This window comes from Evansella halocellulosilytica (genome assembly GCF_002335745.1).
GTDB classification, from domain to species: domain Bacteria; phylum Bacillota; class Bacilli; order Bacillales; family Salisediminibacteriaceae; genus Bacillus_CA; species Bacillus_CA halocellulosilytica.
Window position 1 is genome coordinate 1,409,530 of the sequence record NZ_NIST01000001.1, and the last position, 49,919, is coordinate 1,459,448.

Consider the following 49,919-nt stretch of genomic DNA (forward strand, 5'->3'; position numbering starts at 1 on the left):
GATGCGGCAGTGACTAACATGAATTTAAATATTCATCAAGGCGAAGTCATCACTCTGCTTGGACCGAGCGGGTGCGGAAAAACGACAACCCTTCGTATGGTTGCGGGCTTTGAGCAACCGAGTAAAGGCTCTATACACATAGATGGTAAAGTCGTATACAGCGATACTCAATCTCTGCCACCTGAAAAACGAGGCATTGGAATGGTCTTTCAAGATTATGCATTGTTTCCGCATATGACAATTATGAAAAATGTCATGTTTGGATTGAATAAATGGGGAGCTCGTGAAAAGAAGAAGCGAGCAAAGGAAGTATTAGAGTTAGTAGGTCTCGAGGATTTTGCTAATCGTTACCCTACTCAGTTATCGGGAGGTCAACAACAGCGTGTCGCTTTAGCACGTGCACTAGCTCCTAAACCTCATGTCGTGCTAATGGATGAACCATTTAGTAATCTTGACGCAGGACTTCGTGAAAAGATGCGCTTTGATGTGACGAACATTTTACGTAAGGCGAATACGACTGCTATTATTGTTACACATGACCAAAAGGACGCATTTGCGGTTTCTGACAGAGTTGTCGTCATGAAGGACGGTGTCATTCAACAAATTGCTTCACCAAGAGAGATGTACCGTTGTCCAAAGAATTGTTTCGTCGCTCAATTTGTCGGGAAAACAAATTTGTTAACTGGAACGATGGACTTTGATCAAAAACATATTCATACGAATATCGGGAAAGTTTGTTTGCCTGAACAATGGCAAGAACAATTAGACACTGTTAAATTATCGATTCGCCCTGAAGGCTGCAAGCTAGTCGACGGAGGACAATATTGCGGTGCTGTTGAACGTGTCACATATGGCGGTGAATATCAGGAGCTATATGTAAGACTCCATAATGAACCAGAGCTTTCTAATGAACCGATGCTCATTTATGCACCGATTGAACAGGATATCGAGGTTGGAACGATCGTCTCGTTTGATATAAAACCAGAGCTCGTCGCTTTAGTTGAATAAAAAAGGAACTGCCCGCTTTATTAAAGGGCAGTTCCTTTTTAGTGCGCCCAGCATGGGTGTAATCTATAGGGTGAAAGTCCCGAACCACGAAGGCAGAAGTAGTGGTTAGCCAAACGCAAGGGTGTCCATGGTGACGTGGAATCTGAAGGAAGCGAGCGGCAGACCTCCGGTCTGAGGAACACGAACTTCATATGAGGCTAGGTATCACTGGATGAGTTTGCTAAACAAAACAAAGTCCGTTCTGCCGAAGGTGGTACAGAGTAAATGAAGCAGATAGGTGGAGGGAAAGATTGCACTCTTACCTGGGGAGGCCTGGCTGTAACGCCAAGCTCACTTGGTAACCTATTTAGTGATAAATAGCTGAACAGTCAGGAGTCAGCAGAGGCCATAGTACTTTGAATGATCTAGAGATTTAAGGGAAGGGCCGAATCATTTAAGAAGAATTAGCGCTTGGCGTACGTATTACTCAATGAAGCAGAAACATATAATCCTTCCTAATGGAGGACGTGGTGAATCCCACAGGGGACATAAGAAGGGCTGAGAGTAATACCACACAAGAAGATGATCTAATTCACGTAGGAGATTGATAAGAATGTTGGAACGAGTTCTATCACGGCAAAATTTAAATCGCGCACTCGAAAGAGTGGAGCGTAATAAAGGAAGTCACGGTGTAGATGGGATGAACGTACAAAACCTACGACCTTATCTTCATGAACACTGGGCATCCCTGCGAGCTCAGCTCGAAAGTGGTACCTATCAACCTCAACCTGTTCGCCGAGTCGAAATCCCGAAACCGAGCGGAGGTAAGAGGAAATTAGGAATCCCGACTGTGATAGACCGTTTCATACAACAGGCTATTGCACAAACACTGAGTGAGGTTTATGACCCAACATTCTCCACCAAAAGTTTTGGGTTCCGACCAGACAAACGTGCTCACGACGCTGTTCGACAAGCTAGGGGGTATATTAAAGAGGGTTGTCGCTGGGTCGTGGACATTGACCTAGAGAAATTCTTCGATAAGGTAAACCATGATAGATTAATGAGAACAATAAGTTATCGAGTGGATGACCCCATACTACTTAGGTTGATACGTAGGTATCTTCAATCTGGTGTGATGGAGAAAGGCCTTGTCAGTCCTAATACTGAAGGGACTCCGCAAGGAGGACCGCTTAGTCCCCTCCTGTCTAACATTGTTCTAGACGAACTTGACAAGGAACTGGAGGAAAGAGGTCTTGCCTTCGTACGCTATGCCGACGATTGTAATATCTACGTCCGCTCTAGAAGAGCAGGTGAACGGATAATGGAAAGTATTACAACGTTTATTGAGAAGAAACTCAAACTGAAGGTGAACAAAGAGAAGAGTGCAGTAGACCGACCATGGAGAAGAACATTCCTAGGCTTCACTTTCACCAACAACATTAAACAACCGAAAATTAGAGTATCCAAGCAAAGTATTCAACGTTTTAAACTGAGAATACGAAAACTCACCTCGAGGAAATGGTCAATTTCTATGGGGGATAGGATAGAGAAAATCAACCGCTATCTGATCGGTTGGATGGGCTATTATCAACTAGCCGAAACTACCTCAGTCTTTAAAAGGATTGATGGTTGGCTTCGAAGAAGGTTGAGGATGATTCGATGGAAAGAGTGGAAGAAGATTAAAACGAAACAAAAGAATCTTAGGAAGCAAGGAATCAATGAACAACAGGCATGGGAGTGGGCTAATTCTAGACTAGGATACTGGCGTATAGCTAAAAGTCCTATATTAGATAGAGCCCTTGATAACCGATATTGGAATAATCAAGGGCTTAAAAGTCTACTTTTGAGATATCAATCGTTACGTTGGACTTAAATGAAACCGCCGTGTACCGAACGGTACGCACGGTGGTGTGAGAGGTCGGGGGTTAGTCACCCCCTCCTACTCGATTATAATTACATTCTTTGTAAACCACAGGCTCTGCCTGTGTGAAAATAAACTTTTAAGAGTTGTATTCGTGAGATTTCTTTAAAAGTAACGAATAGTTGGAAGGGATTCTGTGCTTCTTCCTCTTCTAGTATATTCGTGGTTGTGAATGCGTCGAAGCAGTTTGATTGCTTTTCGTACCGCCAATGGTCACGAAATCTACTCTTGACGGTACATTTTCTGCTTTTCGTACCGTCAAGGGTCATGAAAACTTCTCTTGGCGGTACATATTCTGCTTTTCGTACCGTCAAGGGTCATGAAAACTTCTCTTGGCGGTACATTTTCTACTTTTCGTACCGTCAAGGGTCACGAAATCTTCTCTTGACGGACCAAATTAAATAAGGTCCTTTAAGGGACTCTGGTGTTAAAGTGCCCTTATAGGGCGAAATTAAAACCGCCCGTTTTACGGGCGGACACTTATTGTTATGTTTTTAATAATTATAGCTGCAGCATTTCCATAGAAAAGGAATAGGCAAGGCACTTATATTTTGGTTTATCCTACAATATGAAGGAAAGAATGATAGCAAGTAAAATGATGACACCAATTACAATAGAGACAAGCTTTACTCTTTGTTTCGCCTTCGCTTGTTTATTCCAACGGTTCGGATCAAAGGTGACATCGTTCGGATCTGTCGCTTTTCGGTAACGTCCGTAACGCGTGACTTTATATAAGATAATCGGACCGATGGCAGCACCAGCGATCAACCCGAAAATATGAGCGAGTATATTCACATTAGGATTCATAAACGTCATCACGACACCTAAAATAACGATTGTCATAATAAGCTGAGAATTTCCTGGATCGATGAGATCTTTTCGATACATCACCATGTATAAATAAATTCCGAACAGACCGAAAATCGCCCCAGAGGCACCTAAATGGAACAAAAAGGGATCGCCAAGGAAATACGTAGCAATGTTCGCTAAAATGCCTGTTACGAAATAAGCAACAATAAACCGGAATTTTCCGAGCATGCTTTCTAATGCAGGACCGAATAAAACGAGAGAAAAGGAATTGAAAAGCATATGCATCATTGATCCGTGTAAAAAAATCGGAGTAACTAGTCGCCAATATTCGCCCATAGCAACTAATATATTACTACCAATACCAAAATTTCTTATTTCCTGACCGCCAAGAAAAGGAAAAAGGGAAACCCAAACATGTAAAATAATATGAATAGCAACTAGCGTAGTCACGACTGGATAAGATCTTATAAAACTTTGAAAACTTTCGTTTCGTATAAACATAATGGATCTCCTTTATTTAAATTACTTAATTGTTAAGTGTGAAACTAAAGGCTCTCGCATCGTAACCTTTAAGTAATAAAATGATCAACGCAATTTTTACTGTATACTATCATAAGATTAAAGCCTATGGACGATAGAATAACAGCAACTAAGGTTAATTAACAAGCCAAGTTTTGTTTAATATTTATTAAGCATTATTTTACCATAGGATGAATCGCGATACCTATTCAGATATATTATTAACGTATTCATAACCATCATCGTGTAGAATAAAAGTAAAGGAAATCAAATCGGAGGTACCGACTATGATTATTGGTGTAGGCCTTGACATAATAGAATTGAACCGAATTGAAAACTTAGCAAAACGTCAACAAAAATTTGCTCAGAGAATCTTATCAAAAACAGAAATGAATAAATATGAATCGTTAGTTGGTAACCGGAAAATAGAATATCTTGCTGGACGTTTTGCAGCTAAGGAAGCTGTAAGTAAGGCATTAGGATGCGGTATAGGAAAAAACCTTTCTTTTCAAGATGTAGAGGTTGTCAATAATGGCATAGGACGACCCGTGATGAAAGTAAATAAAGGCGAATTTAAACAAATAAATATCCACCTTTCAATTACTCATACGAAGAGTTATGCAGCAGCACAAGTTGTTCTAGAAAGCTTTTCGTAAAATGCTTGTCAAGCTAGTCTGCATATCTTGGTGGACAGCCTCATATAGTGTTAGTGCGGATGGGAGGGAACAAAACATGTACGTGGTTACAGGTGATGAAATGCACCAAATTGACCGCTATACCATGGAGCAAATTGGTTTTACTGAAGAAATGTTGATGGAGAATGCAGGTCAAGCTTTTTTTCGTTATCTTTTACCGTCACTTCACAAACATTCGTCAGTTATCGTATTAATTGGCTCAGGAAATAATGGCGGTGATGGATTCGTCATTGCGCGTTTGTTAAAGGAAGCAAACATAACAACAAACGTCTGGGTTATCCCTGATGAAGAACGAATTAGAGGTACTGCGCTTCGCCATAAAGAAATCTATGAAAAAAGTAGTTATAGCTGGAATGTTTTTCAAAATGCCCGAGAACGATTTTATGAGCAGCTTCATCACAGTGATATTCTTATTGATGCGATGCTCGGTACAGGAATCAATGGATTAGCACGAGATCCATATGCTACGATTATTCAGAAAGTCAATGAATCTAGGCGCAGAAAAATCATTTCTGTAGATATTCCTTCTGGACTGCCATCATATGAAGGGGAAGACTCCTTCATTGCGATTGAAGCTGATGAGACTGTCTCTTTTCACGCGAGTAAAGTGAGCTCATTTATACCAGGCATGTCACAGTACTATGGAAAATTAACTGTCCTGGACATTGGGATTCCGAAAAAGGTCTATGATGGTATACCTGTATCGCGACAAGTGATCACTGCTGAAAAAGTAAAAGAAACGTTACCGATAAGAAATAACGATGCCCACAAAGGCTCTTCTGGTAAAGCGCTCATAATTGGAGGCTCATTTAAAATGACTGGAGCTCCAGCTTTGACGACATTAGCTTGTTTAAGGACAGGTGCAGGACTTGTAACGGTAGCAGCACCAAGTGAGGTAAAATCAGATTTATCACAAAAGCTGACCGAATCAATGTTTCTTCCGTTAGAAAGTAAAAATGGAGAAATTTCAGAGCTTCCGATCAATCATATAACTAAAGAGAAATATGATGGTATCGCATTCGGTCCTGGGGTAGGTCGTAGTCAATCTTATCAATTATTTGAGAGCTTTGATCAGTTTAATGGTCCTCTCGTATTAGATGCAGATGGCTTGTTTCACCTTTCACTTGAATTGACGAAGTGGAAACATGGAAGGCAGGGAGGCCCAACAATTATCACACCGCATTCAGGTGAAATGGCTAGATTGATGAACGTCCCTATTAAACAAGTGAATAAGCATCGATTTGAGTATTCGAAGACGTTTGCAACGACTTATGGATTGTATGTTGTACTCAAAGGACCACATACGATTGTAACGACTCCTGACGGGCATCAGTGGGTGAATGTGACTGGCAATCCGTCACTAGCTAAAGGCGGTACCGGAGACATGCTTACTGGAATGATTATTGGATTTCTTCTTCAGCACCAATTTGTATCAGAGGCGGTGTGTAATGCAGTGCATATACATGGCATTACAGCAGATAAGCAAATAGAAGAGTATGATGTTGTAAGTGTAACCGCAACAGATCTCATTGCGAATTTGCCAAAGGTGTTATATTCATACCGTAACCATACGTGACAATTATATCCCTCCTTTGTCGTCGAAAAGACACAGAGGGGTTGAGTAAATGAACAAAAAAGTTTTCTTACTTGCATTTGTCACTGCAGTCATGTTGATCCTTGTTGCTTGCGGGGAAAAAAGCCAGGAGGATGTCATCGAAGATCTCGATAAAACATTAGACGGGCTTACAGGATATAGGGCTGAAGCGACGATGACCTTGCAAACGGGAGAAGAACCACAAGTCTATGATGTTGAAGTGTGGTATAAATATCCTACATCTTACCGAGTCGCCTTAAATAATGCAGAAAAAGACCATGGTCAAATCATTTTGAGAAATGAAGAAGGGGTTTTTGTCTTAACTCCAGCTCTCAATAAGAGTTTCCGTTTCCAAAGTGATTGGCCGGAAAATAATAGCCAAGTCTATTTATATGAATCACTTATTAATGACATTTTAATGGACCCAGAAAGAACGTTCTCTGCAACGGAGGATCATTATGTGTTTCAAACAAACACAAACTATTCTAATAAAAACTTAAATCAACAAGAAATTACGTTAGATAAACGAGATTTGTCCCCTGCCTCAGCGAAAATATATGATGTGGATTTAAAAGTGCTCGTTGAAGTGGATTTTACAAATTTTGAGATGAATGCAACCTTTAACGAAGGCGACTTTGACATGGACCGTAATATGTCAGCTGCTCATATGGAAGCTGATGTTCCAACTCTCGCAGAAGAGGAAGTTGATGAAGAGGAACCATTTACTGTTTTCTATCCGATGTTCTCTCCAGATGGAACTGATTTAGAAAGATTTGAAGAAGTTGAAACAGAAAATGGAAAAAGGGTTGTTTTAAGTTATGAAGGAGAGCAACCATTTACATTAGTACAGCAACGGAGTCGTGTAGTAGAAGCAAGCACACCAGTAGAGATTGTACGAGGTGAACCGTTTGATATTGGCTTTACTTACGGTGCTTTGACAAAAGAAGGCGATACACTCACAGTTTCATGGTCGTATAACGGTACAGATTTCTTCCTCGCATCGAAGCATTTAAGTGAAGAAGAACTTGCTTCAATTGCAAGCAGTGTACACGGTACGGAGGAGAAATGATTTTTAGAAACAGGCTCATGGTCTTATATTAACCTTGAGCCTGTTTTTAACATGTATCACGAATGAAATAGGGGAAAATTGGTGCTTCTGCATAGTCTCAATTATATACTATAATTGTATTCGTACCTGTTTGAAATGGCGTTCAGTAAAAGCGGGGAAAATCAATCTGGCAATCGTTCACCAGTTGTTTTTACTGAATTTTGAACATCCCCTCTTTACAATTAAAAGAGCCTATTGACACATGTAATGATGAAAATAATAATGGATTCATATGTAATTTTTATTAGAAAGTCTAAGGTTAATAAGTGTTCTAAAGCGTCTGGACAAGTATTTTTATTCATAAATGACCAAATAGTTGAGGCTATGAACCAGGAGGAAGTTTAAGTGGCAAGTTTTTATCGAGATACATGGGCAGAAGTAAATTTAAATGCAATAGCAACGAATGTGACGAATATTAAAGCCATCCTCCCAGAGAATGTTGAGATGATGGCTGTAGTAAAAGCAAATGGCTATGGGCATGGAGCAGTCGATGTAGCGAAAACAGCTTTAGCTTCAGGTGCGACATTTTTAGGGGTAGCCATATTAGATGAGGCGATTGCGCTAAGAGATGCCGGCATAACTGCACCGTTACTTGTGCTCGGTTATGTTAGGCCTGAATATGTTAAAATTGCGGCAGAAAAAGATATTATTTTAACTGTTTTTCAACCTGATTGGATTGAGGAAGCATCTGCATATATTGAAAACAAGGATATGAAAGTAAAATACCACCTGAAACTAGATAGTGGAATGGGTAGAATTGGTATAAGATCAGCAGATGAAGGAAAAGCTTTAATCAGAACAATTAAGAAATACCCCGCTTTTATCGTACACGGGCTTTTTACACATTACGCAACAGCTGATGAAATCGATCAAACGTACTTTAATATGCAGCATGATCGGTTTGAAAAAATGGTTCAGTTACTTGAAGAAGAACTAGGCGAGTCTGTTCGATATAAGCATTCTGCTAATTCAGCTGCGACATTGCGTTTTGCTGAGCGTTGTTTTAATTTAGTTCGTGTAGGGATATCGATGTACGGATTATCACCTTCAGAAGAGATTAAAGATATTTTACCGGTGTCGCTTGTTGAGGCGTTTTCTCTTCACAGTCGGATTACTCAAGTGAAGAAAATGTCAGAAGGTGAACGAATAAGCTACGGTGCCACTTATGGAACGAAAGACCAGGAGTGGATTGCGACAATTCCGGTAGGGTACGCGGATGGCTGGATTAGAGCCCATGGCACAGGTTCTATTTTAGTTAATGGGAAAAGAAGGCCGATCGTAGGGCGAATATGTATGGACCAGCTGATGATTTCGTTAGATGAGGAAGTAGAAATTGGTACAAAGGTGACGTTGATTGGGAAGCAAGGGAAAGACCATATAACAATCAGTGAAGCTGCTAAAAGACTAAATACAATTACTTACGAAATACCTTGTACAATCAGTTCTCGTGTCCCTCGAGTAATGAAGCAAAACGATGAAGTGGTCCATGTGTATAATAAAACCTTGTAAAAAGGGTCTACGCAGTGCCATTCAACTGCGATATGAAAATAGCAATAAACAAAACTTAGCTTTGTCATTAAAGAGGTTCACAGCAAGCTAATTATGCTTGCTTAGAAACTTTTATGCTTTAGTCAAGTCTTAATGGCGAAAGTTTTAGTTTAGGTTTTACAAATATCTATAAGTTATAAATGCTTATCGTATAAAATAGGAGGAACGAACCTTTATTTCAATACTACATGAATATGATAGGCGCAAAGTATTGCCTAGACGAAATCTTTTTTTGTTTTCATAATAAATTTTTGAAGGATTTTATAGAATTTTGGCGAAAAAACTTATTTAAAGGTTGAAAAGTCACTTTGCAATCACGTATAGCAAGTGATATGATAAAGTAGGATTAAAAAAACGGATGATGCTGCGTTGGAGGTGTTTTTTGTGTCCGAAGAGAACACAAAAAAAATTATGGTGAGCTTACCACAACATTTAGTAAACGAATTGGACGGTTTACTGGAAAGGCAGAATGTTAACCGCAGTGAAATTATTCACCAGGCTACAAAAATGTATTTGAGAGAACAGAAGAAACAACAAATCCGCGAAACGATGCAACAAGGCTATATGGAAATGGCAAAAATCAATTTGAACATTGCAACAGAATCCTTTCTTGTTGAGGAGGAGGCCGAGAACACGTTGGATCGCTTAGTTAGTGGGGTGTAAGGGATTGATAGTAAAACGTGGTGATGTTTATTTTGCTGACCTTTCACCCGTTGTTGGTTCTGAGCAAGGTGGAATCCGACCGGTTCTTATTATTCAAAATGATATCGGGAACCGCTTTAGCCCGACTGTCATTGTGGCAGCAATTACAGCACAAATTCAAAAAGCTAAATTGCCAACACATGTGGAAATCAATGCAAAAAGATATGGCTTTGATCGAGATTCCGTCATTCTACTAGAACAAGTCCGCACTATTGATAAGCAACGTTTAACGGATAAGATCACACATCTGGATGATGATATGATGGCAAAAGTTAATGACGCCTTAATGATTAGTCTTGGTCTCATTGACTTTTAAACATTTATATCCTCTTTCAGAACTTGTTAAACTTCATTAAAAATGAAATGAAGAAGATTCCGAAATGATTCGGAGTCTTTTTGTGTGTGTGCCCCGCAGTCACACAGTCTAAGTGGTTCAAATCCACTCAGTAACTTTACCCTTTAAAGTACTGTAGCCGAAGCAACATCCTCCCTCTAATGAGAAGGATGGACAGGGTGCCCTCTGAGAAGGGGGATCTGAAAGGTCTGCAGGCAAAGTCCAGCCCGGAACAAAATGTGAACCAGAGGTGGCGGCAGTGTTGGGTGACCCGCCATCAAAACGGGGAAACCTGTGCAGACGCACACTTTATAGGAAAATACGAAAGGGACATGACCTATAAAGCCCACTGACGTGATTAGGGTCAGGATGGATGGAACAGAAGGTGTGATGACCGGGGGAAGCACTGTAGGTTCCTTCGTGTAAACATACGGAGGTAGGGGAGGTATAACCCAAAGGGGAAAACCAAACCGATGACACTGCAGGTGGCGGATAGATTCGTAGTAGTGACGAAGTTTGAGCCAATGAACTCTGGCAACAGGAGGGAGGATAAAACTCAAACGAGGAAGCGCTGGTCGCTTCACCCACCATCAGGCCAAAAGCCGGATGATGGAGGCGAAGGAATCTAACTTCGTTAACATTGTGAATGAACGTGAGTGGATAATGTAAGCGCCTTAATGAAAAGAGGTCTCCCGAGTAGGTGCGACCTTGCCAACCGTGAAACCCACGCGAGGAAGAGGGAACCGGCGACCTGAGTACACAAGGAAGAAAAGGAGCGATTGGGACATCCTAGACACGCATTTCTGACTTGATGGAAACAGAAAGGAGTCATTCTCTGTAGCGGACATAAGACCAATGTGGTGAGAAGCGCAGAAGGTGGTGATAACAATGACACCAACGCGTAAATATTATTCCATTATCGATAAAGTGTACACCATGACAAATCTACATGATGCTTGGAAAAAGGTGAAAGCGAACAAGGGAAGTGCAGGAATCGACGGTGTAACCATCGAATGGTTTGACGTCAACCTGAAGCAGAATCTCGAAGAGATTCAACGGCTACTAAAGGAAAAACGTTACGAACCTACTCCGGCTCTAAGACATTATATTCTAAAAGATAACGGGGAAAAACGACCGCTAGGAATCCCAATCATCCGCGATCGTATTGTCCAACAAGCTGTTCGTCAAATGATTGAGCCACTATTTGACCGAGACTTCTATCCTCATAGTTACGGGTTCCGAATCGGACACTCGCAACATCAAGCACTTGATACAGTCATAAGAGCGAAAAAGGCGGGATACGAATACGTCGTTGATCTAGATATTCAAGCTTATTTTGACACCATCCCCCATGACAAGTTGATGGAAAAGGTGAGAGGAAAAATCGCTGATGGGCGAATTCTAGACTTAATCGAAGGATGGTTAACAGTCGGAATCATGGAAGGTGATCAGTTTCATGATTCTGAGAAAGGATCCCAACAGGGCGGAGTGATTTCACCGCTATTAGCCAACATCTACTTGGACGAATTTGATTGGGAGATGAAAAAGGCAGGGTTCCCCGTTGTTCGTTTCGCAGATGATGCTTTAATTATGTGCAAGACGAAGAAGCAATCACAGAAGGCACATAACTTAGCAAAGAAAATCATAGAACAGAATCTAGATCTGACCATGCATCCAGAGAAAACAAAAGTGGTTCACTTCGATGAAGGTTTCCGTTTTCTAGGGTTTGAATTCTGGAAAGACTTTCTCGTTCTTCCGGAGAAAAGAATGATGAAATTCAAAAAGAACATCAGGCTTCTCACAAGAAGACAACAAGGGAAGAATCTTGAGCAAGTGATTTCAAGATTAAACCAAACCATCAGAGGTTTCGGAAACTACTTCGGCATTGGAAATACTAAAAAGAAGTTCCAAAGACTTGATGAATGGATTCGCATGAGGCTTCGTGCCTTCATGAGGAAGAAGAAGTCAACACTATCGAACCAAAGAATACCGAACAAGTTCTTCGAAAAATCAGGACTGATTTCGTTGGAAAGTCTTCTCACCGCTCGTTCCTAACTTAAGAGTGAAATTAATCTCTAACTCACTCCCGGGTATGGGGAACTAATGAAGGGAAAGCCGGATGCGGGAAATCTGCACGTCCGGTTTGATGAGGGGTCCGAGGGCGAAAGCCCTCGTCCTACTCTACTTTTGGGGATGTTTGAGTGTTTGACGGTTCGTTCTTAATTTACTTTTATATTTACATATGTTTGTCTAAAATGATGGGAAATATATGACATTCGTTGCAATACTTAAAAAACAGTGAAATAATAATAGGAAAATAAAAAGGCGATAAATGGAGGAGAACGGTTCGGATGAATTCATTATTTAGAGAACTCATTATTGAAAATCAAAATGAAATCGTCGAAGAATGGTTACAGCAAATAGCTAAATTTCGAAAAGAAGACCAATTACAAAATATAACGGATACCGTTTATGAAAATACAAATCGAGAATTTGCTACAAAATTAATCTCTACAGTGGATAAGTATGAAGATGAGGTTCAAGAAGAACTTATCGAATTTACTGAACGTCTCATTCAATTAGGCTGGCCGTTAAATTATATTACCCGTGGATTGCAAGAGTTTCGGAAAGTTACGGTAGATGTGCTGTCTCGAGGTGGTAATGACTATAGTAAAAGTATTGAATACTTTCAGGAAATCGAAAACTGGCTTGATGAAATTATAAATATTCTCGTAAATGAATACTCTGGCTCATGGGAAAACACTGTTTTTTTGCAAAAGATGGCGTTAAAAGAACTCTCCGCCCCGCTTATTCCAGTTGTTGACCAAATTAGTGTCATGCCATTAATTGGAACGATTGATACTGAACGCGCCCGTTTAATTATGGAAAACTTGTTAGACGGAGTCATTACCCATCGTTCACAAGTTGTATTAATTGATATTACGGGTGTTCCTGTAGTAGATACAATGGTCGCACACCACATTATACAAGCTGCCGATGCAGTGAGATTAGTTGGAGCTAAGTGTATATTAGTCGGTATCAGACCGGAAATAGCTCAAACAATTGTCAATTTAGGGATCGACCTTAGTAAATTCCCAACGAAAAGCAGCTTAAAAAAAGGAATGGAGGCTGCATTAGAAATGACAAGCCGCCAAATTATCGAAATAAAGGAATAAAAGGAGGAACTGGCATTGCGGATCCCGATTTTAAAGTTACATGACTACTTATTAATATCTGTACAAGTGGAGCTCGATGACCAAACGGCGCTCCAATTCCAAGAAGATGTGCTAGGAAAAATTCATAAAGAAGGCTCACGAGGAGTCGTGATTGACCTGACCTCAGTTGAAATGATTGATTCATTTATTGCTAAAGTGCTAGGTGATGTAGTAGACATGTCTAACTTAATGGGGGCAAAAGTTGTTCTGACAGGTATTCAACCAGCAGTTGCCATAACGTTAATTGACATGGGGATTATACTTGAAGATGTTCCAACAGCTTTAGATTTAGAGCAAGGGTTGGAGAGACTCCAGCTCGAATTGGAGGGTTGATGCATGCAAGTCCAAACCCATGTGGATATTCATAGTGAGTGGGGAATTGTCGCAGCACGTCAAGCTGGACGTAAGCTTGCAAGAGAGGTAGGATTCGGGTCAGTTGATCAAGCAAGAATTACTACAGCGATTTCTGAGCTTGCAAGAAATATCTACTTATACGCAAATAAAGGACAGGTTTATATTGAAGAAGTAACATCATCAGGAAAAAGAGGAATAAAGATTATTGCACATGATCAAGGGCCAGGAATTAAGGATGTTAGGCGTGTCATGGAAGACGGATTCACAACTTCTGGCGGACTTGGGGCAGGACTGCCTGGTGTCAAGCGATTAATGGATGAGTTTAAGATTGATTCCGAACCAAACAGCGGTACAACGATTACTGCAATTAAGTGGCTTCGGTAAGGGAGGTGGCACTGCTTGGAGGAGACGAAGCTTTCCATGTACCAATTATATAAAGAAATGTTATCAAATTATTTAACTAATAAAAGTGAAGAAGTGTTATATAATGCCCAACAATTCAGTAAGGAAATGATGGAAAAAGATATGTCACCTGAGGAAATGGTGAGTCTCCATATGTCTGTTTTCCAAGAGATCGTCAAAGACCTTCCAGAGGAAGTTGTTGATTCTTTCGACCTGCTTTTAGAGGTGATGATCGGCTATGGTCTGGCTTATCGTGAACATCAAAGTTTAAGAGACCGTCAACGTCAGTTGGATTCAGAGCTAAATGTTGCGGCAAGAATGCAGCAATCACTTCTTCCGAACAAAAAAATTGACATGGCAGGTGTAGACTTTGGAGTTATCAGCGTTCCAGCAGGAAAAATGAGCGGTGATTACTATCACTATATCCAAGACGAACATGGGTGTGTCGGTATAGCAGTTGCCGATGTCATCGGAAAGGGTGTCCCTGCGGCAATGTGTATGTCGATGATAAAATACGCGATGGATAGTTTACCAGAGCAACGCCTACAACCAGGAGACCTTCTGGAAAACTTAAATAGAGTTGTTGAAAGAAACATCGATGATGATATGTTTATCACAATGATGTATGGTTCGTATGACCCTCGCGACAATAAGTTTCATTTTTCCAGTGCCGGTCATGAACCAGGTTTCTATTATAAAGCTAAAGAAGATCGTTTTGAAGAGCTTGGGTCTAAAGGGCTTGTTTTAGGAATTACACCGAAAACGAGCTATGACGAGCGGGCTATTGATATGGAACCTGGCGATTTCATTGTACTGCTTTCAGATGGTGTGACAGAATGCCGGATTGAAGGCGATTTTATTGAGCGAAAACAAATTACGGACATGATTCGAATGTATCAACATTTATCCGCTCAAGAAATTGTTAACAATGTATATCGCGACCTTGAAAAAATGCAAGATTTTCAACTAAGGGATGATTTTACCCTCTTAATTTTACGGAAACAAGTTTAACCTAACAGTTGGCCGGGTAATAAACGAAATGTATCCAAATGTACGCAGGAGGGGAAGGTATGAATTTACAAATTGACGTTCAAGATCAAGATAAGAAAGATACCGTGTACTTAACTGGTGAGGTTGACGTATATACTGCAGCGAAACTAAAAGAATCATTAACGCCTTTAACTGAGAAGGAAAAAAATACTGTCATCATTGATTTATCCAATGTTAGCTATATTGACAGTACTGGTTTAGGGATCTTTATTGGTGCACTTAAATCGAGTACCAAGTGTGGCGGGTCCTTGAGAATTATTGGTATGAATGACCGAGTCAAACGGTTATTTGAAATAACAGGATTGAATGAAGTCATCGATACGGATGTTAAATATAGGGAGGAAGCATAGGTATGTCTCGAACTTCTGATCATATCGAAATGAAAGTTCCAGCAAAACCGGAATATGTCGGTGTCGTCCGTTTGACCGTTTCAGGAATTGCGAACCGTCTAGGTTATTCCTATGATGATATAGAAGATATTAAAATTGCAGTTGCTGAAGCGTGTACGAACGTTGTCAATCATGCATATGAAGACTCTGCTGACGACCAATTCATGATGGTGAACTGTGGTGTTTTTGAAGACCGTCTTGAACTTATGGTAGCCGATAAAGGTGGAGCAGTTAATCTAAAAGATTTGAAACAAGGACGTGGCCCGATTACACCCGATCAGCCGATAGATGAGCTGAAGGAAGGAGGGCTAGGTTTATTTTTGATTGAAACTTTAATGGATAAGGTGGAAATCAGCGGAGATTCAGGCGTTATTATTGTTATGACGAAGTTCCTGCTAAGAGATGGGGTGGAACTACATGACAACGGGATCTCAGAACAAATCACTGAACAATAAAGAAAAAATCTTAGAAATGATTGAAGAATTTCAACGTACAGGAGATGAAGAAATTCAAACAGCGCTCGTCAAAGAATTCGAAAATCTCGTTCATGCTCTTGCAAGGAAATTCTCTAAAGGTCAACGGCATGATGAAGATTTAATACAAGTAGGAATGATCGGTCTGCTTGCTGCTTTAAGGCGATTTGACCCTTCATTTGGCCGAAGTTTTGAATCATTTGCCGTACCGACAATTGTGGGAGAAATAAAACGATTCATTAGAGATAAGACGTGGAGTGTACACGTTCCTAGGAGAATTAAAGAACTTGGACCTAAAATTAAAAATGCTGTTGAAGAACTAACTACTGAGTTGCAGCGGTCACCTAAAGTGATCGAAATAGCCGAATATCTAGGAGTTTCGGAAGAAGAAGTGTTAGAAACGATGGAAATGGGGAAAAGCTATCAGGCTCTTTCAGTTGACCGTTCCATTGAAGCTGATGACGAAGGCAGTGCGGTAACCCTTCTTGATTTAGTAGGATCAACTGAAGAAGGATATGAACAAACAGATCAACAGCTTTTATTAGAAAAGGCGTTCGTTGTGTTGACAGATCGTGAAAAGCATATCCTCCATCTCACCTATTTTGAAAACTTAAGCCAAAAAGAAACAGGTGAAAAGCTAGGTATATCACAAATGCATGTTTCTCGCCTCCAAAGGAGAGCATTGCAAAAATTAAGAGACTCGATACGTATCGAGTCTACGGAGTGTTTGTAATGATTGAACACCAAACATTAAATGGAGTCGAAGTAAGTACTTACCACGTCCCGAAAAAAGGAAATTGGTGTTCTGGTGATTCATACCTGGTTACACATAAGGAAAACTACGTGCTCCTTGCGATTGCTGATGGTCTTGGTAGCGGGGAAGAAGCTTTAAAAGCGTCAGAAGCTGCAATAAATACGATTAAAGAAAATCATGATTTAGATATGGACTACTTGATGGAAAAATGCAATGAGGTTCTTTGGCAAAAGCGCGGGGCAGTATTAACGGTATTAAAAATAGATTTAATTAACCAAGAATTAATATACAGTAATGTCGGAAACATCGGCTGTATTTTTTATACCCCATCTGGAAAGTTAAACCGTCCCATTCCGACACGGGGATATATGTCTGGGAAAAAGCAACGTTTCAGAATTCAAAAGTTGAATTATGAAAAAGGAATGGGGTTTATAATATATTCTGATGGTTTTATATTTGAAACATCGTACCACTCAATGATTTCAAAAATGAACTCTCCGAAACAAATGCTTGAACGCCTAGTCGATCAGATGGAAGACACCAATGATGACACAACGATATTAGTTGGAAAGTTTGCCTGATAGGGTACAAATAAAGGCAAATAGGAAAGACCGCATCCGAATAAAGGGTGCGTTCTTTGTGTAGGAGTATTATAAGTTTCATTTTATCGTGACGATCATCATAAAGGGCGAATTCAATTGTATCGTCCCTTTTCTTTCACAAATGGTTTCAAGTATAATGATGACGGAGATCGTTGTAGATTTTTTAAGGAGGTTATCTTTTGGACTGGTCGGAAAAACAAACGCAATTACTCGCTCAAGTAACGAGTCAAGTGCAGTTGAAGGAAACGAAAATTAAAAGTGTGATAGAGCTAAACGAAGAAGGGAATACGGTACCGTTTATAGCACGTTATCGAAAAGAATTAACGGGCGGTTTAGACGAAGAACAAATAAGACAAATTTTAGATGCATGGGAATACGCATCTAATTTACAAAAGCGGAAAGAAGAAGTGGTCCGTTTAATTGAGGAACAAGGTAAACTAACCCCTGTATTAAAGAAAAGTATTATTCATTCAACAAAATTACAAGAAGTAGAGGATTTATATCGCCCTTATAAACAAAAGAGAAGGACGAAAGCGACAGTTGCTAAAGAAAAAGGTCTTGAGCCACTTGCTCAATGGATCTTCTCACTTCCGCAAGAAGGGCCAATTGAAAAAGAGGCTGCAAAGTACATAAATGAAGAGAAAGAAGTTTTTGAAGAAGTAGACGCCATTCAAGGAGCGAAAGATATAATAAGTGAGTATATTGCTGATGATGCTCAAATTCGAAAGCAAATTCGTGAGCTAACATATCATAATGGGAAAATATCGTCGGACAAAAAAACGAAAGCTGAAGATGAAAAAAATATTTTCGAAATGTATTACGAGTATAGTGAAGAAATTAAGAAGATCGTTCCACATCGGGTTCTTGCATTAAATCGTGGGGAAAAAGAAGACGTCTTAAAGGTCTCTATTGACTCTCCACAAGATCGAATTTTAACACTCATTCAAGCGAAAGTAATCCATCAAAAGGGAAGTATCGTAGAAAAAGAGCTTATAGAAACAATTGAAGATAGCTATAAGAGACTGATCGAGCCTTCTATTGAACGAGAAATTCGTAAAGAAATGACCGAAAAAGCAGAGGAACAAGCGATTCATATTTTCTCAGAGAACTTGCGGAACTTATTATTACAGCCTCCACTTAAAGACAGAATCGTATTAGGGGTCGACCCTGCATATCGTACCGGATGTAAATTAGCGGTCGTCGATGAAACGGGAAAAGTCTTAGATATTGATGTCATCTACCCGACACCTCCGAGAAATGAAGTAGAGCAAGCGAAACAGAAAGTAAAAGCGTTTATTAATAAATACAACATTGAGATGATTGCTGTCGGAAATGGAACGGCCTCTCGTGAAACAGAACAGTTTGTTGCAGAACTTATAAAAGAAGTCGATCAAGAAATGTATTATTTAATCGTAAACGAAGCGGGAGCAAGTGTGTACTCAGCTTCTAAATTAGCGAAAGAAGAATTTCCTGACTTTCAAGTTGAGGAACGCAGTGCTGTTTCAATTGCACGGAGAATACAAGATCCATTAGCCGAGCTCGTAAAAATCGATCCGAAGTCAGTAGGCGTTGGTCAATATCAGCATGATGTCACGCAATCGAAGTTAAATGACCAGCTTACTTTTGTCGTAGAGACCGTCGTAAACCAAGTCGGAGTCAACTTAAACACTGCATCTTCTTCCCTGTTGCAATATGTATCCGGCTTGTCAAAAGCAGTGGCAAACAATATTGTGAAGCACCGTGAAGAAGAAGGGAAATTCACGAATAGAAACCAATTAAAAAAAGTACCCCGTTTAGGGAATAAGACATATGAACAGAGTATCGGCTTTCTGCGTATCATTGATGGTGAACAGCCTTTAGACAGAACAAGCATACACCCTGAAAGTTATAAAGTTACAAAAGAGATTATGAATTATTTAAATATAGAAGAAAATGACTTAGGAACTGAAGAAATAAAGGGTAAATTAAAGGATTTAGACACTAATGAAATAGCCGAAAAATTTGAGGTCGGCATACCGACATTGCAAGATATACTCGATGCATTATCACGTCCAGGAAGAGATCCGCGGGAGGATGTTCCGAAGCCTATTTTAAAAACAGATGTATTATCTATGGAAGACTTATCTAAAGGCTTGGAATTACAAGGGACAGTTCGCAACGTTGTTGACTTCGGCGCTTTCGTTGACATTGGTGTGAAGCAAGATGGACTTGTCCACATTTCAAAATTAGCAAACCGCTACGTGAAGCACCCGATGGAAGTCGTGTCAGTTGGCGATGTCGTTACTGTTTGGGTAGATGATGTTGATTTGAAAAAAGGACGTATTGCCTTGACAATGCTTCAGCCGGAAAAACAAACATCTTAACACTCAGAGGGGGAGCGCCCCCTCTTTTTTTTACTAAGTAAGAAAGTATAAAATTTCAATCTCTTGATTGCTGTCTAGACTAGCAGGCAAGCGTTAACTACATGAGTAGGGTAAGAGTTGTTTTGACGCAGGACGTCCTAATGCCGGGCATGCCAGGACGTGGCGTATTGCCCGGTTGACGGATCTCTAGCTTCAAAGTGATACCTAGAAGAGGAAGAGACAGCGCTTTTCTTAATACTATAAAAATTTCTAAAACCTATGGACAATAGTAAAATTGTGAGCATCATTCGCTTTCTAAGAGCCTCTTTAACGGTAAGCCAAATTTTGTTTATTTTCACACGTTATAATGAAATGAGGATCTACACTGTCAGATGACATTCGATTTGTTTTTAGTTTTTTGTCATCTGCTACTTGATTAAGTATTTAACTGACAGTTCATTTAGAGAGGAAAATAAGTATAAAAATTATTGTGACTTCGACGATGAATACGGTGTGGATTTTTTATAATAAAACCAGCACTGGTTTAAAATACGGATTCTCCGAAGGTCTTTTCGTTGATAAGCCTCTTGCAATTGTCTGCGAAGCCAAGAGGGCATACATGATCCTCCTTTCGGTCGTAAGTTTACAGTTTGGTAAGTATTAGTTAATATATGTGCGAAGGGTTGTCATTGTTTTCGAAAAAATGGTTAAATAATATGAACGTAATATAAACAAGCTGTTATAGGTGGCTGAGGAGGAACGAAATATGGATAATAAAGAGCTGCAACTAATCGTTGAAAAAATTTCATTAAAATCATTTCAAAAGCCATTCCTTCATAAAGCTTTTTTTAATAACCGCTTAAAAACGACAGGCGGAAGGTACTCCCTAACCGACCACCACATTGAAATAAATCCAAAACATTTTGAGCATTTCGGCTACGATGAGTTAGAAAAAATCATAAAACATGAATTATGTCATTATCACCTCCATTTAGAAGGAAGGGGTTACATGCATAAAGATCGAGAGTTCAGGGAATTACTAAAAAAGGTCGGGGGATCACGACATTGTCAAACACTTCCGGGTGCGAGGAGAACATCTAACGTTCTACATGTTTATGAATGTACAGCTTGTCGTTTGACATATAAAAGGAAGCGGCGATTTGACACAAGTAAATATGTATGTGGGAAATGTAAAGGAAAGTTAGTGAAAGCAAAATCATTTTCCTGATAAAACATTGACTGTACTGTGTCTCTATGGTATATTATAAAAGTCGCATTTGCAGGACAGGCAATACAATCATTAAAAAAACATATAAAATTTTATTGACATGCAAATCTCATTTAGTTAAAATATAAAAAGTCGCTAAAAAATCGACAACCAATATTCCACAGTAGCTCAGTTGGTAGAGCAATCGGCTGTTAACCGATCGGTCGCAGGTTCGAGTCCTGCCTGTGGAGCCATTTTTTTGGAGAAGTACCCAAGTGGCTGAAGGGGCTCCCCTGCTAAGGGAGTAGGTCGTGTGAGCGGCGCGAGGGTTCAAATCCCTCCTTCTCCGCCAGATTTCATATTTTCAATAAATAAACGAGGCCCGTTGGTCAAGTGGTTAAGACACCGCCCTTTCACGGCGGTAACAGGGGTTCGAATCCCCTACGGGTCACCACTTATATCATTTTCAAAGTTAAATAGAGTATTAATAATAGGTATGATGCGAGAGAGCGCATCTGACGAAGAGATTCGCCGCCAATATTAGAAAGAATTGGTTTGAAAGAAGCAAGAAGGTCGAGGAAGAAAGAGAAAGAGCACCGGATCGTATTTTGATACGTGAGGATGTGAGAGAGCGCATCTGACGAAGAGATTCGCCGCCAATATTTAGAAAGAATTGGTTTGAAAGAAGCAAGAAGGTCGAGGAAGAAAGAGAAAGAGCACCGGATCGTATTTTGATACGTGAGGATGTGAGAGAGCGCATCTGACGAAGAGATTCGCCGCTTATTTCAAAACAATAAGGAGGATTAGCTCAGTTGGGAGAGCACTTGCCTTACAAGCAAGGGGTCGGTGGTTCGAGCCCGCCATCCTCCACCATTATAAGACACTTATTGTTGGTTTTTTAATTAAAGTAATTATGTGGTCCCGTGGTGTAGCGGTTAACATGCCTGCCTGTCACGCAGGAGATCGCGGGTTCGATTCCCGTCGGGACCGCCATTAATAATGCGGGTGTGGCGGAATTGGCAGACGCGCTAGACTTAGGATCTAGTGCCTTCGGGCGTGGGGGTTCGACTCCCTTCACCCGCACCATTATTAATTTTACTGAAAAATTAGTTGCGGTCGTGGCGGAACGGCAGACGCGCTAGGTTGAGGGCCTAGTGGGGGCGACCCCGTGGAGGTTCAAATCCTCTCGGCCGCACCAAATATGATTTTATTCATATATAATAAAAGGAACGGGAAGTAGCTCAGCTTGGCAGAGCACTTGGTTTGGGACCAAGGGGTCGCAGGTTCAAATCCTGTCTTCCCGACCATGTTTATTTTAAAATTATTCTTGAAAAATATTATGCGGGTGTAGTTTAATGGTAAAACCTCAGCCTTCCAAGCTGATGACGAGGGTTCGATTCCCTTCACCCGCTCCAAAAAATATTTTAAAATAACTCTTGCATCATGGCTATACAGATGGTATAGTAATAAATGTTGCTTGAGGGCCTGTAGCTCAGCTGGTTAGAGCGCACGCCTGATAAGCGTGAGGTCGGTGGTTCGAGTCCACTCAGGCCCACCATATTATATTGACCTTTGAAAACTAAACAAAAAGCCAAGCGAAATGGGATATGAAAATATCCCGTCAATGAAATTTTTTAATGTAAGAGTTAAGGAACATCGGCTAATGACATCACATCCTGTGATGACACCGATGTTAGCGCATCCGTGCGCGTCAAACTCGTTAGATCTTTAATAGATCACACCTTATTGGAGAGTTTGATCCTGGCTCAGGACGAACGCTGGCGGCGTGCCTAATACATGCAAGTCGAGCGGACCAACTAAGAGCTTGCTCTTATGAGGTCAGCGGCGGACGGGTGAGTAACACGTGGGCAACCTGCCTTGCAGACTGGGATAACTCCGGGAAACCGGGGCTAATACCGGATGATCAATGGAACTGCATAGTTCTATTGTAAAAGTGGGGATTTATCCTCACACTGCAAGATGGGCCCGCGGCGCATTAGCTAGTTGGTAAGGTAATGGCTTACCAAGGCGACGATGCGTAGCCGACCTGAGAGGGTGATCGGCCACACTGGAACTGAGACACGGTCCAGACTCCTACGGGAGGCAGCAGTAGGGAATCATCCGCAATGGGCGAAAGCCTGACGGTGCAACGCCGCGTGAGTGATGACGGTCTTCGGATTGTAAAGCTCTGTTGTTAGGGAAGAACAAGTGCTGTTCGAATAGGGCGGCACCTTGACGGTACCTAACCAGAAAGCCCCGGCTAACTACGTGCCAGCAGCCGCGGTAATACGTAGGGGGCAAGCGTTGTCCGGAATTATTGGGCGTAAAGCGCGCGCAGGCGGTCTCTTAAGTCTGATGTGAAAGCCCACGGCTCAACCGTGGAGGGTCATTGGAAACTGGGGGACTTGAGTGTAGGAGAGGAAAGTGGAATTCCACGTGTAGCGGTGAAATGCGTAGATATGTGGAGGAACACCAGTGGCGAAGGCGACTTTCTGGCCTATAACTGACGCTGAGGCGCGAAAGCGTGGGGAGCAAACAGGATTAGATACCCTGGTAGTCCACGCCGTAAACGTTGAGTGCTAGGTGTTAGGGGTTTCGATGCCCTTAGTGCCGAAGTTAACACATTAAGCACTCCGCCTGGGGAGTACGGCCGCAAGGCTGAAACTCAAAGGAATTGACGGGGGCCCGCACAAGCAGTGGAGCATGTGGTTTAATTCGAAGCAACGCGAAGAACCTTACCAGGTCTTGACATCCTCTGACCACCCTAGAGATAGGGCTTTCCCCTTCGGGGGACAGAGTGACAGGTGGTGCATGGTTGTCGTCAGCTCGTGTCGTGAGATGTTGGGTTAAGTCCCGCAACGAGCGCAACCCTTGATCTTAGTTGCCAGCATTTAGTTGGGCACTCTAAGGTGACTGCCGGTGACAAACCGGAGGAAGGTGGGGATGACGTCAAATCATCATGCCCCTTATGACCTGGGCTACACACGTGCTACAATGGATGGTACAAAGGGCAGCGAGACCGCGAGGTTGAGCGAATCCCATAAAGCCATTCTCAGTTCGGATTGCAGGCTGCAACTCGCCTGCATGAAGCCGGAATTGCTAGTAATCGCGGATCAGCATGCCGCGGTGAATACGTTCCCGGGCCTTGTACACACCGCCCGTCACACCACGAGAGCTTGTAACACCCGAAGTCGGTGCGGTAACCTTTTGGAGCCAGCCGCCGAAGGTGGGACAGGTGATTGGGGTGAAGTCGTAACAAGGTATCCCTACCGGAAGGTGGGGATGGATCACCTCCTTTCTAAGGAGCATATCGCTCATCAATTTAATGAGCTTCGGTTAAGAGCGTCACATCGTGTGACAACACCGAAGTTAGCACCTCCGTGTGCGTCGTTTGCGCTTTTTGTTTAGTTTTGAGAGGTTATTTTTTATCTCTCCATTAAATGTTATTTGCAAAGATGATTAAGCTATTCGATGAAGAGCGACGATCATCTGCCGTTTTGCAAAGAGGGTCAAGGAGTTCAAGGAAGCAATTGACGAGCCACTGGAGCGTACAACAGTACGTGAGGATGGTGAGGAATGAAGCTGACACAGAAATCTGCAGGCCATCTGCCGCAAAATTGTCCTTTGAAAACTAGATAACAGTAGAAAGACTGATTGATCTTCACCGGTTGTTTGAAGCGAATCCTAACGGATTCGAACGAGTACAACCGAGTGTCTTAGAAGGTTAAAAGACGCCATATGCAAAATTGCAAAACTCAAATTGAGTAGGTTTTGCAAGGAGGATCGAGTTGTTCAAGGAAGCAAGGAATTGAGCGACTGAGCGTATGAAATAGATACGTGACAGGAGCGAGAGACACAGCTGACACAGAAGAACGACGATCATCCGCTGCAAAATGGTTAAGTTATGAAGGGCGCACGGCGAATGCCTTGGCACTAGGAGCCGAAGAAGGACGGGACGAACACCGATATGCTTCGGGGAGCTGTAAGTAAGCTTTGATCCGAAGATTTCCGAATGGGGGAACCCACCACCTGTAATGAGGTGGTATCCATACCTGAATCCATAGGGTATGAGAAGGCAGACCTGGGGAACTGAAACATCTTAGTACCCAGAGGAAGAGAAAGAAACATCGATTTCCTGAGTAGCGGCGAGCGAAACGGAAAGAGCCCAAACCAAGAGGCTTGCCTCTTGGGGTTGTAGGACACTCCATACGGAGTTACAAAGAAACGGAGTAGATGAAGCGACCTGGAAAGGTCCGCGGGACAAGGTAAAAGCCCTGTAGTCGAAACTTCGTTTCCTCCGGAGTGGATCCTGAGTACGGCGGGACACGAGAAACCCCGTCGGAATCCGGGAGGACCATCTCCCAAGGCTAAATACTCCCTAGTGACCGATAGTGAACCAGTACCGTGAGGGAAAGGTGAAAAGCACCCCGGGAGGGGAGTGAAAGAGATCTTGAAACCGTGTGCCTACAAGTAGTCGGAGCCCGTTAATGGGTGACGGCGTGCCTTTTGTAGAATGAACCGGCGAGTTACGATTACGTGCAAGGTTAAGTTGAAAAGACGGAGCCGCAGCGAAAGCGAGTCTGAACAGGGCGAATGAGTACGTGGTTGTAGACCCGAAACCGTGTGATCTACCCATGTCCAGGGTGAAGTCCAGGTAACACTGGATGGAGGCCCGAACCCACGCACGTTGAAAAGTGCGGGGATGAGGTGTGGGTAGGGGTGAAATGCCAATCGAACTCGGAGATAGCTGGTTCTCCCCGAAATAGCTTTAGGGCTAGCCTCGAGGGAAGAGTATTGGAGGTAGAGCACTGATTGGACTAGGGGTCCCCACAGGATTACCGAATTCAGTCAAACTCCGAATGCCAAATACTTATCCTCGGGAGTCAGACTGCGAGTGCTAAGATCCGTAGTCAAGAGGGAAACAGCCCAGACCATCAGCTAAGGTCCCCAAGTATACGTTAAGTGGAAAAGGATGTGGAGTTGCTTAGACAACCAGGATGTTGGCTTAGAAGCAGCCATCATTGAAAGAGTGCGTAATAGCTCACTGGTCGAGTGACTCTGCGCCGAAAATGTACCGGGGCTAAACGTATCACCGAAGCTATGGATTGTCCTTACGGACAGTGGTAGGGGAGCGTTCCAAGGGCGTTGAAGCTCAACCGAGAGGATGGGTGGAGCGCTTGGAAGTGAGAATGCCGGTATGAGTAGCGAAAAGAGGGGTGAGAATCCCCTCCGTCGAAAGCCTAAGGTTTCCTGAGGAAGGCTCGTCCGCTCAGGGTTAGTCGGGACCTAAGCCGAGGCCGAAAGGCGTAGGCGATGGAAAACAGGTTGAAATTCCTGTACCACCACGTCACCGTTTGAACAACGGGGGGACGCAGGAAGGTAGGGTAAGCACGGCACTGGATGTCCGTGTCCAAGCAGTGAGGCTGGTAAGTAGGCAAATCCGCTTACCGTAAGGCTGAGCTGTGATGGCGAGCGAAATTTTAGTAGCGAAGTTCCTGATCCTACACTGCCTAGAAAAGCCTCTAGTGAGGTGACTGGTGCCCGTACCGCAAACCGACACAGGTAGGCGGGAAGAGAATTCTAAGACGCGCGGGAGAACTCTCGTTAAGGAACTCGGCAAAATGACCCCGTAACTTCGGGAGAAGGGGTGCTCTATTAGGGTGTATGCCCGAGAGAGCCGCAGTGAATAGGCCCAAACGACTGTTTATCAAAAACACAGGTCTCTGCCAAGCCGCAAGGCGACGTATAGGGGCTGACACCTGCCCGGTGCTGGAAGGTTAAGAGGAGGGGTTATCCCTTACGGGAGAAGCTCTGAATTGAAGCCCCAGTAAACGGCGGCCGTAACTATAACGGTCCTAAGGTAGCGAAATTCCTTGTCGGGTAAGTTCCGACCCGCACGAAAGGTGCAACGATTTGGGCACTGTCTCAACGAGAGACCCGGTGAAATTATATTACCTGTGAAGATGCAGGTTACCCGCGACAGGACGGAAAGACCCCATGGAGCTTTACTGTAGCTTGATATTGGATTTTGGTACAGCTTGTACAGGATAGGTAGGAGCCTTGGAAACCGGAGCGCCAGCTTCGGTGGAGGCATCGGTGGGATACTACCCTGGCTGTACTGGAATTCTAACCTCGAACCGTGATCCGGTTCAGGGACAGTGTCAGGTGGGCAGTTTGACTGGGGCGGTCGCCTCCTAAAGAGTAACGGAGGCGCCCAAAGGTTCCCTCAGAATGGTTGGAAATCATTCGCAGAGTGCAAAGGCATAAGGGAGCTTGACTGCGAGACATACAGGTCGAGCAGGGACGAAAGTCGGGCTTAGTGATCCGGCGGCACCGTATGGAAGGGCCGTCGCTCAACGGATAAAAGCTACCCTGGGGATAACAGGCTAATCTCCCCCAAGAGTCCACATCGACGGGGAGGTTTGGCACCTCGATGTCGGCTCATCGCATCCTGGGGCTGAAGTAGGTCCCAAGGGTTGGGCTGTTCGCCCATTAAAGCGGTACGCGAGCTGGGTTCAGAACGTCGTGAGACAGTTCGGTCCCTATCCGTCGCGGGCGTAGGAAATTTGAGAGGAGCTGTCCTTAGTACGAGAGGACCGGGATGGACACACCGCTGGTGTACCAGTTGTTCCGCCAGGAGCATCGCTGGGTAGCTACGTGTGGACGGGATAAGTGCTGAAAGCATCTAAGCATGAAGCCCCCCTCAAGATGAGATTTCCCATCACGTCAAGTGAGTAAGATCCCTCAGAGAAGATGAGGTTGATAGGTCTCATGTGGAAGCATGGCAACATGTGGAGCTGAGAGATACTAATCGATCGAGGGCTTAACCAATGTTTTATCAAACCTTCTAATACCGAAGGTCATCAGTCAAATGTTATCTAGTTTTGAGAGGATAAAGATAAGTTGAATTGCCTTGTATGAGTAGGCAATGAAACAAGAGAACTTCTCAACATTTAAATAGTCCAGTGACGATAGCGGAGAGGTCACACCCGTTCCCATGCCGAACACGGAAGTTAAGCTCTCCAGCGCCGATGGTAGTTGGGGGATCTCCCCCTGTAAGAGTAGGACGCTGCTGGGCTATCAAAGGCACCTTCAAAAGAGGGTGTCTTTTTTCTATGTAATGAAAAAAAGAAAGTGATATCGTAAGGTATCAAACAGGGAAGGTACAGGAGGAACAAGAAGGTCAAGGAAGCGAGAGAGCGAGCCTCGGAATCTACGATGTCCATGAGAAGTGAGCAATGAGAGGAATGAACGCTGGCTAAGAGCACAACGTCCTGTTGTAACGCCAGCACTATTACATCCTGTACGTCGGAGATTCGCCGTTCATCGTGTGCCGAAAAGCGCCGATGGTAGTTGGGGGCTCTCCCCCTGTGAAAGTAGGACGCTGCTGGGCTGTCAAAGGCACCTTCAATAGAAGGTGTCTTTTTTTATGAAAATGAGATGTTATTGAAGTGAAATAGGTTTGAGCATCATTAATTTATAATCATTCTAGTTAGCGGATAAAACGAATTTATTACTGGATAAACCCGGATTTTTGACGGATAAAACGAATTTTTTACCGGATAAAACAAAAAATTCGTGGATAAACCATCTGATAAACCCATAAATTCGCGGATAAACAGCTAGAACAGCATAAAACACTTTGTCGTTTAAGGTTTTATCCTTTATATTAAAAATTTTTCGTAGAAAAGACTATTTTTTTAATAAAACTTGTTACTGAATGTGGCTCTCCTTCTGTGAGAGTTTGGTGTTGTTTCGTTTTTTGATGACATTTGGTCAATTTAAACTTTATTCGATATATCTCTAGACCCAGCTCCCCTGCTTCGGCCAAATATTAGGTTTCACTCATTAAAACAAAATCCTCAAAAAAACTAAAAGCCAACAATTTAACATTTAAACCAAAACCCCCACGGCATTCGAAAGATTGTAGCCAACCATATAATAGACCTACAAACTACACTAAAGTATTACCTCTATAAAGCTTTAAAACCATAACATACTAAACAGATTAAAACATTGGTATGTTAGGATTTTTTCGAGATCACAAAATTGTGTGAGGGATGTCCACCGAACAAACTGACGGGTGACAGCCCCCGCACAATTCTCTCGAACTATTTCACTATCGATTCGACATTGTTTTTCTTATCTGAAATTACTAAGTATGATATTCCATATTTTGTACTATGTAATTCCGTTACGAACGTCTTGCAGTACAATTATTTTTACACTACTTTCTTCATAATATGAGATCAGTGTGAAACGACATAAATTACCATGACGTTACCTGGTAATCTTTGGATTCAACACATTTTAGTGGAAAAATCCTACATTTATATTTGTTTTTTTCATAATTTTTCAAACTTCTTGACTATTATTACAAATTTTCTGAATTCTTTAGTCTTATTTTTACCAAATACTAGTGATTTATTGCAAAATGTTCTATAAAATGCACATTAACAACAAGAAACCTTCATAACGAACAAGAAAGAGGTCATTGAAAGGGGGATCGAGAGAGGAGAAGTTGTCAACTTTTTGTGAAGTTGGAAACAACAGCACGAACTTTATCGGAAGGTCTGTGGGAATTAGTTGTAGGGAAAATTGGGGAACTAGTTTACTAGACTATATTAAAATGTCTGTTCTTCCAGTTTATTTTCTCACTTCTTTTTCGAGGCACTTCCATCAAGCCTTAAAAGAAGAAAGAAAACTATCAACTATATCTTCCGTACACGCCCTGTAAGTCTTCATAGAAGTAAGCCCATTCATCAACTTCATTTTCTTCCACATCAAGATATCTACACTGTATCTATGTTCAACATCTTCAGTCTCAACGATCATTTTCACAAAACGGCGCCCCGTACATACGTAAACATATGCGTGCGGAACTGCCAAAAACAGTTCGGGGGATACCCGAAACAATACAAAAGGAGTGGTTTTTTTGCCTACGAAACGTAGCATGCGCTTAGGGATAATCTGGACGATGATCTTTGCGCTCATGATTCCTTTGTTGCTTCCACAACATGCGGGAGCTCAGGGAAACGATGCGTCAACGTCTTACCTTAATGAAACTGACAAATCAGCTGCAGTTGAGGTAAGTAGTGAGGTCATGAACGAATTTGAAAAAGAAGAGTATGTTTCTTTCTTAGTCAAAATGAAAGACCAAGTAGATACAGAGAAAGTAGCGGCTGACGTTGCGAGCAACAACATCCAGGTGGCTAACACATCTGATGTAACACTTGCGCAACGTACAGCAATCGTTTCAGAACTCCGCTCAACAGCAATGGAATCTCAAGTTGAGCTAAAAGACTTTCTTGCTAAAGAAGAAAAGAACGGCAACGTAAAAAATATCCGTTCTTTCTATATCGTCAATGGGCTTGAAGTAGTCGCAACAAAAGAAGTTCTTGAGTCTTTGAAAGGATTTTCAGAGATTGCAGAGATCACACCTAACGAAGAGGTATTTCTCCTAGAAGCTGGTGGACCTGACCTCCAAGCTGACAATGCTCCAACTGACACACCTAAAACAGCGAATGAAGACATTGAGTGGAATATCGAGCAAATCGGTGCTCCTGATGTTTGGGATATGGGTGTCGATGGACAGGGGATCGTCGTAGGTAATATCGACACTGGTGTACAATGGGATCACCCATCCTTCAAGCACACATACCGTGGATATGATGCGGCAACTGACACAGTTGATCATACGTTCAGCTTCTTTGATGCAACATCAAATGGTAACGAAGAAGCATATGATGACCATGGTCACGGTACCCACGTTAACGGTACTATAGTCGGTGGTGAAGAAGATGGGTCAAACAAAGTTGGTGTAGCTCCTGGTGCCCAGTGGATTGCAGCCAAAGCGCTTTCAGCTAGTGGTGGCGGTACTCAAGGGGACCTTCTTGCTGCTGGTGAGTGGATGCTCGCTCCAACAGATGCAGATGGAAATCCACACCCTGAACATGCACCTGATGTAGTGAATAACTCTTGGGGTGGCTCAGGTGGACTTAACGAATGGTACCGCCCAATGGTTCAAAACTGGCGTGCAGCTGGTATTTTACCTGTCTTTGCATCAGGGAATACAGCTGGTCCAGGAACAGTAGGTGTCCCAGCGAATTACCCTGAATCCTACGCCGTAGGGGCAACTGACTCCAACCAAAACCTAGCTAGTTTTTCTTCACAAGGTCCATCGCCATACGATGAAATGAAACCGGACGTAAGTGCACCTGGTGTAAACGTACGTTCAGCAGTTCCAGGGTCTGGATATGAAGGAGGCTGGAACGGAACTTCGATGGCAGCACCTCACGTAGCTGGACTAGCAGCACTTCTTCTTCAAGTGAATTCGGACCTTTCTCTAGACGATCTTGCAGAAATCATGGAAACAACAGCAACACCACGCACGAATGACCAATATCCGGAAGCTCCAAATAACGGTTTCGGTCATGGTATCATCAACGCCTATGATGCAGTTATGAGCGTTATGGACGGAATCGGTAACATCTCTGGAAACGTACTTCAGGATGGTGAAGATACTGAGCCTCCAACGTACGAACATACAGCTCCGGAAGAAACGTATGAAGGTCTAAACCTTCCACTTGAAATTCACGTTCAAGACAATGTAAGTATTACTGACGTCACTCTTTCTTTTGAAAAAGACGGCGAATGGCACGATCTTGAAGCTAATCGTAGAAGTGGTGACTTCCGAGACGCTATTTATGAAGTCTCCATCCCGGGTAGCGACATTGATGCGCCGGCAGTTGAATACTTCTTTACTATTGACGACTTCGGTGGAAATACAGTTGAAACCGACGTTTACGAAGTGGCTGTTAATGAAGCCATCTCTACAGGTTATTATCAAGACTTCGAGAGCACACCAATCGGCTGGATGAGCTTCGGAGACAACGATAGTTGGGAATGGGGTGAGCCGACATCAGGTCCGAATGACGCCTATACTGGAGACAATGTATACGCTACGAACCTAGATGGCGACTACGGTAACGACATGAATGCGACACTCATCATGCCACCTGTACAAGTTCCTGACGAAGGTGACTTCTACCTTGAGTACAAAGAATGGTTCAATTTTGAAACGAACTACGACTATGGTTACCTTGTCGTTTCAACAGACGGCATGGATACATGGGAAACGCTCCACACTGTTAACGGTGAATCAGGCGACTGGGTTGATGCATCTATCGACCTGAGCGAATACGCTGGTGAGCGCATTGTTGTCGGTTTTAATGCCTACTCTGATTTTATCATTGTCCGTCCAGGCTGGTACATTGACCATGTCTCTTTAACTGACGAAGCAACTGGTACTGATGATATCGGTGGATCGATTGGTATTGTTGACAATAACATTGGCTTTAATCAGATGATGGCTCCGATGATGAATGTAGGTACAATTAATGCGCCAGGATTGTTGAAAAAGAAAACAGATCCGTCTCAACACGTAACGCCTCCAGGAAAAGATGCTGACTTTACGCCACCAGGACATAAAGACGGTCATCCTGGAAAAGGAAAAGATGACGACGGTAAATCTGAAGATGATCCTGAAGTATCAAGTGGTCTTCCACTATCTGCAACTGTATCGGTTCTTGAATCAGGACGTTCCGTCCAAACGAACCCATCTGACGGAAGCTTCAACATGATGCATCCAGCAGGAGACTTCACTGTACGCGCTGAAGCATACGGTTTCCATGCTGCTGAGGAAGCTGTATCATTAGAAGCTGACGAAAATGCAGAAGTAAGCTTTGTACTTGACGAATTAGATCAAGGTACAGTAACAGGTACTGTTTCGAACGAAGCAACAGACGAACCTATTGAGGGAGCAACAGTATTGTTAAAAGAAGATCCGCGTGTCGCTCCAGCTACTACTGATGCAGATGGTTCGTTCTCTATTGATGCATACGAAGGAACGTACACGTTACAAGTTTTCGCACCTAGCTTCTACAGCTCTGAAGCTGAAGTAACGATCGTTGGCGATGAGGTTTATACTGAAGACATTAGTCTTACACCTTTCATCGGATTCCCTGGTGAAATTGGTTATGACGATGGAACAGCTGAAAACGCTCGTGCATTTTTCGATGCTGGTAACGGCTGGGCTGTAAGAATGTCTCTTGAAGACGGCCAAGATAGTGCGATGATAACAGGTGGTTTATTCCGATTCTGGGATACTGAATGGCCAGTACCAGGCGGAACTGATTTCCAAGTAGCGATCTATGATGCAACTGGAACTGATGGAGCTCCAGGAGAACGTATTGCAGGTCCATTTGATGCTGAAGCAATGCGTGATGGAACTTGGACACACGTTGATTTGGAATCAGAAGGGATTATTGTAGATGGCGACTTCTACTTGATGTACATTCAAACTGATCCAAACCCTTATTCACCTGGACTTGCTACAGATGAAGACGGTCCTTATTCCGACCGTAACTGGCAATATGTTGGTGGATCGTTTACAAAATCGCCTGAATCAGAAGGGAATTATATGATTCGTGCGCTAGTAAACTATGAAGTTTCCGTACCAACAATAGAATCTCCAGAAGATGGTACGTTTACGAACGAAGACACAGTTACTGTTGAAGGACAAGCGTCTCCAAGCGTAAATGTTCATCTCTCAAACAACGGAGAAGAAGTTGCTGAAACAACAGCTGATGACTCTGGTAACTTCTCTGTTGATGTATCGCTAGAAGATGGTGAAAACGTCCTCACTGCTGCAGCTAGTACTGATACAGGACGTACAGGCGAATCAGAATCGGTTACAGTCATTCTTGACCAGGAAGCACCCGAGTTAGTAATTGAAAGTCCTGCTGACGGTGACCTCATTAACCGTGAAGCGATTACGGTTACAGGTACTGCATCAGACGATAACTTAGACAGCGTACAAGTTAATGGTCAAGATGCTAATGTCGATGAAGATGGAAACTTCTCACACCGAATGCTAGTCGATGAAGGAGCTAACGAAATTAATGTCGTTGCCCTTGACCTGGCAGGAAACACGAGTGAAGAAACGATTACGGTTCACGCAAACTTTGGTGATTATGAGCTTACAAATATAACACCAGAAGAGGATACAGATCTCAATGCTGGGGAAACTGTCCTTATTAGCTTCGAAGCTGAAGAAGGATTAGATGCAACCTTTGTGATCCGTATGCCGCTTACAAACCTTCCATCGGCACAATCGTCAAACGCGACCGAGCTGCCGATGCAAGAAACGTCACCAGGTTACTATGTAGGTTACTACACAGCAACCTCTAACGTTGAAGCGGACGGTGCAGAAGTTGAAGTCATCGCTCGCGACGACTATGGTAACGAAGTTCGTGCTCTAGCCGACGGTAAACTGTTCATTAACGTCGAATAAGCTAAGTAGTAGAAACATATTTATATAGATTCGACAAGTGCCAGGCACTTGTCGAATTTTTTGCGTGCCATTAATACTTTGTACTACAATTTTTTTTATATAAAAGGACTATTTTTTCAGAAAACAACTTGTATTGTGAATATTAATAATTCATAATTAGGAAATAGTTATAAAGTCGAGGTATAAAATGCTTATTGAAGGGGTGTTGATATGACAAAATCAGTTAAAGGAAAGCTCGTAACATTTACTAGCGGGTTAATTATCTTTATGATGCTCCTTACCTCCGCTGTTATTTATTTTCAGCTAAGTGATGGAATTGAGGAGTCTGTAACGGAGAATGCGACATCAACTGTTAAAGATGTTGACAGGTTTATTCAGTCTTATTTGCAAAAATATCATATTACGGTTGCAATGCTAGCTGATGATCAACGATCAATTGACTATCTTCAAGGCGATCAAGATGAAAGTTTATGGCGGAGTTTATCACAAAGTCATCAGTCTTTTATGGAAATGGAGAATGGTGTTCAATTAATGTACATAGGAACAGAGGAAGGGGACCTAATTTCAACACCTGAAATTAGTTTGCCAGATGACTTTGATCCAAGAGACCGACCATGGTATGAAGATGCAAGTGAAGGTGAGGGAGAGGTAATCTGGACAGCACCTTACATAGATGTTGATACAAATGACCTAGTTATCACAGTCGGGAAGTCGATAACGTCAGATAATGGTCAAATGCTAGGAGTTAAGGCTATTGATGTAGCATTAAATGACATGGTCTCCTTATTAGAGCAAACAGAAATAGGCTACAATGGAGAATTAGCACTTATAGATACAAATGGAATTGTGATCGCACATACCGATACCTCACAAGTTGGTATTGATGTGAATGAAGATTCTTTATTAGCACAAGCTTATCAATCTGAGCAAGATCATAACTCTTTTAATGACGGGAACCAAACGATTTTTTTCGGAGAGGTTGATGAATACGGATGGAAGGTCGCATCCATCTATGATAATAATGAGCTTTATGCAGAATTAGTTACGACGAGAAATACGTTTATTATCGTTTCAGTGATTACAATTGTATTAGCCATTGCAGCTTCTTATTTCGTTGCTAGCAGAATGACCAAGCCAATTCGTCTATTAAATGATAAAGTGAAACAAATGTCAGAAGGTGACTTTTCAACTGAAGTGACTGTGAAAGGGAAGGACGAGATTAGTCAATTGGCTTCATCAGTCAATCATATGAGTACAGAACTTAGACAGCTTATAGGGTCGATTCAAAACTCTGCAAATGATTGTAAGGGGATGGCAGAAGAGCTGAGTGCCGTATCGGAAGAGACAATGGCGACGAGCGATGATATGTCGCTTGCAGTAAGCGAAGTAGCTGTTGGAGCTTCAAAACAAGCTGAAGACATAGAAGAAGCGAATCAACAAGTTCATCGGTTATCTGAACAAGTTGAAACCGCTGCGAGTCAAACGAACGATATGAATACATTGTCTTCTGAAATGAGAGCAGCTAATGAGCAAGGCATTAAACAAATGGAAGTACTTGACGAACGAACGAAAGAGTCGCGAGAAGTATCATCAAAGGTCGACAATGCCATTCAGAAACTTACGAGAAAAGTAAGTGACATCGGGACAATTGTAAACACGATCTCTGAATTCGCTGACCAAACGAATTTATTAGCTCTAAATGCAAGTATTGAAGCAGCTCGAGCAGGTGAGCATGGTAAAGGATTTGCTGTCGTTGCAGATGAAGTAAGAAAACTAGCAGAGCAATCTATGAATGCAACCGAACAAATTCGAGGTACACTTTCAGAAGTTGAAAAGGAATCTGAACATGTCGTATCATCGATGGAAAAAGCAAATGAGATGAGTGAGGATCAGCAAAAGGCTGTTCACGATACTCATCAATCGTTCACTTCCATCGTTAGCTATATTGAGAATTTAACAGACTCGCTTGAAAAGCTGTCGGTTGATTTAAATGGAATTAACGAACAGAAAGCACATATTGTTCAGTCTATTTCAAGTATAGCTGAGGTGGCTGAAGGGGCTGCAGCGACATCAGAAGAAGTTTCTGCTTCTGCAGCAGAACAAACAAAAGCGATTGAAACAGTTGGTAAAACGGCTGAACAACTTAATGACTTAAGTACTGGATTACAAGAGAAAACGAATCGATTTCAAGTGTAAAATTAGTTGAGGTAAGTTGAAAAAACCTAGGATCCCAAAACGGAACCTAGGTTTTTTCTATGAAATGAAAGGGGGAAAATCATTTCATAAAAAAGCTGCTGTTTAGAGTGAGAACGGAGAAGGGAGTGACTGGCTCTCTTCTTCATCACCTATTATACGAATGAATTGTTAATTTTTAATAAATAGAATATAAAACTCTTGTAAATATTGTCGAATGGCAGTTTTTAAGAATATTGTTGTTTCGTCGCATGAAACGTGTGCATAAGTGAAAACTGGAAACCAGTTGCTAAGTAACCGTATAAGACGATAAACATCAGAAAGAAAATAGGGTGAGGAATGAGATTTACTATAAAACCAAATGCTAGGTTAAAACAGATGATTGCAACAATAACAAAGGACGTGTCTGGCACTCTATGTTTAAAGTATTCTCTGCTTTTTGATAGTGCCTCAGTTGGCCGGATATTTTCCGACACAATCGTATATTCCCAAAAAATAAACAGTATTCGAAGGACAATGGCGAGTATGATGCTAATAAAGAATCCTATAAAATTAAAGATTATCGTAATAAAAAACATGCATAAAACAAGGATGATTTGTATAAACAGAACGATTATAAAATCTTTCCAATGTTTTTTACCATATGTAATAAACGTGTGGAATTCTACCTCTGTATCATCTAAAATCGTCTGATTAAGTAGTGCAATAAATCCACCTTCAACAAAAGCTAATAGTAGAATAGAAGCTATAAAAGCGATGATTATTATTCCAGCCATTCCTTCTTCACCTATATCAAAACGTAAGGGATGGATGATCGTTCGATCTTCTAAAATATTGGAGATAGACGGGAGGCCAGGATGAATTGAAAACTGGAATGATGCGGTAGAAATGTGACGATAGCCAGCCACAATTAAAGTGAAAATAAAAAAACTAATATCAAGAATGATCGGATACATTGCTACACTCGTGTATGTTTGCAATGTTTTGAATCCTTTAGAAATCATAGAATACTCCTTTACATATTTTGGTTCTATACTTATTTTAACAGTCGTTTTGAAAAAAGAACATAACTCAAAGGTAGATTTGTTGTGACAAAGAGTCGAGTTCATGTATGATAGAGTGATAAATAAGGGAGGGGGGTTACATATGAAATTCCAAACAAAAAATGTTCATTTTCAGGAAAAAATAACGGCAAATGAAATAAGTAAGACGAAGCCTATTTATCAAACATCTGCTTTTTCATTTCAAGATCTAGAAGATATGGAGGATTTTTTCCAAGGGAATAAAGATTATTTGTATACTAGGTTGGGGAACCCGAACACAGATGATTTAGGTAAAGGAGTGGCGGACTTAGAAGGGGCAAAAATGGGAGTTGCGTCTTCCTCTGGAATTTCAGCCATTCTAGCCGGTGTATTAGCGGTAGCAAAGTCAGGTGATCATATCGTTGCAACAGAAGATTTGTATGGCGGAACTTATCAGTTGTTTGCCCACGAACTAGCGGATTTTAATATTGATGTCAGTTTTGTTGATTTTCAAAACGAAAAGGAAGTAGAACGAGCAATAAAAGAGAACACGGTTTTACTATATACGGAGTCGATTACGAATCCATTATTGCGGGTAGAGAATTTAGAGAGTCTCGTTGCGCTTGCAAAAAGGCATCAGCTGAAAACGATGGTTGATAACACCTTCGCAACACCGTATTTGATCCGCCCACATGAATCGGGAGTTGATCTCGTTGTACATAGCGCGACAAAGTACATTGGCGGACATAGTGACTTGTCAGCAGGAGTATTAACAGGCAGCTTTGAACTTATGGAAAAAGCAAAGGCAAAAGTTGTTCATTTAGGAAGTAATCTTGGTCCTTTTGATGGTTGGCTCGGTACAAGAGGGTTAAAAACATTAAGTTTAAGAATGGAAAGACAGTCTAGGAATGCTGAAGCATTGGCAACTACGTTACAACAAATGCCGCAAGTGAAAAAAGTATTTTATCCGAAAAATGCCTCGGATAAAGGAAATGGTGCGATTGTAACGATTGATTTAGCCGATCGGGCAGACGTGTATGAATTTTTCCGTCAATTAGACTGGGTTAAAGTTGTCCCAACGCTCGCAGGAGTTGAAACGAGTGTCACCTATCCAGTAGGGACGTCTCACCGGCCGATCCCGGAAGAGACCCGAAAAAGACTAGGGGTGACGCCTGCTATGGTGAGGATTTCAGTCGGAATCGAAGACGAGCAAGATATTATTGACGTATTTGTGAAAGCGTTGAAAAGTTGTGAGGTTCATGAATAAATAAGTAAAGCGGCTTGGATTACGTTCCATGCTGCTTTTTTGTTGTCTTGGAAACTATAGATTTAGATCTTGTTGGATAAGTTCCCGAAATAGTTGTTACGTCTAGCTCACCGAAAAGCGTTTACATCACGAGCTTCCACACGGATGTGGTGACTTCGGTGTTCCCGCAGGAAGCGGGGGTTTTAGTCGAAGATCTGATCTAGCGAGTTGTCTCGAGGATCTCTTTTAGCGATAGCGATGTTTTGTTTATGCGCAAAGAAGTGAGTGAAATCTGTTGTATCAATCTTTTATTTGATATAATGAAGAACGGAAAAACGACAGATAAAGTTAAATATCTCGTTTATTTGGAGAAGATGCAACTATATGGAAGTCAGAAAGCGGGTGACCTTATGAACAATGAATTGAATTGGATTCAATCAATTAAACCGTCTTCTTTTTATCAAGGGACGGTTATGACTGGAATTGGAGACGATGCAGCAGTCGTTGCATCCAATGATCAATATGATTCAGTAGTAGCTGTCGATACGATGGTCGAAGGTGTCCATTTTAAAAGGACAACGATGCCGATCCAATCCATTGGTTATAAGGCGTTAGCAGTAAATATTAGTGACCTCGCTGCGATGGGATCGATTCCGTTGTATTACCTCGTCTCGATTGCGATTCCTAAAGACGGCTGGCAGAGAAGTGAGCTTCATGCTATTTACGAAGGAATGAAGGAAATAGCTGATTTGTATCAGATGGATTTAATCGGAGGAGATACGGTATCAACAACTAAACACCTTGTCATAACCGTAACTGTGATCGGAAAGGTTGAGAAGCAAGCCGCCTTACTTCGTTCCAATGCTAAGCCGGGCGATATTTTATTTACGACTGGAAAACTCGGTTTATCTTCTGTTGGATTAGAACTGCTATTAGAGCATGGGACCGCTGTGGAGGACAACAGTGAATGGAAGCCATACATACGTGCCCACCAAAAACCTGAACCGCAAGTAAAAGCAGGGCGGTTATTTGTTGAAAACGATATCCGTGTTTCACTCAATGATGTAAGTGACGGCCTTGCTAGTGAAGCAAAGGAAATTGCTGATGCAAGCGGAGTGAACATTTGCATCAAATGGGAAGCTCTAGAGAAAGCACTACTTATTGCAGAAGCTGAACAGGAAAAACAGGAGTCATGGCTGTTATATGGCGGTGAGGATTTCCAACTAGTTGGATCGATGAGTGAAAAAGATTGGCAAAAGTGTGTAGAACTATTTGAGCGGGAACAGCTGCAAATAAAAAAGATCGGCTATGTCGAAGAAGGAGACAGCCGAGTATTTCTCTTGAAAAGTAATGAAAAAGTTGAGTTGAACAAAACTGGTTACGATCATTTGTAGTTTGGAGGATACGAGGAATGAATCATTGGACATTTTTATCTCACTCTGAGCAAGAAACGTGGGACCTTGCTAAAAAAATTGCCTTTCATTTGCAGCCTGGAGATGTCGTTACGCTGGAAGGTGATTTAGGTGCAGGTAAGACAAGCTTTACAAAAGGACTCGCAAAAGGTCTTGGAGTGGAAAGAAATGTGAACAGCCCTACGTTTACGATTATGAAAGAATATGAAGGACGTCTTCCACTCTATCATATGGATGCATACAGATTAGAGGATGAGATGGAGGATCTTGGTCTGGGTGATTACTTTGAAGGACAGGGGATAACCGTTGTCGAGTGGCCGAGTATGATTGAGGAACAGTTACCTGATGAACGGCTCGAAATCATCATGAAGCATCAAGGTGAAACAGAGAGACAGCTTACATTTTTTACACACGGAGAGCGTTTTGAAAACTTAGGCAAGGAGATATTTAAATCATGAATGTATTAGCTATTGATACTTCAACATACGTAATGGGGGTAGCCCTGTTAACGGATAATCGTGTCGCAGGAGAATTTGTCACACATATTAACAAGAATCACTCGCTTCGTCTCATGCCAGCGATTCGCTCTCTAATGGATGAGGTGGAAATGAAGCCTGCAAAACTCGATAAAATCGTTGTTAATGAAGGACCTGGGTCATACACAGGTGTCAGAATTGGTGTCACAACAGCAAAGACGATGGCTTGGTCATTAAATATTCCTATAGTAGGTGTATCAAGTATTGAGCTAATGGCACAAAACGGACGCCATTTTCAAGGTTATATTTCACCGTTTATTGATGCGAGGCGCGGCCAAGTTTTTACAGGTCTTTATAAATCCGAAGGTCATTCAATCATACAGGTGAAGGAAAATCAAATCGTTCAACATAAAGAATGGCTAGAATATCTTCAATCATTAGACGAACAGGTGTTGTTTGTTAGTCCCGAAATGGACAAGCAAAAAGAAGTCATTGACAGCATAATGGCCAGTGAAGCTCAATTTGCAGAGCCGGCTGTCACTTATCCGCGGCCAGGGGAATTAGCTTTGATCGGTTCAAAAAAAGAAGCTGAAAAAGAGATTCATCTGTTTGCTCCAAATTATTTACGGTTAGCAGAAGCCGAGTCAAAGTGGCTTGCCGAAAATAAAGGAAAATAATTATATTAGTAAGGCGGCTAAATTATGGGGGAAGAAATTGTCATCCGATTTATGAAAGAAGAAGATCTAGACGACGTTTTAAAGGTGGAACATGACTGTTTCCCATCTCCGTGGAGTAAAAGCGCATTTATGAATGAGTTAACGACGAACCAGTTTGCCTATTATTTAGTTGCAGCCACGAAGGAACGTGTCATCGGATATTGCGGAGTTTGGGTCATTGTTGATGAAGCACACATTACGAATGTGGCTGTGCATACTTCCTGGAGAAGAAAAGGGATAGGAAAACAATTGCTGTTAGGTTCTATGCATATGGCAAAAACGTTAGGGGCTGCGAAATTAACATTGGAAGTACGTGTTTCCAACGATACTGCTCAAAGATTATATAAAAAGCTCGGCTTTGTCGAAGGCGGGATTCGAAAAAACTATTACACAGATAATCAAGAAGATGCACAAATAATGTGGGTGAATTTATCATGACAAAAAAGAACGAGACAATCATATTAGGTATTGAAACGAGCTGTGATGAAACGTCAGCTGCTATTGTGAAAAATGGCAGAGATATTTTAAGCAACGTCGTTTCTTCACAAATTGAAAGTCATAAGCGTTTTGGTGGTGTCGTTCCCGAAATTGCTTCACGGCATCATGTAGAGCAAATCACATATATCATTGAAGAAGCAATGAAAGAAGCGGATGTCACATTTGATGATGTTGATGGGATCGCTGTTACAGAAGGACCTGGATTAGTCGGGGCACTTCTTGTCGGTGTGAATGCCGCAAAAGCTCTTGCTTTTGCCCAAGAGAAACCTCTTATCGGTGTCCATCATATTGCGGGGCACATTTATGCGAATCATATTGTACAGGAGCTAAGCTTCCCACTGCTCACGTTAGTTGTATCTGGCGGACATACTGAGCTTATTTATATGGATGAGCACGCATCATTTCATGTGATCGGAGAAACGAGAGATGATGCTGTCGGAGAAGCGTACGATAAAGTTGCGAGAACATTAGGTTTGCCATATCCAGGAGGACCCCATATTGACAAGCTTGCCCACGAAGGAGAAGTGACGATTGATTTTCCACGTGCATGGCTAGAAGATGACTCGTATGATTTTAGTTTTAGCGGCTTAAAATCTGCAGTTATTAACAAGCTCCATAATGCAAAGCAAAAAAACGAAGAGTTACTTGTGGAAAACGTCGCAGCGAGTTTCCAAGAAAGCGTCATTGATGTGTTAGTAACGAAAACGATGAAGGCAGCGGAGGAAAAACAGGTCAATCAACTTTTACTAGCTGGCGGTGTTGCAGCTAATAAAGGGTTGCGTCAAAAGCTGACAGAAGCATGTGAACAACACGGTATCCATTTAACGATTCCTCCTTTATCGTTGTGTACAGACAATGCAGCAATGATCGCATCCGCAGGAACGATTTTGTATGAACAAGGAGTCAGGTCTGATGACAGGTTAAACGGCCAGCCCGGTAAACAATTATAAACAATTTATACACATGATTTAGCTACAATGAAGATGAAACTCAAATGAAACGATCCACAAAAATTCATACTCAGATTTTAATTAAAAGCCTTCTTGTCCACAATAGGATAAGAGGGCTTAAAATATCCATCCCCCACCCCAAATTGTCAATAATTTTCAAGTAATTTTCAGGTACCGGGTCTGTTACAATTTTGTGAACTTGATTCGTGCACAGGTCGATGATTTGGGTGTGAATAAATGCGAATATATGATCGTGTTAATAACATGTTATTCACAAACTGTGGATAATGGGGAAAACTATATCAAACATTGAAAAATAAAGTCCCCGACTTGTTAACAACCATATTGTGGATAAATAGCCATTTATGTGTATAAGTTTGGATTCCCCATATATAATCGGGTAAATCATGTGGATAGGACTGTGGATCATGTGGATATGTCAGAAAATAAGCAAGTTTTTTTCTTTTTTGAAGTTACAGTTTATCGTAATAAGCTTTCTTGTATTCATTAGTGCGATCGGATTGCACATCGTTGTCCCCAGTGTGAGTGCGGAGACTATGCCGGATCATAGGCACCTGACTATTGTCGTTGTTCCTGGCTTATCTTTTCAAGAGATCGATTGGTTTATTCGCCACGGTGAAAGAGATTGGTTATGGGGGAAAGGCGGATTTGCTGCAATGAATGTAAAGCCGGACGGACAATACTCCTATTTAAATAATATGGTTTCGATTAGTACTGGAAAACGAGCTCAAGGAGTCCAAGGCTGGAATGCATACGAGCATCATGAAGAAATTGAAGGGGGACGAGCGGGAGACATAGTGACACAATGGTATGGAGAAGTTCCAAACAGTGATCTCGTGCACCCACACTTTCACTTGCTTGTGGATAAAGACAGTGAGAGCAACTATTCGCCACATTCAGGACATTTTGGAGAGATATTAAAAAATAACGATGTATATCGATACACAATCGGCCATGCAGATACTCGTCATGAGCAAGCACGATACGCGTCGTTATTGACGATCGATAAAAGTGGAGAAGCAAACGGAATGACGTTCGGATTTATGAAAAATGATCGTCACTTTCCTACCGGAGAAAGAATCGATACAAAACGACTTGTAGATAAAATTGTTAATATTCAAAAAAGTTATCCACAAACGTTTATTGTCATAGAGTGGGGAGATTTATTCCGATTAACAGAAGAACAGTCTTATATGACGAACGAAGCGTTTAATAACCAATATAAAAAGACATTATTAAGTCTTGAACGAACGTTACGAGAAGCGTATGAACAAACACTAGGCGAAGTTTGGCTCGTTTCACCATTTGTCCACAATGAGGCATATCAACATAAAAACCAACTCTCTCCATTGTGGATATGGGGGGAAGAGGAAAATCAATATGATTCGATTTACTCAAATACGACACGACGAAGCGGACTCATTAGTCACACCGATTTAACGGTAACGTGGGCTGAATATTTTGATGTGGATAAATCTGAGATCGACACAGCCGGATCACCATTGAAGTTATTCACACATTCAGAAAGTCGACCAAACTACACTAGTTTTAAAGAACGTTTAGAAGAAATAAACCATGTTTTTACCGGGCGTGCAAAGGTTCTGTCAAGTTATGTCTCTGGATTAGTCATCATGCTTATTGCAGCATCACTGATGATTTGGCTCATGGAAAAAAACGTAAGTTGGAGGGAACGGACAGAAATCCTTCTATTAAGCGGAGTTTTGTCTCCACTTTGGTTTTTAGTCACTTCTTTCATTGGTGTTCAACTCTCAGCAATGGGATATGTTCTATTCATTACATTAGGAAGTGTGGTGTCTGCACTCCTGTTAAAAAAATTTGTGCCAATGCCATTCAGCGCAGCGTGTTTCCTCTTTTTCTTAGCATTGTCAATCGATTTGTTAACAGGCTACCATATGATACAACGGTCGTTTTTAGGCTATGATCCAGTCATTGGAGCAAGGTATTATGGGATTGGCAATGAGTTTGCCGGCATTTATATAGCAAGCGGATTATTCATGGTTTATCCGCTGCTGGACCATTTCAGAAAAACACAACATGAACAATCTTATCAACGTAATAGTTTGATCCTCTTTATGACGGTCATATTCACAATGATTATTTTCCTAGCACATGGTTCACTGGGTGCAAATGCTGGAGCAAGTCTCTCTGTCGGTATTGTCCTCCTCTTCTTTATGTATCATAGATACTTTAAAAAAAGAAGTTTGTGGATTATTGCTGGAGTAGCTTTTGTCGGTGGAATATTACTCCTTCTTTTATTATTTTTACTGCAGTTTGGACAATCAGATACACATATTTCACGTGCCTTCAGCCAACTTTTTTCAGGGGACATTACTGAAATTTTAAACATCATTGAACGAAAAATAGAGATGAATTGGAAAATATTCCGTGTATCCTACTGGTCTCAGCTTTTTATCACAAGCTATTTTTTAATTGGTGTCATGCTCTGGAAAACACGGCAAGTAGCACTTTGTAAAGATCAAGCACTGCTTGGCCATCTAGGCATTGTCGCTTCAATCGCACTGCTCCTTTTAAATGACTCAGGTATCATTGCCGCAGCAACATCAATGTTTATTACTTTGTGTATTAGCTACGGGTGGTCGATTCAATCCAAAAAATTCGTGCGCACAGATCAAGTGATAAGTGACAAGTAGAAATAGAGTTGTGCTGAGAGTCGAGAAGTTGCGTCTAAACGAAGGGAAGTTGCGTCGAAACGAAGAGTTGTTGCGCCAAAACAAAGAGAAGTTGCGCCCAAACAAAGAGTTGTTGCGCCAAAACGAAGAGAAGTTGCATCGAAACAAAGAGAAGTTGCGCCCAAACAAGGAGAAGTTGCGTCCAAACAGATAGAACTGAACAATCCACGACATGCAAAACAGAGCTGAATCATATGATTCGCTCTGTTTGTCTCTTATTTGTTGTTATCTCCGTAACGATTCAATAACTGAAAGGGCTGAACATGATAAATATTAAGTGGAACTGTCTGAGTTTTCATAGCATCAAGTACACGGACTTTAAATTGCTCACGCGTAATAAAAGAACTGAGGTTATCTTCTGTCAATCGTGCAAATAGAACTTCTGATGTTTCCCCTTCCTCAGGCTGCAGCGTACCTGATTTGTAAGTACCTCTAAAAACAATACATGTAATATCTCGTGAGTGATTTTGATAAATGCCGGAAACGTTTGTTAACGTTACATGGACACCCGTTTCTTCAAAAATTTCACGATGAATCGCATCATCGAGACGCTCCCCTTCTTCAACTTGACCTCCGGGCATTTCCATCGTATCAGAGCGGTGGAGATTCCGAACGAGTAGAACTTCTCCTTTTTCATTCGTAATGTAGCCGCTAACAGTGACGATATGTTTCGGAGGGAAATACGTTCCTTTTTCTGATGTTGATGAAAGGAACTCCTCATGGCATTCAAGAAATAAATGACCATTCTCCTTTCGTTTTTCCTGGGCGGCTCTGTGAAGTTCACTTTGCTGAATATCTTTTTCAATCGAGTGGTAATGTTCAACACTCTCATATTCCCACATGGCAGTGATTTCTGTTTGTGATTCATTTACCCAGCGGCCGATCAACTTTGCTCCATGTTTCAGTTGATTAGGGTATAAATAAGTGTGGAAAAAATGATTAAATGTCTCTAACATATCGGGTGTGATCTTATACGTTTTTTTCCGAACGATCATTAGATGAACCCCCTTTTTCAATAATTATCTCTGTACCTAATGTTTCGATTTCCTGGAGGTGATCGTTATCCACACCATCATCAGTGATAATAAGGTTTAACTCATTTAATGAAGACATTGATGAAAACATATCAACACCGAATTTCGTATGTTCGATTAAAGCAATAACCTGTCTTGAACGATCAAACACGTTTTTATGGAAGATCGCGACCTCAGGAGTGGCTGTACTTAACCCTTTTGCAGAAATACCACCGGCAGTAGCAAAACATAAGTCGAAATGAAAATGCTGCAAAAATTCATTAGCTAGCATGTCTGTCATATTGCCGGATGATTTTACGCTGCCTCCGATTAAGAATGTTTGAATATGATCACGATGCCTTAACTCGTATGCGAGTTCAACGGAATTTGTCACGACTGTAAAATTGATTTTTTCAGGCAAGTAATTGAGCATCACGTAATGAATCGCAGCTCCGCCAATAAAAAGCGTTTGATCCTTTTGAATGTACGAAGCAGCCTTTTTCGCGATTGCATGCTGAAAGGGATTACCTTCACTATAACGAAGGTGAGGAGGGTGAGGCTTTGTGCGTGCATCCGGGTAAGGAATAGCGCCTCCGTGAGTACGCTTTACTAAACGTTCTTTTTCCAACAATGATAAATCACGTCGAATGGAATCAATTGACACGTTGAACTGATCTGCAAGATCTTTCGCTAAAACACGTCCTTCCTTTTGAACCATCTCAAAAATGTTTTTTCTGCGTTCTTCGGAAAACATTGTTGTTCCTCCTTTACATTGTATGTTCTAGTTTGTTCATGTTTTAGTTATTGATTATGCGGTTTATCCCTTGTTTTTGTTACTATTATGTCGTGTTTATTCCGTTTTGTAAAGGTTGTTTCCATTTTATTCGCGCTTTAGCTAAAATTCATGAAAAAACCTGATGGAACACGATCCACCAGGTTTAAAAATATTAATTCATAATTTTGCACATATCATTTGTGAACGTAACCGGATCCTCAAGCGGCAGCCCTTCGATAAGGAGAGCCTGATTGTAGAGGAGGTTCGTATACAGTGTTAATTTATCTTGATCATTTTCGTGAGCTTGCTTTAATGATTGGAAAATGTCGTGATTTAAGTTGATTTCCAATACTTTATCAGCTTTTACGTTTTGGTTGTCAGGCATCGCTTGAAGGACTTTTTCCATTTCAATTGTCACTTCTCCTTCTGCTGTTAAGCAGACAGGATGAGACTTCAGTCTTTTAGAGATGCGGACGTCTTTTACTTTGTCACCGAGTATGGATTTCATTTCATTAAAGAGGTCTTTATGTTCCTCAACCTCTTTCTCGTTTTGTTCATCATCATTGTCAAGACCAAGGTCACCGCTAGAAACAGATTTAAACTGCTTGTCTTTGTATTGCATTAACATTTTAATCGCAAACTCATCAACATCTTCAGTGAAATAAAGAATTTCATAGCCTTTATCAGAAACGAGCTCAGTTTGCGGAAGTTTTTCAATGCGATCATATGACTCGCCAGTTGCATAGTAAATGTACGTTTGATCTTCTGGCATTCTAGACACATATTCGTCTAATGTGACAAGTTTCTTCTCTTTTGAAGAATAGAACATAAGCAGATCCTGCAAATCTTCTTTATTGCTGCCAAAGTCACTGTAGACACCATACTTTAACTGACGACCGAATGAATTGTAGAATGTCTCGTATTTTTCACGATCATTTTTTAAGAGTGACTGCAGTTCATTTTTAATTTTGTTTTTAATATTTTTTGCAATTGCCTTCAGTTGACGATCATGCTGCAGGATCTCTCGAGAAATGTTCAATGACAAGTCTTCAGAATCAACCATTCCTTTGACAAAACCGAAATAATCAGGCAGTAAATCCGCGCACTTGTCCATGATGAGGACTCCGCTTGAATAAAGCTCTAGCCCTTTTTCGAATTCCTTTGAGTAATAGTCAAAGGGAATCGTTTCAGGAATAAATAAGATCGAATTGTAGCGAATCGTTCCGTCAACTTTAATGTGAATATGCTTTAACGGCTTATCAAAACCGTAACGTTTTTCTGTGTAGAAGTTTTCGTAATCCTCATCAGACAGTTCACTTTTATTTTTTCGCCAAATCGGTACCATGCTGTTGATTGTCTGTTCTTCAATATGCTCTTCCATTTCTTCTTCATTGTCAGCTTTTGGCTTTTGAACAGACACATCCATTTTAATTGGATAGCGGATGAAATCAGAATATTTTTTAATGATGTTTTTTAAACGGAATTCTTCTAAAAACTCATCATAGTTTTCATCATCTGTATTTTCTTTCAAATGAATCGTAATTGTTGTACCTACTTCAGCTTTTTCAGAAGGCTTGATCGTGTACCCTTCGACTCCGTCAGATTCCCATTCGTACGCTTGATCACTGCCAAATGCTTTTGTCAGAACCGTTACATTTGATGCAACCATGAATGCGGAATAAAAGCCGACACCGAATTGACCGATAATATCGTGGCCATCTTTGATTTCGGTTTCTTTTTTAAACGCTAGTGAACCACTTTCAGCAATCGTCCCTAAATTTCGCTCGAGTTCTTCCTCTGTCATCCCGATTCCGCTATCAGCAATAGTAAGCGTTCGTTTTTCTTTATCAGCTGAAATTTTAATGTGGAAGCTGTCTTGATCAAATTGGATAGAATCATCTGTCAATGCTTTGTAATACATTTTGTCGATGGCATCACTTGCATTTGAGATTAATTCTCTCAAAAAGATTTCCTTTTGCGAATAAATCGAATTAACCATCATTTCTAATAGACGCTTCGATTCAGCTTTAAATTGTTGTTTCGCCATGATCATTACTCCTTTTTATGTAAGATTGCTGGTGACGAAAATAACGTGGTCACCGATTTATTGAGTCGACATTTTAGCACTCGGTTAGATAGAGTGCTAATTCTATTGATATTTTACTGAATTCCTGTTTAATGTCAATATGTTTGCACATTTTTTTACAAAAACAAACCCAGAAATATCCAGGTGCCTGGCACCTGGCAATGGCGTTGCATGAATTTAAATAAATTCCATCTTTTCAAAAATATGTATTTACATTCAATAAAAAAACTCCTATTGTAGATGTGTTGACCTTGTATTGTTCCCTAATACAAACAAGTCATCTACAAAAGGAGCTCCTAATGAATAAGAAAATTATAGGACGTGAAATGCTCATTTGTCAATGCTTATCTCTTCTTCCTTCGGAAGAGTTAGATTGTCCTTTATTAGATTATGGGAACTATAAGCTTTCAACCAAGGCTTTGTTAAAAATTCCGTAATAA

Annotated in this window: 35 protein-coding genes, 10 tRNA genes and 3 rRNA genes (1 of these 48 running past the window's edge); 42 read left to right on the plus strand and 6 right to left on the minus strand. The window is 41.4% G+C overall.

Annotated elements, in window-relative coordinates:
* On the plus strand, window positions 1-1,008 hold the 3' portion of the coding sequence (locus CD001_RS06805) for an ABC transporter ATP-binding protein (protein WP_096186798.1). It extends 51 nt beyond the left edge of the window; 1,008 of the gene's 1,059 nt are visible here — the last part of the coding sequence; the start codon falls outside the window, past its left edge; the stop codon is at window positions 1,006-1,008.
* A 592-nt stretch (window positions 1,009-1,600) separates the two neighbouring features.
* Window positions 1,601-2,860, plus strand: coding sequence for a group II intron reverse transcriptase/maturase (gene ltrA / locus CD001_RS06810; protein WP_096186737.1), 1,260 nt, complete (start codon window positions 1,601-1,603; stop codon window positions 2,858-2,860).
* A gap of 609 nt (window positions 2,861-3,469) precedes the next feature.
* Here ltrA (CD001_RS06810) and CD001_RS06820 read toward each other — a convergent pair.
* Window positions 3,470-4,219: a rhomboid family intramembrane serine protease gene (locus CD001_RS06820; RefSeq protein ID WP_096186800.1), complete on the minus strand. Its 750-nt coding sequence runs from the start codon at window positions 4,217-4,219 to the stop codon at window positions 3,470-3,472.
* A gap of 305 nt (window positions 4,220-4,524) precedes the next feature.
* Here CD001_RS06820 and acpS point away from each other — a divergent pair, with 305 nt between their 5' ends.
* From acpS to CD001_RS06900, 16 genes are all read left to right on the plus strand, one after another.
* Complete coding sequence (gene acpS / locus CD001_RS06825) at window positions 4,525-4,893, plus strand: holo-ACP synthase (RefSeq protein WP_096186801.1); 369 nt, start codon at window positions 4,525-4,527, stop codon at window positions 4,891-4,893.
* A gap of 76 nt (window positions 4,894-4,969) precedes the next feature.
* On the plus strand, window positions 4,970-6,508 hold the full coding sequence (locus CD001_RS06830; RefSeq protein WP_179298640.1) for an NAD(P)H-hydrate dehydratase: 1,539 nt from the start codon (window positions 4,970-4,972) through the stop codon (window positions 6,506-6,508).
* A gap of 49 nt (window positions 6,509-6,557) precedes the next feature.
* Window positions 6,558-7,595: a LolA family protein gene (locus CD001_RS06835; protein WP_096186803.1), complete on the plus strand. Its 1,038-nt coding sequence runs from the start codon at window positions 6,558-6,560 to the stop codon at window positions 7,593-7,595.
* Between the two features lie 384 nt (window positions 7,596-7,979).
* A complete protein-coding gene (alr, locus tag CD001_RS06840; protein ID WP_096186804.1) occupies window positions 7,980-9,143 on the plus strand; it encodes an alanine racemase in 1,164 nt (387 codons plus the stop codon).
* Between the two features lie 423 nt (window positions 9,144-9,566).
* Entirely contained in the window at window positions 9,567-9,845 is a 279-nt protein-coding gene (locus tag CD001_RS06845) for a CopG family ribbon-helix-helix protein (protein WP_096186805.1), read from the plus strand.
* 4 nt (window positions 9,846-9,849) lie between these two features.
* Complete coding sequence (locus CD001_RS06850) at window positions 9,850-10,200, plus strand: type II toxin-antitoxin system PemK/MazF family toxin (RefSeq protein ID WP_096190514.1); 351 nt, start codon at window positions 9,850-9,852, stop codon at window positions 10,198-10,200.
* A gap of 906 nt (window positions 10,201-11,106) precedes the next feature.
* Window positions 11,107-12,273: a group II intron reverse transcriptase/maturase gene (gene ltrA / locus CD001_RS06855; RefSeq protein WP_096186806.1), complete on the plus strand. Its 1,167-nt coding sequence runs from the start codon at window positions 11,107-11,109 to the stop codon at window positions 12,271-12,273.
* A 296-nt stretch (window positions 12,274-12,569) separates the two neighbouring features.
* The gene (locus tag CD001_RS06860; RefSeq protein WP_096186807.1) at window positions 12,570-13,394 is read left to right on the plus strand and encodes an RsbT co-antagonist protein RsbRA; all 825 of its coding nucleotides are present in this window, start codon (window positions 12,570-12,572) and stop codon (window positions 13,392-13,394) included.
* Window positions 13,395-13,409: 15 nt separating this feature from the next.
* On the plus strand, window positions 13,410-13,766 hold the full coding sequence (locus tag CD001_RS06865) for an STAS domain-containing protein (protein ID WP_096186808.1): 357 nt from the start codon (window positions 13,410-13,412) through the stop codon (window positions 13,764-13,766).
* 3 nt (window positions 13,767-13,769) lie between these two features.
* Window positions 13,770-14,171 carry an anti-sigma regulatory factor gene (locus CD001_RS06870; protein ID WP_096186809.1) on the plus strand — a complete coding sequence of 134 codons (402 nt, stop codon included), beginning with the start codon at window positions 13,770-13,772 and terminating at the stop codon, window positions 14,169-14,171.
* 15 nt (window positions 14,172-14,186) lie between these two features.
* Entirely contained in the window at window positions 14,187-15,200 is a 1,014-nt protein-coding gene (locus CD001_RS06875) for a PP2C family protein-serine/threonine phosphatase (protein WP_096186810.1), read from the plus strand.
* A gap of 59 nt (window positions 15,201-15,259) precedes the next feature.
* Window positions 15,260-15,589: an STAS domain-containing protein gene (locus CD001_RS06880; RefSeq protein ID WP_096186811.1), complete on the plus strand. Its 330-nt coding sequence runs from the start codon at window positions 15,260-15,262 to the stop codon at window positions 15,587-15,589.
* Window positions 15,590-15,591: 2 nt separating this feature from the next.
* Window positions 15,592-16,083, plus strand: a complete 492-nt coding sequence (rsbW, locus tag CD001_RS06885) for an anti-sigma B factor RsbW (protein ID WP_096186812.1) — start codon at window positions 15,592-15,594, stop codon at window positions 16,081-16,083.
* Window positions 16,046-16,834 (plus strand): RNA polymerase sigma factor SigB, encoded by a 789-nt coding sequence (sigB, locus tag CD001_RS06890; RefSeq protein ID WP_096186813.1) that lies wholly within the window; start codon window positions 16,046-16,048, stop codon window positions 16,832-16,834. The genes rsbW and sigB overlap by 38 nt, the downstream gene beginning before the upstream one ends.
* Window positions 16,834-17,436, plus strand: coding sequence for a SpoIIE family protein phosphatase (locus CD001_RS06895; protein ID WP_096186814.1), 603 nt, complete (start codon window positions 16,834-16,836; stop codon window positions 17,434-17,436). Before sigB ends, CD001_RS06895 begins: the two co-directional genes overlap by 1 nt.
* 200 nt (window positions 17,437-17,636) lie before the next feature.
* Window positions 17,637-19,820, plus strand: a complete 2,184-nt coding sequence (locus CD001_RS06900) for a Tex family protein (protein WP_096186815.1) — start codon at window positions 17,637-17,639, stop codon at window positions 19,818-19,820.
* A gap of 464 nt (window positions 19,821-20,284) precedes the next feature.
* On the opposite strand, the gene cmpA is transcribed toward CD001_RS06900, so the two are convergent.
* Window positions 20,285-20,416: a cortex morphogenetic protein CmpA gene (gene cmpA, locus CD001_RS06905; protein WP_096186816.1), complete on the minus strand. Its 132-nt coding sequence runs from the start codon at window positions 20,414-20,416 to the stop codon at window positions 20,285-20,287.
* A 149-nt stretch (window positions 20,417-20,565) separates the two neighbouring features.
* On the opposite strand from cmpA, the gene CD001_RS06910 reads away from it, so the two are divergent.
* The 16 genes from CD001_RS06910 (at window position 20,566) to CD001_RS06985 (ending at window position 36,556) form a co-directional block, all read left to right on the plus strand.
* Window positions 20,566-21,027 carry a SprT family protein gene (locus CD001_RS06910; RefSeq protein ID WP_096186817.1) on the plus strand — a complete coding sequence of 154 codons (462 nt, stop codon included), beginning with the start codon at window positions 20,566-20,568 and terminating at the stop codon, window positions 21,025-21,027.
* Between the two features lie 157 nt (window positions 21,028-21,184).
* A tRNA-Asn gene (locus CD001_RS06915) sits at window positions 21,185-21,260 on the plus strand.
* Between the two features lie 7 nt (window positions 21,261-21,267).
* A tRNA-Ser gene (locus CD001_RS06920) sits at window positions 21,268-21,358 on the plus strand.
* A gap of 27 nt (window positions 21,359-21,385) precedes the next feature.
* Window positions 21,386-21,460: transfer RNA gene (locus CD001_RS06925), tRNA-Glu, on the plus strand.
* Window positions 21,461-21,803: 343 nt separating this feature from the next.
* Window positions 21,804-21,879 (plus strand) — tRNA-Val (locus CD001_RS06930).
* Window positions 21,880-21,923: 44 nt separating this feature from the next.
* Window positions 21,924-21,999 (plus strand) — tRNA-Asp (locus tag CD001_RS06935).
* 8 nt (window positions 22,000-22,007) lie between these two features.
* A tRNA-Leu gene (locus CD001_RS06940) sits at window positions 22,008-22,092 on the plus strand.
* Between the two features lie 26 nt (window positions 22,093-22,118).
* Window positions 22,119-22,204, plus strand: a tRNA-Leu gene (locus CD001_RS06945).
* Between the two features lie 32 nt (window positions 22,205-22,236).
* Window positions 22,237-22,313: transfer RNA gene (locus tag CD001_RS06950), tRNA-Pro, on the plus strand.
* Window positions 22,314-22,347: 34 nt separating this feature from the next.
* Window positions 22,348-22,421, plus strand: a tRNA-Gly gene (locus CD001_RS06955).
* A 66-nt stretch (window positions 22,422-22,487) separates the two neighbouring features.
* Window positions 22,488-22,564 (plus strand) — tRNA-Ile (locus CD001_RS06960).
* Between the two features lie 185 nt (window positions 22,565-22,749).
* Window positions 22,750-24,304, plus strand: a 16S ribosomal RNA gene (locus CD001_RS06965).
* Window positions 24,305-24,901: 597 nt separating this feature from the next.
* Window positions 24,902-27,837, plus strand: a 23S ribosomal RNA gene (locus CD001_RS06970).
* A 130-nt stretch (window positions 27,838-27,967) separates the two neighbouring features.
* Window positions 27,968-28,084: ribosomal RNA gene (rrf, locus tag CD001_RS06975) — 5S ribosomal RNA — on the plus strand.
* The 16S, 23S and 5S rRNA genes sit together here with 10 tRNA genes alongside, the layout of an rRNA operon.
* A gap of 1,848 nt (window positions 28,085-29,932) precedes the next feature.
* A complete protein-coding gene (locus CD001_RS06980; protein ID WP_306454061.1) occupies window positions 29,933-34,360 on the plus strand; it encodes a S8 family serine peptidase in 4,428 nt (1,475 codons plus the stop codon).
* 210 nt (window positions 34,361-34,570) lie between these two features.
* A complete protein-coding gene (locus tag CD001_RS06985) occupies window positions 34,571-36,556 on the plus strand; it encodes a methyl-accepting chemotaxis protein (RefSeq protein ID WP_096186818.1) in 1,986 nt (661 codons plus the stop codon).
* A 224-nt stretch (window positions 36,557-36,780) separates the two neighbouring features.
* On the opposite strand, the gene CD001_RS06990 is transcribed toward CD001_RS06985, so the two are convergent.
* On the minus strand, window positions 36,781-37,557 hold the full coding sequence (locus CD001_RS06990; RefSeq protein WP_096186819.1) for a hypothetical protein: 777 nt from the start codon (window positions 37,555-37,557) through the stop codon (window positions 36,781-36,783).
* A gap of 142 nt (window positions 37,558-37,699) precedes the next feature.
* Between CD001_RS06990 and CD001_RS06995 the strand changes: the two genes are divergently transcribed.
* The 8 genes from CD001_RS06995 to CD001_RS25920 all read left to right on the plus strand — a co-directional run bounded on the left by CD001_RS06995 (window position 37,700) and on the right by CD001_RS25920 (window position 45,759).
* On the plus strand, window positions 37,700-38,842 hold the full coding sequence (locus CD001_RS06995) for a trans-sulfuration enzyme family protein (protein ID WP_096186820.1): 1,143 nt from the start codon (window positions 37,700-37,702) through the stop codon (window positions 38,840-38,842).
* 389 nt (window positions 38,843-39,231) lie between these two features.
* Complete coding sequence (gene thiL, locus CD001_RS07000) at window positions 39,232-40,215, plus strand: thiamine-phosphate kinase (RefSeq protein WP_096190516.1); 984 nt, start codon at window positions 39,232-39,234, stop codon at window positions 40,213-40,215.
* Window positions 40,216-40,232: 17 nt separating this feature from the next.
* Window positions 40,233-40,691, plus strand: coding sequence for a tRNA (adenosine(37)-N6)-threonylcarbamoyltransferase complex ATPase subunit type 1 TsaE (gene tsaE, locus CD001_RS07005; RefSeq protein WP_096186821.1), 459 nt, complete (start codon window positions 40,233-40,235; stop codon window positions 40,689-40,691).
* Window positions 40,688-41,386, plus strand: coding sequence for a tRNA (adenosine(37)-N6)-threonylcarbamoyltransferase complex dimerization subunit type 1 TsaB (tsaB, locus tag CD001_RS07010; protein ID WP_096186822.1), 699 nt, complete (start codon window positions 40,688-40,690; stop codon window positions 41,384-41,386). Before tsaE ends, tsaB begins: the two co-directional genes overlap by 4 nt.
* A 24-nt stretch (window positions 41,387-41,410) precedes the next feature.
* On the plus strand, window positions 41,411-41,863 hold the full coding sequence (gene rimI, locus CD001_RS07015; protein ID WP_096186823.1) for a ribosomal protein S18-alanine N-acetyltransferase: 453 nt from the start codon (window positions 41,411-41,413) through the stop codon (window positions 41,861-41,863).
* On the plus strand, window positions 41,860-42,873 hold the full coding sequence (gene tsaD / locus CD001_RS07020; RefSeq protein ID WP_096186824.1) for a tRNA (adenosine(37)-N6)-threonylcarbamoyltransferase complex transferase subunit TsaD: 1,014 nt from the start codon (window positions 41,860-41,862) through the stop codon (window positions 42,871-42,873). The genes rimI and tsaD overlap by 4 nt, the downstream gene beginning before the upstream one ends.
* A 557-nt stretch (window positions 42,874-43,430) precedes the next feature.
* Window positions 43,431-45,566: a hypothetical protein gene (locus CD001_RS07025; protein WP_096186825.1), complete on the plus strand. Its 2,136-nt coding sequence runs from the start codon at window positions 43,431-43,433 to the stop codon at window positions 45,564-45,566.
* Between the two features lie 10 nt (window positions 45,567-45,576).
* Complete coding sequence (locus CD001_RS25920; RefSeq protein ID WP_142303553.1) at window positions 45,577-45,759, plus strand: hypothetical protein; 183 nt, start codon at window positions 45,577-45,579, stop codon at window positions 45,757-45,759.
* Between the two features lie 61 nt (window positions 45,760-45,820).
* On the opposite strand, the gene CD001_RS07030 is transcribed toward CD001_RS25920, so the two are convergent.
* The 3 genes from CD001_RS07030 to htpG all read right to left on the minus strand — a co-directional run bounded on the left by CD001_RS07030 (window position 45,821) and on the right by htpG (window position 49,440).
* Entirely contained in the window at window positions 45,821-46,600 is a 780-nt protein-coding gene (locus CD001_RS07030; protein WP_096186826.1) for an NUDIX hydrolase, read from the minus strand.
* Window positions 46,575-47,372 (minus strand): DeoR/GlpR family DNA-binding transcription regulator, encoded by a 798-nt coding sequence (locus CD001_RS07035; protein WP_096186827.1) that lies wholly within the window; start codon window positions 47,370-47,372, stop codon window positions 46,575-46,577. Before CD001_RS07035 ends, CD001_RS07030 begins: the two co-directional genes overlap by 26 nt.
* A gap of 193 nt (window positions 47,373-47,565) precedes the next feature.
* On the minus strand, window positions 47,566-49,440 hold the full coding sequence (htpG, locus tag CD001_RS07040) for a molecular chaperone HtpG (RefSeq protein ID WP_096186828.1): 1,875 nt from the start codon (window positions 49,438-49,440) through the stop codon (window positions 47,566-47,568).
* Window positions 49,441-49,919 lie beyond the last annotated feature (479 nt).

Bases quoted from the DNA above. Each gene is read 5' to 3' on its own strand.
- CD001_RS06985 (WP_096186818.1), top strand. From the start codon at position 34,571: ATGACAAAATCAGTTAAAGGAAAGCTCGTAACATTTACTAGCGGGTTA.
- CD001_RS07030 (WP_096186826.1), bottom strand. From the start codon at position 46,600: ATGATCGTTCGGAAAAAAACGTATAAGATCACACCCGATATGTTAGAG.
- tsaE (WP_096186821.1), top strand. From the start codon at position 40,233: ATGAATCATTGGACATTTTTATCTCACTCTGAGCAAGAAACGTGGGAC.
- sigB (WP_096186813.1), top strand. From the start codon at position 16,046: ATGACAACGGGATCTCAGAACAAATCACTGAACAATAAAGAAAAAATC.
- CD001_RS06820 (WP_096186800.1), bottom strand. From the start codon at position 4,219: ATGTTTATACGAAACGAAAGTTTTCAAAGTTTTATAAGATCTTATCCA.
- CD001_RS06990 (WP_096186819.1), bottom strand. From the start codon at position 37,557: ATGATTTCTAAAGGATTCAAAACATTGCAAACATACACGAGTGTAGCA.
- CD001_RS06835 (WP_096186803.1), top strand. From the start codon at position 6,558: ATGAACAAAAAAGTTTTCTTACTTGCATTTGTCACTGCAGTCATGTTG.
- rimI (WP_096186823.1), top strand. From the start codon at position 41,411: ATGGGGGAAGAAATTGTCATCCGATTTATGAAAGAAGAAGATCTAGAC.
- CD001_RS06880 (WP_096186811.1), top strand. From the start codon at position 15,260: ATGAATTTACAAATTGACGTTCAAGATCAAGATAAGAAAGATACCGTG.
- CD001_RS07035 (WP_096186827.1), bottom strand. From the start codon at position 47,372: ATGTTTTCCGAAGAACGCAGAAAAAACATTTTTGAGATGGTTCAAAAG.
- CD001_RS06860 (WP_096186807.1), top strand. From the start codon at position 12,570: ATGAATTCATTATTTAGAGAACTCATTATTGAAAATCAAAATGAAATC.
- CD001_RS06870 (WP_096186809.1), top strand. From the start codon at position 13,770: ATGCAAGTCCAAACCCATGTGGATATTCATAGTGAGTGGGGAATTGTC.
- acpS (WP_096186801.1), top strand. From the start codon at position 4,525: ATGATTATTGGTGTAGGCCTTGACATAATAGAATTGAACCGAATTGAA.
- CD001_RS06895 (WP_096186814.1), top strand. From the start codon at position 16,834: ATGATTGAACACCAAACATTAAATGGAGTCGAAGTAAGTACTTACCAC.
- ltrA (WP_096186737.1), top strand. From the start codon at position 1,601: ATGTTGGAACGAGTTCTATCACGGCAAAATTTAAATCGCGCACTCGAA.
- CD001_RS06910 (WP_096186817.1), top strand. From the start codon at position 20,566: ATGGATAATAAAGAGCTGCAACTAATCGTTGAAAAAATTTCATTAAAA.
- tsaD (WP_096186824.1), top strand. From the start codon at position 41,860: ATGACAAAAAAGAACGAGACAATCATATTAGGTATTGAAACGAGCTGT.
- rsbW (WP_096186812.1), top strand. From the start codon at position 15,592: ATGTCTCGAACTTCTGATCATATCGAAATGAAAGTTCCAGCAAAACCG.
- CD001_RS07025 (WP_096186825.1), top strand. From the start codon at position 43,431: ATGCCGGATCATAGGCACCTGACTATTGTCGTTGTTCCTGGCTTATCT.
- tsaB (WP_096186822.1), top strand. From the start codon at position 40,688: ATGAATGTATTAGCTATTGATACTTCAACATACGTAATGGGGGTAGCC.
- cmpA (WP_096186816.1), bottom strand. From the start codon at position 20,416: ATGCCCTCTTGGCTTCGCAGACAATTGCAAGAGGCTTATCAACGAAAA.
- CD001_RS06830 (WP_179298640.1), top strand. From the start codon at position 4,970: ATGTACGTGGTTACAGGTGATGAAATGCACCAAATTGACCGCTATACC.
- CD001_RS06995 (WP_096186820.1), top strand. From the start codon at position 37,700: ATGAAATTCCAAACAAAAAATGTTCATTTTCAGGAAAAAATAACGGCA.
- htpG (WP_096186828.1), bottom strand. From the start codon at position 49,440: ATGGCGAAACAACAATTTAAAGCTGAATCGAAGCGTCTATTAGAAATG.
- thiL (WP_096190516.1), top strand. From the start codon at position 39,232: ATGAACAATGAATTGAATTGGATTCAATCAATTAAACCGTCTTCTTTT.
- ltrA (WP_096186806.1), top strand. From the start codon at position 11,107: ATGACACCAACGCGTAAATATTATTCCATTATCGATAAAGTGTACACC.